The organism is Leptolyngbya sp. ST-U4 (assembly GCF_039962215.1).
Classification (GTDB): domain Bacteria; phylum Cyanobacteriota; class Cyanobacteriia; order Elainellales; family Elainellaceae; genus Leptolyngbya_A.
In genome coordinates, this window is record NZ_JAMPKZ010000004.1 from 1 (window position 1) to 57,671 (window position 57,671).

The window sequence follows — 57,671 nt, forward strand, 5'->3', positions numbered from 1 at the left end:
CCGGCGAAAGGCAACTGGGTTGAGGGTTTGGATTTGCGGGTAGAGCATGAGTCATTTCAGTAGGGCTGATCTACTTTCAGCTCTTCTCTTCGATTCGTGCAAGAAGTCTAATCTATTCTGTCAATTTATTTAGATTGCAGGGCATTGCTGAATGGAAATAGGATTCTCGGATAGGGAGTTCTGCGCTAGGGGGGTGTAAACTACCCTTACCGAATTCATCCGTTGGATCAGCAGCCCGATTGCAACGCGAAGCGAATTATACCCGTCTTGAGATTAAGGCTCAGAGTTCAGGGTTATTACCAAGTACAGGTATTAAAATCTGATGAACTTCATCTTATTTCAGTAATTCTATGGCTGCCAAAGTCGATTAAGATAAGCAACAGTACATAAAGCTGTTAAGGTTTATCGCATCCATCTATGGGTAGAAAATCAAAGTCACTCAAGCCCCACCGACTCTACTTCTATGTATTCTGCTGTAGCGTCATGGGCGTTGTGCTGGGTGCAACTGCGAGTCAAGCAGAAATCAATGAGTGTATGACCAGTAGTGCAGTCGATAATTCCTGTCTAACCAAAAGCCCAGTTGTTAAAAAGCTGGAAGGCATGGGCATGGGTTTTTTTGCAGGAGCTGGTGCGGCGATCGGGTCTACCTGGAAGTTTTGGCTCAAGGAAGAATAATCGCCGACCCGCTGCTAATCCGGGATTGAAACAGGTGCGGCTGTAATTCCTTTTGCTTCTAACATCGCTGCTGCTCTTAAGAGCAGAGCCTCTTGATAGGGAGCAGCAATTATTTGCACTCCGACGGGAAGCTGATCAGGGCGGTGAATGGGAACCGAGAGAATCGGTAGCCCAATAAAGGAAAGCGGCTGTGTGTAGAGTCCTAGATTTGGACGAACTAGCATTTCAACCCCGTCTAAAACCATTTTCTCTTGACCAATCAGGGGTGCAGCGCAGGGCGTAGTCGGCGCAAGAATTAAATCGACCTCTTGAAAAATTTCCCTTACCTGATCGCGATACCAGCGGCGAAATCGCTGTGCCTGGAGATACCAGGTGTTTGAAATCATTGCTCCTGCTAAAAATCGATCGCGTGTTGCCGGATCAAAGTCCTGCGGGCAAGTTTTCAGGCGGGGTAAATGCAGGTTGCTTCCCTCAGAAGCCGTAATCACGTAAGCGGCAGCTCTGGCTCGCTGTGCTTCAGGAATTGCGACTTGCTGAGTTGCCGAAAGAGCCTCAGCCACCTGAGCCACAGCAGCAAAGACTTCGGGTTCACCACCCTGAGCGAAATAGCCGTCTGCGATAGCAATGCGTAAGCCGTCAATGCCGCGATCGAGCTGAGGCAGACAAGCCTGGGGAGGACGCAGCGTACAAACAGGATCGGTGGGGTCTGCGCCCTGCATTAGGTCAAATGCCGCTGCAATATCTCGAACCGATCGCCCAAAGGGTCCAATATGGTCAAAGCTGCTGGCAAACAGAAAAACGCCTGCGCGGGACAGTCTACCGTAGGTCGGCTTTAGCCCGTAGATGCCGCAAAATGCCGCAGGAACGCGAATTGAGCCATTGGTATCGGAACCTAGCGTGAGCGGAACCAGTCCGGCAGCAACCGCAGCCGCAGATCCCCCAGAGGAGCCTCCAGCAACCCGGCGCAGATCATGGGGGTTGTGCGTTGCACCATAATGACTATTTTCCGTTACAAAGCCATAGGCATATTCATCCATATTGAGTGTGCCCAACAGGATTGCCCCTGCCCGTCGTAATGCCGCTACTGCATTGGCATCCTGGCTTGCCACAGGACGATTTCGATTAATTTTTGAGCCTGCCAGGGTCGGCAGCCCGGCGACATCAAACAGATTTTTGACGGCAAAAGGGACACCCGCCAGCACTCCAGGGTCTCCCCCGTTGGCAATTGCCCGATCGATCGCGTCGGCATCGGCTAATGCTTGATCTGTCAGGACTTGTGTAAAACTGTTGAGCTTGCTGTCCTGCGCGGCAATCTGGGCGAGGGCTGCTTCTGTTACTGTCCGGGCTGAAACAGTTTCCGATCGCACGGCATCAGCGATCGTCAGCGCATCGGCTTGCTGAAACTCAAACGTCATGGTTCAGGAGTAAAAATAGGGGCAACTTCGATTTCGTCGGGAATCGGAAATTCCATCACGGACTGAGCAATTTGCTGAGTGCGCGCCAAGTTTGCGATGACCCCTGGACGATATTCTGGAGCGATCGGTAGGTCGATTAGTTGAGACATCAAGCTGACAAGGGTATCCAGATCAAGAGAATTTGCGGTTGGATCGGTCATAAGCAGTGAGCGATAAAGGAAAATTGCGGCTAATTGTTCTTTGCTGGCTGAGCCTAACCTTGCAGGCAACGGTACAGCAGAATGAGGAGAAAATCAGTTTTGAACTGCTGAATTTCAATCGAGCTAGCATGAGAGGAAAATAGCCTGAAACTAAAAGCAGGTCAAGGGTCAACAGAAACAGCAGTTCTGGAATGAACGCTAACGCCTATTAGCAGCGAACATTGCAAGGCGCGCTCTATTCTCAGAATGTTCTGACTATCATTCATCGATGAATTGCACTTCAGCTACCGGGCACTCATCGTGCAATCGATCGCAGCATTCTTCCAGGACAAATGATTAAATTTCTCGCAGCCTCAATTCACTGGTCTACGATGTTGTTCCCTGTCCACCTTTCTATCGCATCCGCTCCCGTCATGATGTCACAACAACCAAAGATTTCACCCCAAGCAGCCCTTGAGCGATTGTTTACTGCTCCTGAGATTGAGCGGCAATGGTTTGCAGATTCTTTTTTAAGTCAGGTTCCAGTTTCACCAGAGCAAATCATCCGCGATTTGCAGAACCAGCTAGGAACATTTCAGAGCCTACAGTCCGAAGGAGAAGGCTACCGAGTCGTGTTTGAGCGGGGAAGCTTGGCGGCACTGATTCGGCTGGACGAAACAGAAAAAATTAGCAGCCTTTGGTTTCATGACATTCACTCGAATGCGATCGCCCTACCTGATGCGATCGAACAGTTCCAAGCCCTACCCGGTCAGGTAAGCCTGCTGGTTGTTGAAACAACGGAAACCCCGACAGGGAGTGGGGTTGAATTAGCCTCCCTTAATGCAGACCAGCCGATGGCAGTAGGTTCTACTTTTAAGCTTGCGATTCTGGCTGCATTACATCAGGAAATTCAGGCAGGGCGTTACTCCTGGGCAGATGTTGTCGCACTTGAGCCTCAAGACAAAAGCTTACCGAGCGGCATTTTACAGAACTGGTTTGATGGCGCACTGCTGACCGTTCAAACCCTGGCAACACTGATGATTTCTCAAAGCGACAATACGGCAACCGATCTGCTAATTCGCTGGGTGGGTCGAGAGAAAGTGGAGGAATTTGCGCCGCGCAATCGTCCATTTCTGACCACCCGTGAAGCGTTTGTTCTCAAAGCTGCTCCAAATGCGTCGCTGCTAACGCGCTATCGAGCTGGCAACGAAATTGAGCGACGGCAGCTGTTGTCGGAACTCGTACAAGTATCCCTCCCTGAGGTCACCAGTCTCAGCGATCGTCCGACTGCACTTGATGTCGAATGGTTTTTTACCGCCCGTGAACTGTGCAGCTTGATAGGTCAGGTATCCGATCTGCTACTAACGAGGGTCAATCCAGGTATCAGTCCTGCTGGATGGTCGCAGGTGGCGTATAAAGGTGGCTCGGAACCAGGAGTGTTAAATCTGACGCATGAATTAGTCTCTCAGACGGGCAAACGCTACTGTGTGTCTGCAACCTGGAATGATGCGGATGCTCCTCTCGATGAGAATCATTTCTTCACGCTTTACAGCAGCATGGTATCTGGACTGCAAGATGCTGGACTGCAAGATGCGAACCGTTGAGCCGATCGTTAAGCGGGAGGAGATATGACCAAAAGGGCTAGTGGAATTTTGCAAATGATTCCCGTAGCATTCCAAAGCGAATATCAGACAGCTATGCGATCTACTGATTAGGCTGGCGTTCGACGATCGCTTCCATCGTACTGTCTAGCTGATGCCCCGCCATAATGCTGCTGGAAAGGCAATAGCGATCGGGAGTGAGCTGATGCAGCGTCTCAAATCCGGTGCGTCTTCGCTTGTCGCCTAATGCCCAATAGCGTTGCACGATCGATTCGGGGGCAACCCAGCCTTCGCCTTCGACTCGTCCCAGCAAACTGTGCTGAAGCACAAACGTGTACTGTCGATCGCCTGTGTTGAGCCGTCCGCGATACTGAAAAGAAATCTCGTCCCGATCGCCCCCAGGAAACATGAGCTTTGTGACCATTGTGAACCAGTCATCTCGGCTCCAGGCAACCAGAATTTTTCCCTTGACGGTGACAGGCATTGCATTGCGATCGATCCAGTTGCCCTGCAATATCCAGCGTCCTGATTCCAGCAAAAACGTGTGAGTCACAAGATTTGTTCCTATCATCCTGCCCCGCAGCTGCCGATCGAGTTGCAGACAGCAATCTATGTTAATAACGCGCTGGGGCGAATGCCATGTGGATTTCCCCTAAGGGAACGGCTTGCCGCGCTCCTGTCACTTCCGGGAGATTACCGGGAATGCTCTGGGTACGCCAGTAAGCAAGTACCGCGAATGCGCTTGCCTCTTTATAATCAGCATCCAGGTTAAGCTGATCTGTTGTACTAATCAAGAGTGACTCCAGATTAGCCTGTAATCTCCGTTTCAAGTAGGAATTACGACTGCCGCCGCCGCAGAGAACAACCTCATCAGGTAGGCACGGCAGAAACCGATGATAACTGTCAGCGATCGACACAGCAGTGAGTTCGGTCAATGTTGCTAAAATGTCTGCCTGAGAGAGCGAGTAGGCAGCAGCATCGTTCAAGCATTGCTGGAGATAATCAACCCCAAAAAGCTCACGTCCGGTTGATTTTGGAGGCGGCATCTGGAAAAAATCCTGCTTCAGCCATTCAGTTACAAGTGCATGACAGGGTTTGCCCTGAGCTGCCCAAGCACCATCCACGTCGTAGTGTTGTTGACCGTTGGAAAACTGCTGCACAGCGAGATCAATCAAAACATTGCCTGGTCCGGTATCCCAGCCGTAAGTTGTTTGAGCTAGCGCATGCTTAGAGGCAGCCGCAGGCAAATAGGCTACGTTTCCAATGCCACCAATATTTTGAATACAGCGATCGCGAGTTGAGTGGCGCAGCAAAACGGTATCGATCGCCGGAACGAGTGGCGCGCCCTGCCCCCCAGCGGCAATATCAGCAGCCCGGAAATTACTAACGGTCGTAACGCCTGTTAGCCATGCAATCAATGCGCCTCGTCCAAGCTGAAGACTGTAGCCCAAATTCTGGATGGCTGAGGGGTGGGGTAAAGCCGGATCGAGCGCAGGCGGGCGATGGAAAACGGTTTGTCCGTGGGAGCCAATCAGTTCGGCTGGTGGCAAGCCGTGCTGAATCTCAATTGCAGCCTGGGCAAACTGCGTGGCGATCGCATCGTCAAGATCAGCTAGATCTGTCATCGCAAGCGGTTCCCCTGCACAAACTGCAAGGATTTTCTGGCGCAGGGCTTTAGGATAAGGATAAGTTTTCCCGGCTAATAATTCGAGCTGCAAGCTGAGCGGTGTTCCAGAAACTTCGACAAGAGCGGCATCAATTCCATCGACCGATGTACCGCTGATCAAGCCAATCACTCTCATGCAACTTTAGAGCGCAGCGAAAACAGTTGTCTGCGAATGGCTTTTATCTTACGAGGTTTTTTGCAAGTTATTCCGTAGTGCTGCCCAGGTGAGAGAATTTACAATTCCATCTGCAGGAAGATTATGCTTTAACTGAAAATCAATAACCGCTTTTTGAGTGACAGAACTAAATCGTCCATCAACTTCAACATCTAGATAGCGATGCCTTCTAAGAAGCCATTGAAGCTGCATGACTGCAAGGGGCTTACGAATCCCTTTATACAGTTCAGAATCGTCTGTGACAGAGTAAACCAGCATTTCCCGGAGTGCCTTCCAGGTTTCCAGATTAACAATGCCGCTTGCCTCCAGGTCGTACTCTTGCTGAAACCGAATCACAGCCTCGTTGGTCGATTCATCAAAGAACTCATCGAGCGCGACTAAACTAAATCCGTGCAGGCGCAAAAGCCTTTGTAGCTTTCCAATCTGAGAACCTCGATCACCTTTTGCCAATCGCATATCTGTTGCTTTCACAGCGATAAATTCCCCTTACTGCTTGTATCATTCCCAAATCTAAATAGACGTTTTCAAGCTACTCTATTTCATTTCTTAATCTGCTGCAAAACTAATTTTATTTAGCTAAAAAAGCTTTAATTTCTTCAGATTGAAGCCTTTAGTTTTAACAGGAGTAAATAGTCTATTAGTTAGCTAAGGAAGAAAATGAAGCAGAAAAACTCCTGACTTTGCCAGTTATGTTGGGTTAAATGAGTAACCAATGACCTGCCAAAGCCAGGGGTAGTCGGTGTCGTTCGCTCAGTTATGAGTTAACCCCATAATAGGGAGTTTATTAGTAGAACTCTTCATAGGATTAGCCTAATTTTATCAGTGAGATGGAAGTGTAAATTGTTACAAGCAAGAAAGCTTTTTCATTCAATTCGCGCTTAAAAGCGGTTGACAGATTGACCACTGTATCTTAAAAGATGACGAAAAAGCAGAAATAGGTATCCCGTCATCAAGCTGGCTAGCATCCTCTCATTGCTGCTTTACTTTCTTTTCATGATTTAATTCAGCAGAACAACGATTGGGATCACCAGTAAGCGGAGGAACTGGAAATAGCAAAGCAAAATGAGCAGAGATAACCCAGCTTCGCGGAACTTTACTTTCAAAAAGAATCAGGTGCAGCAAACCGATCGGCCGAATACCCTCTAAAATGGATCGGATTTTAATGATGACCCTGGCACAATTGCTATGCCCCGCCGTAACGATCTCCGTAAGATTCTGCTAATTGGTTCTGGTCCGATTGTGATTGGTCAAGCCTCTGAGTTTGACTATTCAGGAACACAAGCCTGTAAAGCCTTGCGCGAAGAGGGCTATGAGGTGGTGCTGGTCAACTCTAACCCAGCCACGATCATGACCGACCCGGAAACTGCCGATCGCACCTATATTGAGCCGCTTACGCCAGAAATTCTGGAAAAAATTATTGAGCAGGAGCGACCGGACGCAATTCTACCCACGATGGGCGGTCAAACCGCTTTAAACCTGGCAGTATCGTTAGCTAAAAACGGAACCCTTGATCGCTACAAAGTCGAACTAATCGGGGCAAAGCTTCCGGCGATCGAAATGGCGGAGGATCGCAAGCTATTTAAAGAAGCAATGGAGCGGATTGGGGTCGAGGTGTGTCCTTCAGGTCTGGCAAATACACTGCCAGAAGCCCGTGCAATCGGGCAGCAAATTGGTTCCTATCCCTTAATTATTCGTCCGGCGTTTACTCTGGGCGGCACGGGCGGGGGGATCGCCTACAACCAGGAGGAATTTGAAGAGATTGCTCAGTCGGGAATTGATGCGAGTCCGGTTTCGCAGATTTTGATCGAAAAATCGCTGCTGGGCTGGAAGGAATATGAGCTAGAGGTCATGCGCGATCTGGCAGATAACGTAGTGATTATCTGTTCGATCGAAAACCTTGACCCCATGGGAGTTCACACGGGGGATTCGATTACCGTTGCGCCTGCACAAACCTTAACGGATAAGGAATATCAGCGTTTGCGGGATGCCTCGATTAAGATTATTCGCGAAATTGGCGTGGAAACAGGTGGCTCCAACATTCAGTTTGCCGTTAATCCTGAAGACGGAGCTGTGGTGGTGATCGAAATGAATCCGCGGGTGTCTCGTAGTTCTGCCCTGGCTTCTAAAGCAACCGGATTTCCGATCGCTAAAATGGCAGCCAAACTTGCCGTTGGCTATACGCTTGATGAAATTCCCAACGACATTACCAAGAAAACTCCTGCCAGCTTTGAACCCACGATCGATTACGTGGTAACGAAAATTCCCCGTTTCGCCTTTGAAAAATTCCCCGGTTCTCAGGCAGTTCTGACGACGCAGATGAAATCTGTGGGCGAAGCAATGGCGATCGGTCGCACCTTCCATGAGTCGTTTCAAAAGGCACTGCGATCGCTAGAAACCGGACGGGCAGGCTGGGGCTGCGATAAAGCCGAAAAACTGCCGAGCCTAGAGCAAATTCGCGCCGGACTTCGTACCCCGAACCCAGAACGCATTTTCACCGTGCGCCACGCGATGCTGATGGGCATGACCGTCGAGGAAATTTATGAGCTAACGGCGATCGATCCCTGGTTTCTCGACAAAATGCAGCAATTGCTCGACACTGAGAAATTCCTGAAGAAAACGCCGCTTGATAAATTGGCCCGTGAACAGCTTTACGCCGTGAAGCAGCAGGGCTTTAGCGATCGACAAATCGCTTACGCAACTAAGACAACCGAAGATGAAGTTCGCTCCTACCGCAAATCTTTGGGCGTGATCCCGGTTTACAAAACGGTTGATACCTGCGCGGCAGAATTTGAGGCATTTACGCCCTACTACTATTCCACCTACGAGTCAGAAGTTCTGTTGCTGGGTGAAGAACAGGAAATTGATAAGACGGTTGAATCAGAAGTCTTGCCGTCGCAAAAGCGTAAGGTAATGATTCTGGGTGGCGGACCGAACCGCATCGGTCAGGGCATTGAGTTTGATTACTGCTGCTGTCATGCTTCCTTTGCGCTGCAGGCAGACGGATTTGAGACGATTATGGTGAACTCTAACCCAGAAACAGTCTCAACCGACTATGACACGAGCGATCGGCTTTACTTTGAGCCATTGACTAAAGAAGATGTGCTCAACGTCATCGAAGCCGAGCAGCCCGAAGGCATCATTATTCAATTTGGAGGACAAACGCCGCTCAAGCTGGCAGTGCCCCTGAAGCAATCCCTGCAAACCCTCAACACCAAAATCTGGGGAACTTCGCCCGATTCGATCGACATTGCCGAGGACCGTGAGAAGTTTGAAAAGATTTTGCGCGAGCTGGAGATTAAGCAGCCCCCCAACGGCCTTGCCCGCAGCTATGAAGAAGCAGTGCAGGTGGCTCAGCGCGTTGACTACCCGGTGGTCGTGCGTCCGAGCTACGTGCTAGGCGGTCGGGCAATGGAAATTGTTTACTCCAACGAAGAACTCGATCGCTACATGACCTATGCAGTGCAGATTGAGCCAGATCACCCCATCCTGATCGACAAGTTCCTGGAAAATGCGATCGAAGTGGATGTGGATGCAATCGCTGACCACACCGGGCGGGTCGTGATTGGTGGTGTAATGGAACACATTGAGCAGGCAGGCATTCACTCTGGTGACTCGGCTTGCTCAATTCCAACCATTTCGCTGTCTGAGGCAGTGCTGGAAACGATTCATACCTGGACGGTGCAGCTTGCAAAAGCCCTGAACGTCGTTGGACTAATGAACATTCAGTTTGCAGTTCAGGGGGAACAGGTTTATATTCTGGAGGCAAATCCGCGGGCGTCTCGCACCGTTCCGTTTGTCTCGAAGGCGATCGGCGTACCCCTGGCAAAAATGGCTTCCCGAGTTATGGCGGGGATGACGCTTGAATCGTTGGGCTTTACCGAAGAGATCATTCCCAAACACATTGCGGTAAAAGAAGCCGTTCTTCCGTTCTCGAAGTTTCCCGGCACAGACATTATTCTGGGGCCAGAAATGCGATCGACCGGAGAGGTGATGGGCATTGATACAAACTTCGGCACTGCTTTTGCTAAAGCAGAATTAGCCGCCTCCCAAGAGCTTCCGCTTAGTGGAACGGTGTTTGTCTCTATGAACGATCGCGAAAAGCTAGCTGCGGTTCCGGTCGTCAAAGATCTGATTGAACTGGGCTTCAAGATTATTGCAACGGCAGGAACGCGCAAAGTTCTGCAAGAACACGGGCTGGATGTTGATCTGGTGCTTAAACTGCACGAGGGCCGTCCTCATGTGCTGGACTCGATTAAAAACCAGCAGGTGCAGCTCATTATCAACACTCCGATTGGCGAAACTGCTCAGCAGGACGATCGCGTGATTCGCCGCACTGCGCTTTCGTATAAAATTCCGATTGTCACCACGATCGCGGGAGCAACGGCAACGGCAGCCGCAATTCGATCGCTTCAGTCAGAAACCTTGCATGTAAGAGCATTGCAGGACTATATGAAGCAGGACTATATGAAGCAGGACTGTATAAAACAGTAGAAGGGGGAACCCGGCAGCAGAACAGCGAGGTAAGGCAGGGCATACCTCAGGCCCTTGTTGAGCAAAAGCACAAGTGCAAGCAACCGGAGATAGCTTTGAAGGTCGTGGGGGCAATTTGCCCCTATTCACGGCTTTGGCTTTTCCTCAAGCTTTCGCTTGGTCTCACAGTTCTACTTGCACAAGGCTACTGTGCAGAAATCATTGCTTCTGGAGATGGTGGGGCTGAAGTTTCCAGAACTGCGCCAAATAAAGCTGCCAGTTTTCTTGCTTCGATCGCAACATCGTGCTGGAATGCAACTTGTTCTGCCCCTGCCTGCCCCATTTTCTGTAATACTTCTGGAGGAGATTGCAGTACAGCTCGAATTGCTGCCGTAAGAGCTTCTACAGAACCCGCAGGTACAAGCCAACCGCTGACTTCAGGTATTACTAATTCAGGGATTCCGGCAATGTAAGTGCTGATCACAGGGCGATGCAGTGCCAAAGCTTCCATGATTGCCACAGGTAGCCCTTCAGAGAAACTGGGCAGCACAAAGGCACGGGATGCCAGGACTTCCTGACGCACGGAGGAGTTGCTCATCCACCCAGCGATCTCAACGTAATTTTTCAGATTCGATCGCGCAATCAACTCTTCAATCTGTTGCCGTAAAGCTCCGTCTCCCACTAAAACCAGTTTCAGCGAAACTCCTTCTGATACGAGTTGGCGAACGGCTTCAACCAGCAGTAATTGTCCTTTGTCTTCGCACAAACGCCCAACACACACCAGGCGAGGCTCCAATGGAGTTGGCGTTGCAGGCTGAGCCAGAAAGTCTCGATCGACTCCACAATGAACCACAAAAATTTTCGACCATTGCGACTGAGCGCACCAGCGAAATAGCTGACTTTTGCCAAACGAACTTACTGTCACCACGAAAGCCGAGCGTTTGATCTTCTCCACGATCGAGAGTGCGGCGATCGTGTCAAACTCTTCGGGACCGTGAATCGTAAAACTGTAGGGCGGACCGCCGATCGCAGCGCACAGCATCGCTACGGTGGTTGAGTTTGTTCCAAAATGGGCGTGAACGTGCTGAACTCCCGCTTCGGCAAACCATTGCAGTAAAATACAGGCTTCTAACCAGTAGATCAGATGGCGAAGGATGCCGCGATCGGAGGCTCGACCCAGCTTCCAGGCTAATCTCAATCCCCCCAAGACCCCGATCGGCTTTGTGAGTAGGGTCCGAAGCAAGCTGAGCAGCAGGGTGAGCCGATTTTCTTCCAGGAGCGTTCGGGTGAGTTCTGCTTCCTTTTGGTCGAGCGGATCAACGAGTTCTGCTTGGCACGATCGAATCGAGTATCGCAAAACCTCAATTCCACAGGCTTCAACTCCCGCAATTTCGCGCCGAATAAAGCTGTGGCTCACCTTGGGATACTGATTTACGAGGTAGGCAATCCTGAGGGGTGCTCCCATATTTTTCACTAAATTAGTATTTGCTGACGGTGTTCATGCTGGGTCAAAACAGGATGCCGTAAATCGGTTACTACATTGGTTTTCACTCAGGTTGTCCTGTCAAGAGAGCCAAGCTAAAAATTATTGCTGCTGTGCCAGTACCCTTCTAGCAACAGACCGTTGATGGCTTGTAGGAGAGCGGAGCTTTTCGGGCTTCAGCACTAGACCCGCAACCCCTCCGATCGCCAGCACATAGATTGGATTCAAGAGCGCGTTGAACAAACTATCCACCATATATAGACTAATCACGACTAGTAAAGCAGCCGTTGGAGCAACTTTGGGATGTGACCACAATCGAGCCGGATAGCGCAGCCAAGTTAGGGCAGTCACAGGTAAGAGCATCGAGAGCGTCATACTGGCTAATCCAACGGTTCCGTGATGCCCAAAGGCAATAATCCACAAACTATCCTGAACGGTCATCTTGCCATAATTGTCGATTGGTACGCGGGCGCGTCCCCAGCCACCCCAGCCAAACCAGATCCGCTCTCTGGCTTTGTCGGTGAGAAGCTCTTCATTATTGAATCGAAATTCGAGCGACTGAACTCGATCGGGCGGCAGAAAGCCTGAGAGTGCTTCAATAATTTGATCTGTTACATAAGCTGCAGACTCCGCATTGACAAGGAGATAGCCACAAATCAGTGCGGATAGGGCATAAAGAGGCAGGGCAGTGCGAAAATAGCGCGACGAAACGAGTAAGCCGAGTCCTGCCACTAAAAGAAAATAGGCTCCGGTCGAGCGCATTAAAACAAACGTGACAAACAGTGCACCAATCAGCCAATCCATCGGAATGCCCCAAAGCTGCTTCAGCGTGCCCGATCGCCAGAGCCAGATGCCAATCAGCGTTGCTGCCATCATGAACGCAGCTACGGTTAGACCATGCCGCATAAACACGAGCGGTCGAAATCCGCCCAAACGCATTGCCTGTCCAAAATCTGCAAACGCGATATCACCGTAAATGATTCTATGGAGCTGAGGACTCATGCGCGACTCGAATAGGCACAGCGGGGCGTAAACCAGACCACCCACAAAAAGCCCGATCGCAAGTTGCTTTAGCCCGGTCAAACTGTTTAGATAGATCCGTCCCAAAAAGTAAGGAATACCCCAGGTCACGGTTTGATCCAGAACTGCTGCCACGCCGTCGTAGGGTCCTAGCTCGTTCGTCATGGAAGAGATAAACGGGCAAAGACACCAGATTGCCATTGGCAAATCGACCCAGCCAAACCGGAATGAGCTAAAGCGACCAACATCAAAAATAAAAGTTGCCAGCAGCACTCCATAACACGTTGCTGACATCTTAGTGTAGTCAGGCAGCCCCGGCAGAGTTAGCGATGCTTCAGGAAGAAACATCCAGGCAGTGAGGAAGCTAATCACAACTGCCTTTTGCGCCGGAAAGCGAGTGAAGAGATACAGCACGATCGGAATCCAGGCAAACATGACGAGCGGGACAGTGAGGGCAACGTGCCCGCCCGGATTATAAGTTAGCGTAAGCTCCATATCGGTTTCTCCATCACTGCTAGTCGCTCACTACCTAAAGATTTCTTGCACTTGTGTCCTAAAATCTCGTGTCCTAAAATCATTTATTCACTCATTGTTTCAATGCAACAGGCTCTCTGCCTGAGAGGATTTAGGTTGCGAGGTTCGATTCGGCACGGTCTGATGTTTCATGCTGTGATTTAGTGCGGCTTCAAATCGATCGGTTGCATCCTCCCAGGTATAATCAACAGATTTTTGGTATGCTGCATTCGACAGCAGTTGCCATTCTGCATCTGACATTTGACAAACCGCAATAATTGCCTCTGCCATTGCTTCTGGGCTGTTATGGGGAACGAGTAATCCTGCACCGTCTGCCAGCAGTTCTGGTGCGGCTCCGGCTGGCGTACCAATGACCGGAGTCCGGCAAGCCATTGCTTCTAAAATTGGCAGACCAAAGCCCTCGGTGCAGCTCCCAAACAGCCAGGCATCGCACCCAGCATAGTGATCACGCAGCTCGTCCTGAGTCGGTTTGTAGGTAAAGGTCACTTTTGCAGGTGGGATTCGTTCTGCGGGTAGCTTTGACTCGCCAAATGCTAGCAGTCTCAGTTGTGAAACTTTGCTGGCCGCAATTTTAAACGCTTCAAGCACCAGGTCTGAACGCTTCCAAGGCGTTGTGGAGTAAATCATGCCAACGGTTGGAACAGATTGCTTGTGGCGCGGGGGAGCGTAAAACTGCCTTGAATCTACGCTGTTGGGCACAAGCGAAACGCTGCTATTGCCGTACCGATCGCGCATCAAATCTTGTAGCCACCGCGCTACCACAATTTTTTGGAGAGGCAGGGAGTATGTGGATACAGCTTCTGCTTGAGGCAAGTAGTCAAAAACTTCATGATGCTGAATGAAGTGAATCTTGGCGCCCTTAGCCGGAGAAAACTTTGCAACCCAATGAGCCGTCTCCCACCAGGTTGCAATTACAACATCTGCATCAGACACATCTTCATCCTGGACTGGACGAAACCGTTCGAGCAGCTTACAAGTCACGCCGATGTTGTCAAAATGGGACGGCGGTTTTCTAGCTGGAATCAAACCTTTTCCGGCTAGCACTGAGCGAACCTGATCGCGGAGCGTCGGAATTTTAGAAGGGCGAGAAACAACAGATACTTCATGTCCGCGCTCCTGAAGCTTTTTTGCATAGGTTGCAATCACCCGGTCACCGCCCGCAAGCGACAGCCCACCCATCACAAAGGTAATCTTCATCTATTCCCTCTTATCCGCATCAGTGGTTGAACAATTGACTCGTCTTCTGGGCGGCGGCGCAATGAGAATTGAATTCAGTTTGTCGCTGCACCCCCGCCACTTGTCATTCATCAATGCCAGAGCCTTACAAACCAATCAAGTTATAAACCAAAGAAGGAGCGTACTCCAAACATAATGGTCAGGGTGGTCAAAAAGACAGCCGTAGCGAGGATATCTTGCCGGAAGGCACTAATCTGTTCGCGCCATAGTGCATAGCTAACCAGAATCCAGATCGGAATGTTGCTGACCGCAACGCTGACTACAGCTCCCACAGCTCCATAAAGCGAGAAGCCAATTGGAATGCCAATGGCATAAAAAAGGAAACTGAGAAAAGAACCAAAGGCGTTATATCTCGGTTTTCCGATCGCGAACAGAACTGGATCGATCGTCTGGGTCAGCATGAGGGGCCAGGTTCCCAGTGAAATCAGGGGAAGCATCCAACCTGCTGCCGCGTAGCGATCGTCGTAGAGAAAGCTGACCAGCAAATTCCCAAAGCTAATGAATATTGCCAGCCCCACTGCCAGAACGAGCAAAATCGGCTGACGATTTCGCAAAATCTTCTGCCGAAATTCAGAGCGGGGTAGCTCAGTCATTCTGGAGTAGGTCGGAAAGATCACTTTATTACTGACTGCCAGCAGCAACGATCGCGGCATATCTGCTAGCGCAAAGGCAATGCCATAAACGCCCAGCATTTCAAGGCTAAACAGCTTACCCAGGATCAACCGATCGGATTGGTTTGCTAGAAAAGTCATCACGGTGGAAATAAAGATCCACTTGCCAAAGCCAATCAGCTCTCTAACTGCACTGCGATCCCATGTCAGGCGATTGGGTTTACCTTTGTTGAGCTGGTGACTCCGAATGAGATGAAATATCGAGGAACTAAGACTACCCCCTACCAATGCCCAGACTGAAGGATAAAGCACCGCCCAGATGAGCATCACGGCTAATGAAATGACCTGCCCTGACAACTCGTAGATTGCAAGCTGCTTAACGGACAAATGGCGATTGAGGGTGAAAATGGCGGTTGAGTTGAAACCTCCGAGAGCCGAGCTTAGCCCAACGATCGGTAGCAGCAAAGCAAGACGCGGCTCGTTGTAAATTTGGGAAGCTGGAAAAGCAAGAACTAGACAGCCTAACCACAGCAGAAAACCGCGGATGATTTGCATCGTCCAGGCAGTATTCAAAAAGTCAGGCTCGTCGCCTCGCTTATTCTGAACAATGCTGGTATGGATTCCCAAGTCTGAGAATAGAACTAAGCCAGTAATAAAGACATATACCAGGCTCATCAGCCCAAACAGCTCCGGCAAAAGCAGGCGGGTGAGGATAACGTTGCTACCAAAGCGTAGCAGTTGACTGATTCCGTAGGCGGTAACCGTCCAGATCGCCCCCCGAATTGCCTGCTTTTTAATCGAGTTCGTGCTAAGGGATGCCATAGTAATACTTCTATAAGTCTGATCGGGCAGGTAGCTTGCTTTTTGAGGAACCAATACTCCTTCGCCAAATTTAGGCAAAATGAGAGCTTTAACAGCGACCTATCGGAAGACCAGTGACAATCAGCTAATACCGCGAATGGCATCCGCAGCGAACGAGTTAAGACTCAGAATGAGACAAAACCGTCGCTTTTAAATGTCAAAGCGCAGGGACTTGCTGAATGTCTTGGATTACTAGTTCCTTAACTTATGAAATCCCAAAAGCGTGATTCTGACGATCGATTTTCAGTAGCTTTACTTTTTCTTGTTAGGAAACGGTGATTGTTTAGGGGATCGATAAAGCAATATTTATGTTCTGTTCGCAATTTAACCGTGCTTTCCCAGCCGGGCGCAGGAAAAGCAAAGTCAGTAAATTTACCAATCCTAAATTAGGGATAGAAGCTGAGTTGAGGAAGTCCGAGCGTTTCTTCCCAGCCCATCATCAAGTTAAGGCACTGAATTGCCTGCCCTGCCTGCCCTTTCAGCAAGTTGTCGATTGCAGATATCACAATCACGCGATCGGTACGAGGATCAACCTCAATGCCGATATAGCAAAGATTTGTACCGCACGCCCATTTAGTTTGCGGGTAGACTCCACTGGGCAGCACCCGCACCCAGGGAGAGGAACGATAAAACGCCTGATAAATCGTAATCAGGTCATCCCGCACGAGTCCTGGATCGCGCAGGGTTGAGTAGACCGTCGCCAAAATTCCTCTCACCATCGGAATGAGGTGCGGCGTGAACTGAATGAGAACCTCGTGCCCTGCCAGATCACTGCAAACCTGCTCAATTTCCGGGGTATGGCGATGCCGCCCCACGTTATAAGCTCCCAGCGATTGATCGGCTTCTGCCAGCAGCAAATTAGTTTTGGCTTGTCGCCCGCCGCCGGATGTGCCTGATTTTGCGTCGATAATGGCAGACTCCGGCACGACTAACCCCTGCTTTAGGAGTGGCGACAGTGCCAGCAGGCTTGCGGTGGGATAACACCCCGGACAGCCCACAAGCTGCGCGTCGGCAATGCGATCGCGATACAGTTCGGGCAGCCCATACACCGCCGTTTCAGCAATGTCTCGATCGGTACGCTGCCTGCCGTACCAGGTTTCATAGGTATCCAGATTGCTAAAGCGATAGTCTGCCGATAAATCCAGCACTTTGCAGCCTTTTGCAAGCAGCGCAGGAGCCATCTCACAGGCTAGACCATTGGGCAGCGACAGAAAGACGACTCGACAGCGATTGCCAATTTCGTCCAGGTCGATCGGCTCGATCATCAGCTTCGTGTAGTGTCCTAGATGAGGATACAGCTCTGAGAACGGTTTACCCGCGCTGCTTTCCCCACCCAGATAAACCAGTTCCAGCTTGGGATGATCAGCCAACAACCGCACGAGCTGAACGCCCCCATAGCCCGATGCGCCGATAATGCCAACGGGTATCCGTTCTGAATCCCCCATGATGCTCTGTTACTCCAAATTTAAGAGAAATACAATTTGGTAAAAATACAATAGGGTAACTCGATAAGCTACGTCTATCAAAAGCAAAATTTTAGTCTGAATCCGGTTTCGTTGCCGAAAAACAAAAAGGCAAATTCGCACTACTGCTGCTTACAATACGAGCCGGCTGTATTTGGCTTGATTAACCCGACTGACTCAGGGGATGTGCAAGTTGGCAACTTAGATCTCAGCAGCTCAAACTTTAGCAGCCTAGACGATAGGGATTTCTCGCAGGGTTGGCACTCTGCTTGCCCCAATTGGACGGAGAAGAGGCCTATCCCATAAGAGAATTACACAGAAATTGAAAGAGCTGCACGGGGTGTTACTGGAGATCGGCGATCGTACTGGCTGAACTGAATTAAATAAATTTAACATTAGAGTATAGAGGTGAGCCTGCAAATTGGGGAAAGCGATACAAAAGGACTGCTGTACGATTTTCATTGGCAGCCTCCCCTGTACTCATCAACTAATGACTGAATTCATTCAAAATTGGGGCGATTAATGGTGGAACCGCTACATGGGCAAGAGCATTCTTTTTCAGGTTCAGACACGGCGTTTCAGTTTGATTCGATCGAGGCGGCTCTGGCAGATCTGAAGGCAGGACGATCGATCGTTGTGGTAGACGATGAAAACCGCGAAAACGAAGGCGACATTATTTGTGCGGCTCAGTTTGCCACACCGGACATGATTAACTTCATGGCGGTTGAAGCACGAGGATTGATTTGCTTGGCAATGACGGGCGATCGGCTAGATGAGCTAGATCTGCCCCTGATGGTGAGTAGCCGTACCTTTGAAGACAGCAACGAACAAACCGCTTTTACCGTCAGCATCGACGGAGCGTTGCATTTGGGAGTTTCGACAGGCATTTCGGCAGACGATCGCGCCCGTACCATTCAGCTTGCGATTAATCCAAATACGAAACCGGAGGATCTGCGTCGTCCCGGTCACATTTTTCCGCTGAGGGCAAAAGAGGGCGGCGTTTTGAAGCGGGCAGGGCACACCGAAGCGGGCGTTGATCTGGCGCGGCTGGCAGGACTGTATCCGGCAGGGGTGATTTGCGAGATCCAGAATCCGGATGGCTCAATGGCGCGATTGCCGCAGCTGATCGACTATGCTCAGCATCACCAGCTCAAAATTATCAGCATTGCGGATTTAATTAGCTATCGGCTCCAGCATGAGCGGTTTGTGCAGCGGGAGGCTGTTGCCGAGCTACCCACTCAGTTCGGGCATTTTCAGGTGTATGCCTACCGGAATCAGCTCGATAACTCAGAGCATTTGGCGATCGTGAAAGGCGACCCAGCGACCTTTAAAGACAAGACCGTGATGGTGCGGGTTCACTCGGAATGCCTGACCGGAGACGCGCTTGGCTCCCTACGATGTGATTGTCGGATGCAGCTTCAGGCTGCCCTAAAAATGATCGAGAATGCAGGCGAGGGCGTAGTCGTTTATCTGCGGCAAGAGGGTCGTGGAATCGGGCTAGTCAACAAGCTCAAGGCATACTCGCTGCAAGACATGGGGCTGGATACGGTTGAGGCAAACGAAAAGTTGGGATTCCCTGCCGATCAGCGAAATTACGGCATTGGCGCACAGATTCTTAATGATGTGAAAGTGCAGAAGTTTAGCCTGATTACCAATAATCCGCGCAAGATTGCCGGATTGAAGGGCTACGACTTAGAGATGGTCGATCGGGTGCCGCTGCTCATTGAGGCAACGACCTACAATGCTGATTACCTGGCAACCAAAGCCGAAAAGCTAGGACATTTGCTGCTAAGAACTTATCTGGTCACGGTGGCGATTCAGTGGCAGGACGATTCTTCGATCGGAGACACTTCGACCCATCGCCTTTCTGTTACCGATCGCTATGAGCGACTGGAAAAAATTCGTGCCTTGACGCAAAGTCAGGATTTGTTGCTGCAAGAAGAAGCCCGCTCGCTGGCGATCGCCCTCTTTGGGAATTCATCGCTGATTTTTCATCTGGGCTTTGACCAGGTCGATCTGTCTCCTCCAAACTGGTATCAGCAGCCAGATCACCCTTATGTCAAAGCGATCGGCAAAATTCTAGATGAGCTAACAGGCTGGCGATCGGTCAAGCAGCTTGAATTCCTGATTGCCACAGGACAAGATCCGCTTAGCAACCTTCAGGTAAAGCTCGACCGTCAAATTTTCCGCCTCGATCGGGCACATCCTGAAACTAACGTGATGCCGTCGCAGGTCTGCAAGCAGCTTGAGACTCAGCGAATTTTTGTGTTTTCAGAGCATCCGGTGATCGATTAAAGGATAGTGCGGGTTTTGCTCCCCGTGTTCATTCTGGCAACTGCGATCGTTCGTGCTCTGATGCTGTCTGGATTTGAGCGATTAAACGAGGACTAGGCAACATTGATCGATCGGGCGGTTTCGCTGGCGGCGAGGACTTCTTGGCGTGCCCAGCGATCGGCTTCCAGAATATCCTCCAGCGTTGGGGCGGAGCGGTGGTGTGACTGGTGACGATCGCACACCGTTTCGATTAGGTGGGGGATGTCGAGGAAGCGAATTTTTTCTTCCAGGAATAGCGCGACTGCCTGTTCGTTTGCCGCATTTAGGACTGCTGGCATGCTTCCGCCCGATCGCCCGGCTGCATAGGCAAGTTGCATACAGGGGTATTTCTCGTGATCGGGAGCGCGGAAGGTGAGGCTGCCTGCTTTCACAAGGTCGAGCCGTTCCCAGTCGGTGTAGATTCGCTCTGGGTAGGAGAGGGCATAAAGCAGGGGCAAGCGCATATCTGCCCAGCCCAACTGTGCCAGCACCGAGGTGTCTTGAAGCTCGATCAGCGAGTGGATAATGCTTTGCGGATGGATGACGATCTCAATGCCGTCATAGTCCATGCCAAACAGATAGTGTGCTTCGATCACTTCTAAGCCTTTGTTCATCAGGGTGGCAGAGTCAATCGTGATTTTGCGTCCCATCGTCCAGTTTGGGTGCTTCAGCGCGTCTGCAACTGTCACTGAAGTCAGCTTTTCGACAGGCAGATCGCGGAATGCTCCACCGGAAGCCGTCAGCAGAATTTTTCGCAGTCCGCCAACCGGAATGCCCTGAAGACACTGGAAGATTGCTGAATGCTCGGAGTCTGCCGGAAGCAGTTTGACCCCATGCTTTTCAACTAACGGCAATACTACAGGACCGCCTGCGATCAGGGTTTCTTTGTTCGCTAGCGCAATGTCCTTCCCTGCCTGAATTGCAGCGATCGTTGGTAGTAAACCCGCACAGCCCACAATACCCGTGACGACTGCTTCTGAATCTCCGTACCGTGCCGCTTCCACGACTCCGGCTTCACCGCTCACCAGAATTGGCTGGGGATCGAGATCTGCAATCGCTTCCTTCAGGGTGGGCAAGTGTGCTGCGTTGCCGATCGCGACTATCTCTGGGCGAAATTGCCGCACCTGCTGCGCCAACAGCTCGACATTGTTTCCAGCCGCCAGCCCGACAATCCTAAACTGATCGGGATACTGCGCCACGATATCGAGAGTTTGAGTGCCAATAGATCCCGTTGATCCCAGGAGAGTAATTGCTTTCACGATCGGTTCACAATGAGCAGCAATCTAACTATAGGACGAGAGGGGATCGAAGCGAGAGAGGAGTCAGAGGATGTTTGAAACGTCATGAATGTCCTGCATTGCCCCCTAGATCCTCAATGAATGGGGAACTTTGAAACTTAAGCAGCTCTGGCTGCCCTGTAATGGGAGCGATTGAACGAGTAGGATGGGGTGTGCAGCATAACTTATATGCATTAGCCGGGATTCGAGGTTGCCTAGTAGGGCATTGTATTGGTGATGCGAATCGGTGTAGCGGCATTTTCGGGAGTCGCAGAAATAACCTGTCCGACAATTCGGCCGTCTGAATAGCCTGCGTTTTTCAAAGCCGCCAGACAGTCCCTCGCCTGATCGCCTGGTACGCTTGCTAATAGTCCACCTGAGGTTTGCGGATCACATAGCAGGGGGTAAAGGGGATGATGGACGGGTGGATTTTTGATGAAGCGACTCGCGCCAAAGTTTTGTGGGTGCAGTGAACTGAGAAAGCCTTGCTGCACTGTTTCTTTTGCGCCTTCTAGAATCGGCAGTGCGTTGAGGTCGAGATCGATCGCCACCCGAGAAGCATTAACCATTTCTATTAAATGTCCCAGTAGCCCAAAGCCAGTGATGTCCGTGCAGGCTGTTGTGTTGGATTGCCGTAGAGGTTCGATCGCAAATTGATTGGATAAACGCATCGAGTCGATCGCCCCTTCAATCCAGCGTCCTTTTGCCCGAAGCTGCATATTTGCCGCAAAAAGCGTTCCTGTTCCCAGAGGCTTGGTGAGAATCAGAGCCTGTCCGGGCTGCATCCCGCCTTTTTTCCAGAGCTGATCTGCTGTTGCTAAGCCGTTGCAGCTTAAGCCAAACGCTAGTTCTCCGCCTTCGATCGTGTGTCCGCCGATGAGCACGGCGTTTGCCTGGTGCAGCACTTCGATCGCCCCTGAAAGCACTTGATACAGCGTTTCTTCCTGCTTGGTAGTGGTTCCATAAGGAAGGGTGACGATCGCCAGCGCACTTTGAGGCATTGCCCCCATTGCAAACAGATCGCTCAGCGCATGATTTGCCGCAATTTGCCCGAAGATAAAGGGGTCACTGAGGAGCGATCGAAAGTAGTCTACGGTCTGCACCATAACCTGACCCGACGGAACACTAACCACCGCCGCATCATCGGGGGCATCGAGTCCAATCAAAATATCGGGGCGATTTAGAACGGGGGGACGCGATTGATTGATTCGGTTCAGAGCAAGCTGAAGCACCGAACTGCCTACTTTTGAGCCACACCCCGCGCAGTGCATCGAAGGAGGGACATCGGCAGCAAAAGGTTTCGCATCTATCGACATCATCGGTTCTAGACTCGTGAATTTCTCCATAAACCGTCGATCGATCGAATCTTTCCACTTCCAGAAAATTGGATGAGGACCAAAGCTGAGATTTCCACGGGAGGCAATTGCTGTTCGCTTTAACTGACCTGCTTCTGGAGAATCGCCCGTTCCTACCAGAATCAAAAATTCTTTTTGCGGTTTGAACGGCTGCGGATCTTTGCCCTGCAACACGCGCCGCAGATTATTTGCCAGAGGTTTGCCCTGTCGCACCGCAAACACGCCTGCTTTTGGACGGGGATGATTCACCATGCTCGCCACATCACCCGCTGCAAACACCTGAGGATGGGAGATCGATCGCAGCCGATCGTCTACCAGCAGGAAGCCGCGATCGTCTGTTTTCAGCCCAGAATCCGCTAGCCATGAAGCTGCCGAAGCTTGCGTCACCCAAAACACTTCTGTAACGGGGATCGTTAGACCAGATTCGCAGTGAATTTCTTTTAGCGTCTGGCTTGGCTGAGCTGGGGAATCAGGGGTTGAATTTGAGAGCGTTACACTGCCTCCTCTGTTCTCTTTTCTGCCTTCCAAACCTGGGGGACTTTGAGCAGGTACGGCCCGAATTTCACAGACTGTTTCGCTCAGGTGCAGGTGAATGCCTCGATCGCGCATCACACGCTCAAGTTGCCGTCCCAATCGAGGATGCCTTTCTGGGACAAGCCGATCGCCCTTATGGAACAAATGCAGTTCGGGAATCGAGGGCTGTCCAGATGTTTGTTGCATTTGCCGTAGCCGTGCCTGAAGTCCCAAGATTAGCTCCACGCCACCCGCTCCGCCACCGACCACTGCCAATCGCATTGAAGAATCAGACTGTTGCCCAATTCGCTCGATGACCTGATCCCATCGCTGCAAAAACTGAGAAATCGGCTTTACCGGAATCGCGTACTCCGCCGCCCCCGGAACTGTGACTGCGGCAGGCGTACTGCCAATATCGATTGACAAAAGATCAAAGGCGATCGGCGGACGATTCGCAAACAAAACGCAATTTTCTTTCAGGTCTAACCCAATGGCGCGATCAACAATCATCTGCCCCTGAGCCAACTCACAAAGCGGACGCAGATCGATATGGCATTCGTCGAACTGGTATGCCCCTGCGATATAACCCGGCAGCATTCCCGAATAGGGCGTATGCGACACATCAGCAATCAGCGTCAACTGCACTCCCGGAACCGGGTTCATGCCGAATTGTTTTAGGACGATCGCATGGCTATGCCCCCCGCCGATGAGTACGAGGTCTTTGAGGATTGGCGACGACTGCATCACAATTACAGAAACACGTCAGTCTCTACCGTAGCGTTGAATTCGGTGGGTGAGGGGGCGATCGGTGGGTGAGGAGATGGGAAGAGCTTTACAAGCTTGGGTAACTCAAAATTCTACAGTAATGACTCTGATGAGTTCTCTATATCCTGCTTAAACTTCTGCTGAATCTCATCCGGCAAAGTTTCCAACGTAAAAGGCTGTACCTCACCCTGATACAGGAGTTGCTTAATCACCTCATACTTAGAACTTAGCTCTTTATTAAGCTGCACCCAGAGCCGCAGCCCTTCTCGAACCCAAATTTTTAGTGCTTCTTCACTGGGAAAGCTGGAGTTATACGGATATTCATCTTCATAGGTGTTGTTATAAACTTCCTGCCATCCTAGAAGACGCTGGAGTGTTTCTTGCCTAATGGGAAGCTGAGCAGGGTCAAAGTCTCCAAACCTAAGCCCATCGTCATACCAAGTGGGCCAGCGCTACTACAATCAACCTTCAACTCAAATCTGAAAGCCATTGCCACCGCCCCAAACCTACAGAAAAACTCACCCTATCCCCTCATTATCCCTATCTTCCCAACTCCTCACCCATCCCTCCATCCACTCTTCACCCCCTCCCCACCTCTGCTATCTTTAGTTGGAAGCGTCTTGAGCAAAAAGAAATATTTTCATGGGACTTACTTACCAGCGCGTTTTGCTGAAGCTGAGCGGCGAGGCACTGATGGGCGATCTGTCTTACGGGATTGACCCGTCTGTGGTTCAGAGTATTGCAGAAGAAGTAAAAGAAATTGTTTCAGCAGGGGTGCAGACCGCGATCGTTGTAGGGGGCGGCAATATTTTTCGGGGTGTGAAAGGGGCAGCCGCCGGAATGGATCGGGCAACCGCAGACTATATCGGCATGATTGCGACCGTTATGAATGCGATGACCTTGCAGGATGCCCTGGAACGGCTCGAAGTTCCCACACGGGTGTTGAGTGCGATCGAGATGCAGGAAGTAGCAGAACCCTATATTCGGCGGCGGGCGATTCGTCACCTGGAGAGAGGGCGGGTCGTGATTTTTGGAGCAGGGTCAGGAAATCCGTTCTTTACCACTGATACAACGGCTGCCCTGAGAGCGGCTGAAATCAATGCAGAAGTGGTGTTTAAGGCAACTAAGGTGGACGGGGTGTATGACTCCGATCCCAAGAAAAATCCGAAGGCGCGTCGCTACCAAAGCCTGACCTATAGCCACGTTTTAACCGAAGACCTGAAGGTGATGGATACCACTGCGATCGCCTTGTGTAAAGATAACAATATCCCCATTATTGTGTTTGACCTTTCCGTGGCGGGCAATGTTCGTCGAGCAGTGATGGGAGAGTCGATTGGAACGATTGTTGGAGGGTCTTGTGAAATTAGCTGACGTTGAAAGCCACATGCAGAAAGCCGTTGAGGCAACTCAACGATCGTTTAACACCATCCGAACTGGACGCGCCAATACTTCTTTGCTCGATCGCGTCACGGTTGAATACTACGGCACTCCAACCCCGCTCAAATCGCTTGCCAACATCAACACACCAGATGCCAGCACGATCACCATTCAGCCTTACGATCGTAATACGATGAACCTGATCGAAAAGGCAATCAGTCTATCGGACATTGGCTTAACGCCCAATAACGACGGCTCCACAATTCGCCTGAACATTCCGCCTCTAACGAGCGATCGGCGTAAAGAGCTGGTGAAAATGGCGGCAAAAATGGCAGAAGAAGGCAAAGTCTCGATTCGCAATATTCGTCGAGATGCGATCGACTCAATCCGCAAGCAGGAAAAGAGCGGCGATGTTTCGGAAGACGAAGCGCGGGATACGCAAGACAGCGTTCAGAAGCTGACAGACAAATTCATTCAGAAGATTGAGCAGATTCTTTCCGAGAAAGAGTCCGACATTATGACGATTTAAGAGGGTGATTCGGAAGAATCAGAGGTTCTACATCGCTCCCTAAATCCCCCAGTTTTGGGGGACTTTGAGATGCTTCCAGGAAACGATGTGCTTCCTGGAATTCAAGTTTAGGGGGCGAATTGGATAATGAAAATTTTTTCAAACATCAGCCGCCAATGCCATATCCTGGCTGGCGCAAATCCTCGAATAGCCGCACTTCGACCACGCGATTGGGTTCGATAATGGCGGGCTGTGGTGCAGTCAGATAAGTTGTTGCTGCACTGGTTGTTGCACCTGCCGCGATTCCGGCAATCAGTCCAACTCCGGTGACGGCTCCCAAAAGCGTTCCTGCGACTGCGCCGACCGCCGAGTTTTGCATCATCTGGTTGCTGGAGAGCTGCCGATCGCCCGATAGTTTATTCGATCGTCCGTTTAGCAAAAAACTTTCCCCATCGATGCTAATTGCCTGAGCGATAAACTCGCTGCCTGAACTGCCTGTTTCAAATCGCCCAATCACCTGACTACCCGCAGGCACAATAATTTGGCCTTCCTGATTCCGCACATCGCGATCGACCACCAGCACTTCCTGAAGTGGGTAATCGCTCGACAGATTAAGCGTTTCTTCACCCTGGTATCGCAGACTTAGGACCGTTCCCGAAGGCAGCAATACGCCTGAAGTTGAATTGACCGCCACCACAGTTTCACGGAATCCTTCCTGCGGAGTTTCGCGAGCAGTGGTTCTGGAGGCTGTGCTGGTCGATTCTGATCCCGGTAGCGGTTGCCCAAACTCGATCGCGCTGGTATCACGAGTCCGAGCAGGGGATGGGCTGGAAGAATTTAGGGCGGGGACGCGAACTGAACGCTCTGCTGGCGGCGTCCATGTGGCAGGAGGCAGTTCGGTGGGCAGCGATTCTGGTTCAGCAGGAGGTAGTTCGGTTGGAATAGCAGCGGTAATCGCTTCAGTCGGATTTTCATTTGCTCTGACAGGCTGTTCAGTCGCTTCAGCTTTAGAGGTCTCAGTTTCAGAAGCTTGAAGGGCAGGAGCCGGATTCCCTGAGGTTTGAGAGGCAGGAGTTTGAACTTCAGCGTTCTGAATCTCAGTGGCTTGAGCGGTGGTTTGAGGAACAGAAGTTGGATTCTCTGAGGGCTGAGTGGTAGAAGCTTGATTCTCAAAAGCTTGAATTTCAGAAGCTTGGATCTCAGGAGCCTGACCTTCAGCAGTTTGAGGAGCAGGAGTCAGATTTCCTGGAGGAGCAGATAGAACTGGGTCTGGAGAGGCGGGGTCTGGAGAGGCAGCAACAGCAGACAGCTCGGGAACCGAAACTGTGGGGGGAGTGATTCGCGCAGAGCGCATTTCTGAAGGAACTGCGGCAGCCTCAGCTGGGGGAAGTTCTACAGGAATTTCTGTTGCGCCTGGCTCCAGAGGGGGCAGGTCTGAAGTTGCTTCATTTGCTGCTGCTAGATTTGGAGTTAAACCTGCTGATGTTGAATTAGCGGCTGATGAATCTGCTATCACCTCAGGAGCCGCATTGACAGGAGAAGCATCAGGAGCTTGAGGCGAAGGGGAATTTACAGCAGCAGTCTCCCTTTCGGGGGACTGGGAAGCGATACTTTCTTCGGGGAAGGGCGAAGCGACTGTCTGAGCCGGAGCAGGGTTTGCCCCTGCCAGAACTGGGCGCAGCACCCATCGATCGCCGCTTTGCTGGAGGTCAACCTGCTGTGGAGCTAGAACGGTTCCCGCAGCTAGCTGCATCACGATTCGGGTGACTCCGGGCTGAAACTGAGCGATGCGAATTTGCTGAACTGCGCCGGGAAACTGCTTTTCGGTTTGAAGTGCGCCGACATCAGTGTTAGGCAGATCGATCACAATGCGGGCAGGCTGAGCCGCCAAGAAATAGCGTGGCGTTGCGCCAGGAGGAAGATTGACTGACAGCGCGGCTGATTCAGGGTCGTACTGCCATTGCAGCGAAGAAGCCTGGGCAATTGCCCCTCCGGGAAACTGCGAAGCAAACGAAGCAGGCAACGCGATCGCGGCTCCAGTAAGTATCAGCCCTGTCCCCAATAACCCGACTGGTTGGGAAACACTCAGCCAAAACTGAGTCTGAACCTGCTGCACAAATCGCTTTTGCATAATCACCTCACAAGCCGCACGGCAAAGAACGCTATCTTTTCGAGCAGGAAAAAACGCGGCACACGATCGCTAAAGCGTCTGACTCGCGAAGTCCTTTGCCAGGGCATCACCAGTATTACAGCCGTGGGGCGGCTCAGCTTTCATGTGGTCGTGATAGGAGTAGGGGCAGCAAAAGACTGGCTCCCCTATCCCCCTCTATATGTAGCGTTTCATCCTGCCCTAAATCAATACAGCGTTTAGTGTAATGGCTTTGCTGCAAAATGGCACAGTTTCTTGGTTAAGGCTTGTTGAGCGTGGTAGGCAGGAAATTTACGAGCCTATCTTTTCCTGCCCTAGCTTACGGCGCTTTCGATCAACCGCCATTGCCGATTCTCAGCGATCGCCCGATTCACAGAGTCAAACATTGCGCGGCAGTGATTATTGCTCTTGAGAGGAAGTTCTTCGTTCTTCACCACAAAATTCATGCGGACAGCAGGATCTTGAACAGGTCGTTCGATCAGGACTTCAACCGTCACAAGCTGAGTATAAGAGACATGACCGGGCGCTTCTTTCGCGACCAGGTAGTCTTCCGAGTCAAAAACAACATCCAAACTGCACGATCGCAGCGTCTCGCTGAGGGAATGGCGCAGCCGATTAGAAGCCGATCGCCATTCGGGGTGATCTAACGACACTGAAATAGTAAATAAGCTGGTATAACGAGCCATAGGCAACCCCGGCATCTTAACGTTTAACCATCCACTCCTACCCAATCGGAATTTTGTATTCCCGTCAAGACTGTTCCGGCACTGAATTAGTCGTTTCAATCGAATAGGCGGGTTATCTCAGGAAAGACTTATTCCTGCAAGTTTGCCTGCAAAGGTATGAATTGGGAATTTCCGGTTTGATGTACCTGAGCTCAATTGAGATTGAGTGAGTGGACTTTGTTTCGTTTCCTAGTTCGTTCCTTACCCCATTGCTGCTGGTTAGATGACGAAAACTGCTGGAAATAATGTGAACAAAACCAATCTTGGTAAAAGTGCCTTACTATATCCAGAGTTCAGTCTAACTTGACTAATTCCCGGACAATTTAGCCAAACCATTTAAGAAGGATCTGCTTTTAGAGGGAGATCTCAAGCGACACACTCCTTGCTTTGATGCAGACGATTCTCTTAATTGTAGGCGATTCGTTGAAATTTGCAGCATTTGCATGAGTAGGAACACTCAATTTGAAACAGTGCCCGAAGATTTACCCAAAGATTTATCCGAAGATTTGCCTAGAGATTTACCCAGAAACTCGTTTGAGAAGCGACCCGGAAGGCTCGTTGTTTTTGAAGGTGTAGAGGGTTCAGGCAAAACGACGCAAATCAAAGCTGTGCATACCTGGCTGGTGGAAACTCATTGGCTCAATAACAGGCAGGAATCGCCGTTATTTTCCCAGTGTGTTGCGACTCGTGAACCAGGCGGGACTGGGCTAGGGCAGCAGTTGCGTCAACTCTTGCTTCATCCTGCCAGCGACGAGCCACTGCAAGACCGCACCGAACTTTTACTTTATGCAGCCGATCGCGCTCAGCACGTCGAGGGAATGCTGAAACCCTTACTAGCGCAAGGAGCACTAATTCTCTGCGACCGATACACTGATTCCACCATTGCTTATCAAGGCTACGGCCGACAACTGGATCGCCCCCTAATTGATCAGCTCAATCAAATTGCCACAAGCGGGCTGCAAAGCGACCTCACCCTTTGGCTTGATCTAGATGTGGAGCTTGGCTTAGCTCGTGCCCAGCAGCGGGGCAGTCACGATCGAATTGAGCAAGCCACGATCGAGTTTCATCACCGGGTGCAGCAGGGCTTTACCGATCTGGCCAAGACATTTCCCGATCGAATTATCCGCATTGACGCTAGCCAGCCTTCAGAGCAGGTGACACAGCAAATCCAAACGGTACTGATCGATCGATTGGGTAAGTGGGCGAAAGAGTGACAAAAAGAGTGACAAAAGGGCTGACCCCAAAATTCTAAATAGCAGGACTGGTAAAGGCTAAGCTGCTCAATCAAAAATTCATTAGCGTGCCATTGGGTTGCCACATGGCCGCAATACGGTCTGTCTATAGTAGTCAATATCCGTCGATCGGTTCTTCCTTTCCAAGTTCTTTTCTTGTTGATGGCGTCGAGATAGCAGTGCCAGGGCTAATGGCTCGATCGAGGCAGGGGCATTTATCCGGCGAGGAGAACCGCTTCGCATCGTCATAAACTCACCCTATCTATGCAACAGGTGCGAGATGGCAAAACAGCAAAATTCTGATTCGACCCATCATTCTCCTGAGTCCAATTCGTCCACCTCATCCAGTCAAAACTTCACCATACCTATGTCTCAGTTCGATTATCCTGAAGCGGAAACGGCTTCCCGTCATTCTGAAACTCAACTTACTGAAACTCCCGCTTCTCATCGTTCCAATCGCGGCTGGAGAGCTTCTTTCGCTTCTGTTTTGCTGGGGGCTAGCGTCGCGACGACCGGAGCCTACATTGCCTGGAACCCAAGTTCGCCGCTGCGTCAGCAGGCACAGGCGCAGTTGCCGCCCACTTCGATCACCCAGGCGCAAAATGTTCCCATCCGCGACCCCAATTTCATTACTTCGGTCGTGCAGAACGTTGGACCTGCCGTGGTGCGAATCGATGCTAGCCGCACGGTGAGGTCAGCAGTTCCCGAAGCATTCCGCGATCCGAGGCTACGGCAGTTTTTTGGTGGACGAGTGCCTCTTCAGGAGCCGTCTGAGCGAGTGCAGCGTGGAGTTGGCTCTGGTTTCATTGTCAGCCAGGATGGACAGATTATTACCAATGCTCACGTTGTTGCAGGTTCGGATACGGTCGAAGTCGTGCTTAAGGACGGGCGCAGAATAGAAGGCCGGGTGGTTGGCTCCGATCCCGTAACCGATGTGGCGGTTGTAAAAGTCGATGAAACGAATCTCCCAACTGTGAAGCTCAGTAACTCTGACCAGATTCAGCCCGGTCAATGGGCGATCGCGATCGGCAACCCGCTGGGGCTAGATAACACCGTCACGGCGGGCATTATCAGCGCGACCGGGCGATCGAGCAGTGATGTGGGCATTTCCGACAAGCGAATTGACTTTATTCAAACGGATGCTGCCATTAACCCCGGTAACTCTGGTGGTCCCTTGCTGAATGAGCGTGGCGAAGTCATTGGCGTGAATACCGCTATTCGTGCGGATGCTCAAGGAATTGGCTTTGCGATTCCGATTAATACCGTTCAGCGCATCTCGAATGAACTCATTACCAAGGGCAGCGTTCAGCACCCCTATTTAGGAGTGCAAATGGTAACCCTCACGCCAGCCGTAAAGCAGGACATTAACAGCAATCCAGAGAACGATCTGAACGTCACTGAGGATGAGGGAGTTCTAGTAGTTCGCGTTGTGTCGGACTCTCCTGCTGCTAAAGCCGGAATTCGGGCAGGAGACATCGTTCGCAGCATCAATGGTCAAACCATCACAAAGGCAAACGAGCTACAAAACGTTGTGGAGCAGAGCCAGGTGGGCAGCAATTTGCAGGTGCAGCTCAGACGGGCTGGGCAGGATGTTAACCTGACCGTGCAACCGGGAGCCTACCCCATTGATAGTTCTGACCAGCAGGGTTAATCCCATTTCGTTTTCTGACCTTTTTCCTGATAAGACACGAGGCGCGGCTTGCGCCTTTTTTTTGCTTACGCCGAATCTTGCGGTTGTCCACTTGCCGATCGTCCTTTCTCGATCGCTTCCCGGTATGATCAAAGACTTACTGACAAAGACACTATTGCTCACCGCTCATGTCTGACCTTCGCCATAATTGGACGACTGAAGAAATCCTCGATCTGCTCCAGCAGCCGCTGCTTGATCTGGTATTTCAGGCGCAAACGGTTCACCGTCGCCACAACCCGTCGAACTGCATCCAGCTTGCCACGCTGCTGAGCGTTAAAACCGGGGGCTGTCCAGAAAATTGCAGCTATTGTCCGCAGTCGGCGCACTATGAAACCACTGTTGAAAAGCAGCCAACGCTCACGATCGAAGAAGTCGTTTCTGCCGCGCATCGGGCAAAAGAGCTGGGCGCAACTCGCTTTTGCATGGGCTGGGCATGGCGGGAAATTCGCGAAGGAGTCGCCTTTGAAGCCATGTTAGAAATAGTGCGCCAGGTTCGATCGCTGGGGCTAGAAGCCTGTGTCACTGCTGGAATGTTAACTGACTCTCAGGCAGAGCGACTTGCCGCCGCCGGGCTCTCTGCTTATAATCACAACCTCGATACCAGCCCCGAATTCTACGACCAAATTATCACGACCCGCACTTATGGCGATCGGCTGGAAACGCTTGATCGAGTTCGCAAGGCAGGCATTACCGTGTGCTGTGGCGGCATTATTGGCATGGGTGAAAGTTTGGTTGATCGTGCCCGAATGCTGCAAGTGCTGGCAACCCTGACTCCCCACCCCGAAAGCGTACCGATCAATGCCCTCGTTGCCGTGTCGGGTACACCACTGGAGGAACAGCAACCGATCGACCCATTGGAATTGGTGCGAATGTGTGCCGTTGCCCGCATCCTCATGCCCCAAGCGCGAGTCCGTCTTAGTGCGGGTAGAACCAGCCTTAGCCGTGAAGCGCAGGTGCTTTGCTTCCTGGCGGGCGCAAACTCAATCTTTTACGGTGAAAAGCTGCTGACCACTGCCAACCCCGATCAGGATGCCGATCGCAAGCTGCTAGAAGACATCGGCGCAGTGCCGCTCGAACCCTTTGTTGACACCAATGCCCTATCGATAAATTAAATCATCCAGTTCCGCATAGTCGGGCAGAGTCGTATCGATCGCCTTTCCATTCCGTAGCACAATGCGATCGACCTGGGGACGGGCAAACAGTTCGCTGTAGTAGCGTGCTCTGAATAAAATCAAATTCGCCGCCGCACCCGGATAAATTTCAGCGATTTGCGGCAGTTTCATCAGGGCGGCAGGAGTGGTGGTGACGCTGCGGCTCCAGTTGTCGTAAGGGGCATCAAGCTGGGCGATTCGGGTTGCCTGAGTGAACACTTCCAAGCCGTCATGATCGCCATAGCCATAAAACGGATCGCGGCAGTTGTCGCTGGCAAAGGCGACTGGAACTCCAGCTTGCTTCAGCTCATGCACCAGTGTAATCCCGCGCCACCGGGGAGTTTTTGTGGGCAGAACTGCCTCCTGCAAAGAACCGCCATTAAGCGCAGATTCCTGGTTGCGATCCTGCAAATACAGGTTGCACATCGGCAGACTCACAATTCCAATGCCTGCCTGCCGGACGCGATCGATCGTTTCTGTGGCATCCTTCGCCGCTTGAACTGCCAGGCTACAGCAGTGACCACAAACTATCTGTCCAGAAAACTGATGCTGAATCGCTGCTTCCGCAATGTGATACAGCGCATTGTTTGCCGGATCCCCGCTTTCGTCAGTGTGGATGTCGAGGTCGAGATTGCGCTCTTTTGCCAGGCTGAACAGGCGATCGATCTGCTGAGAGAGGTCAGGATGAGCAATCGTCACACCCCCAAGCACTCCGCCCGCTTCTGCCACTAAATCCGCCAACTTTTCTCCCTCCGGGGTCAGGTAATAGTCCAGAGGCACGAGAGACGCTGCTTGGAGTAACATGCGGTCTGCCCACTCCTGCCGCAGCACTTGAAATACTCCAAAGCTGATCGCTGCCTGTTCTCCATAAGCGTCGATGTGGGTGCGAATTGCCTGCGTCCCATGAGCATAGGCACACCGCAGCCCAAACTCCATGCGCCGATACACATCTTCTGCGTTCCAGTGCTTCTGGCTATCCGCAGCAACGGTTTGCAGCGCATCCTCAAACGATCCAGATCGATTGGGAGCACGTCCCCAGGTGTGTCCTTTGTCTAGATGCGTGTGCAGATCGATAAAGCAGGGAAACACGATGCCTTGCCTTAGATCGTATACAGGCGTTCCTTCTATTGATCGACCCTTCGCAGGCCCAATCTCGGCGATCTGACCCGATCGAATCAGCAAATCAACCTGCGCCAAATCACCCGATATTGGAAAGCTCACATCTTTTAAGAGGGCGATCGGCACACGCGCATTCGTCAACCAGTACTGTTCTGCATCAAATACCATGAAAGCCCTATCCCTAGCACCACACGACACGCTCTCATTCCTTCACGGCTCACCAGCCTCATCCACCCATCCACCCATCCACGCTCTAATTCTCCCGTCGCACCGCGCTCTCATGCCAGTTCCGCAGTAGATAATCCGACAAAACGGTCAGCACCACGAAAATCATCACGCCCAGCATCGTTGTCATTAGCAGAGCCGCAAACATCAGGGGAATTTGTAGATTAAAGCTCGCCATCAGGATTTGATAGGCAATGCCTGATTGAGTTCCACCTGTGCCCGCGACAAACTCTGCCACCACTGCGCCAATCAAAGCCAGTCCGCCGCTAATCCGTAGTCCACTAAGGAAATAGGGCATCGCGCTCGGAAGCTGAAGATGCAGCAGCGCTTGCCAGCGAGAGGCTTTGTAAAGCTGAAATAGGTTAGTTAAATTGTGGTCTGCGCTGTTTAGCCCCACAGTTGTATTTGACAGAATTGGGAAGAATGCCACGATCCAGGCGCATACCGTCAGCGAAACTGCAGTCGAACTGTCGCCCGGCACAATTTGCCGCACCCAGAGAATGATCAGCGGGGCGATCGCGACGATCGGCGTGGTTTGCAGCACCACGGCATAGGGAAAGAAACTGCGCTCGATCCATTTGCTCTGGGTAAACAGCACTGCTACTAGCAGCCCGGAAACCACCGCCGCGATAAAAGCAAAAATTGTAATCTTCAGCGTGATCAGCAGCGACGGAAACAGCGTACCCCACTCCTGAAATAGGGTTTGCAGCACCAGAATTGGACCCGGTAGCAGATAAGGCGGTGTATTCGTAACGCGCACGCCCACTTCCCAGAGGGTCAGCATTATCAGCCCTACGGCGATCGGGGCAAGAATTTGCGGGGACAGCAGACGATCGATCCACCGGGGCTTTTTGGGCTGTTGAGCAACCAAAGGAGCTTTTAGCGTATTGGAATTCATCGTGCTCCCTCGCTCATTGGTACAGAGGGTAGATCGGCAGGCTGCCAGGGTTCAAGCTCTGGATCAGTGCCCATCGAGAGCGTTGTAGACAGGCGGCGGTAGTAGTTTGTAAAGGCAGCAGAGGCACGAAACGCTTCTGTACGGGGGTAAGGCGCATCGATCGCCACATCTGCCACGACCCGACCCGGACGCGCTGCCATCACCACGACGCGATTTGAGAGGTAAATGGCTTCGTAGATGTTGTGCGTCACAAAAATGACTGTCCACTGCATCTGCTGCCACAAATCGAGCAAATCGCTGTTGAGCTTGCTGCGGGTCATTTCATCCAGTGCGCCAAAGGGTTCGTCCATCAGGAGCAGTTCGGGTTTTGTCACCAGGGCACGGGCGATCGAGACGCGCATTTTCATCCCGCCAGACAACTCACGCGGATAGCACTTTTCAAATCCCCGCAGGTCTACGCGCTCGATTGCTTCGGCTACTGCTGATGCGGTCGCTCGTTTGGTAAGTCCTGCCAGCTTCAGAGGAAGGCGGACATTCTCCTCGACCGTTGCCCAGGGCATCAGAGCCGCTTCCTGAAACACATACGCCAGTCGGTGATTCGGATTACCCCAGGACACATTGCCCGTCGTCATTTTGCCCAAGCCTGCAATCAGCCGCAAAACGGTACTTTTACCGCAGCCCGAAGGACCAAGCAGACTGATAAATTGCCCCTGGGCGATCGCGAGATTCAGATCTTGCAGGGCAACCGTACCATTGGCGTAGACTTTGTTGACGTGACTGAGGGTGATTTCAGGCATTCCTAAACAAGCTCCTGAACCGCACTGTAGTTTGCAGATCGATCGTCAATCCTGGCTAAGGCTAGGACTTGTAGGCATCCACGCCTTTATTCACAAATTGCAGGGTATAGGCCTGGGTGTAGTCTGTTTCCTTTTTAAACACGCCCTGCGCCGACATGGTATCGAAGAAAGACTTCCAGCGATCGTCGGTCATCGCGCCAATGCCCTTCGCTTCAGCATCGCCCGAACTGACAATGCCGTATTCCTTCATCTTGGCAATCCCATAGGCAATTTTGTCGTCGGTCATTTTGGGATTGTCTTTTTTGATCAGCTCATTGCCCGGCGTGGGGTCGCCTTCCAGATAGCTGTACCAGCCCTTGATCGACGCATCCACAAATCGCTGGACTAAATCGGGATTTTGCTCGACCAGTTCCCGCTTACACTCGATCGTTGTGGAGTAGGGATCATAGCCGGAGTCTGCCAGCAAAAATACCAGCGGCTTAAAGCCCCCTTCTTTCTCGATGACCATCGGCTCCGAACTGAGATAGCCCTGCTGCGCCGAGGTTTTATCTGCCAGAAACGGACCCGGATTGAAGTTATACGGACGCTTCTGGCTATCGGTATAGCCGTACTTGGCTGACAGGAAGGGCCAGAAGGTGACATTTGCCGCCGAGGAGATAAAGATCGGCTTGCCTTTGAGGTCTTCCAGTGTTTTCACGCCCTGATCCGGGTGAACAATCAGCACTTGCGGGTCTTTCTGGAAAAGCGAGGCAACGGTGACTTTAGGAATGCCTTCTTCGATCGCTTTAATCGCGTCTGAGCCATAGCCCATAAAGAAGTCGATCGCTCCACCCATCAAGAGCTGAGTGCCGTTCACCTGCGGACCACCCATTTTGACCGTGACATCCAAGCCATAGTCTTTGTAAATTCCGGTAGCAACTGCCTGATAAAAGCCGCCGTGTTCTGCCTGAGCGTACCAGTTTGTGCCGTAAGTAATCTTGGTGAGTTCACTGCTTGCAGGGCTGGCAGCCGGAGAACTGGCAGTAGGCGATTCTGTTGCAGCGGGCGGTTGGCTACTCGCACAGGCAGTTACAATGCTGCTTCCGACCGTCAACGCGCCGTACTGCAAAAATTTGCGGCGATTTATTCCAGCAAAGAAAAGTGAATCTCTTGAGCGACTCATGCCATTACCCTCTTAATCGGTAAATCCTGGTTTTAAAGAAACGTGAAGCGACCCTCACTTGAACCTACTAAAACCAATGCTTGCTGATTGTACCTTCAGCTACTTTTTCCCTCAGAGCGATGCACTACCCACTCCATCACCTGGTCGCCCAGTCGTAGATTGCTCAGCCGATCGATTTCTCGAATTCCGGTGGGGCTAGTCACGTTTACTTCTGTTAGGTATCCCCCGATCACATCGATTCCCACAAAATACAGCCCATCGCGCTGCAACGTTGGAGCCAGTTCTGCACAAATTTGCCGATCGCGATCGGTCACTTCTGCTGCCGCCACACGCCCTCCGACTGCCATATTGCCGCGAAAGTCTTTTCCGGTGGGAATGCGATTGACCGCGCCGATCGGCTCGCCGTTGAGCAGAATCACCCGCTTATCGCCGTCTTTGGCTTCGGGCAGGTAGGCCTGTACCATGATCGGGTAAGTCTGCTGCTGCGTACTGATCTCAACCAGCGAGTTGAAATTGCGATCGTCCGGCTGCACAAACAGAATACCTTCTCCTGCCTTGCCGCCCAAAGGCTTCATCACGGCTGCGCCCTGTTGCTCGACAAACTGGCGAATCACCTGTTTATCCTGCGCCACGATCGTCTCTGGAATCACCTTGGTGAATTGCAGCGCGTACATTTTTTCGTTGGCCGCTCTCAAGCCGCCGGGCGAGTTGACCACTAACGTTTTCCCCGGATCAACGTAATCCAGAATGTAAGTCGCGTAAAGATAAGGCACATTCACAGGCGGGTCGGTTCGCATAAATACCGCATCCATTGCTTCCAGGGGCAGCAAAACCTGTTCGCCCACCTGAAACCAGGGATTCTCTGCCTGCCAGCGTCCCTCGACCAGTTTGACTGGCTTCAGCTTGACCGATCGCAGCAATCCATACGCTTTGCCCGACGACACACTGAGCAGCTTTGCCTCCGTGATCCAAACCTCATGCCCTAACCCCTGTGCCGCCTCCATTAACGCCACACTCGTATCGTGACCGGGATCAAGGCGATCGATCGGGTCAATAATAAATGCAAATTTCACAAAGACGACTCCGAAAGAGGGCAGAAAAGAGCGTTCCGATTAAGCTTGCAGCATAGGGTCAAGCTTGCCACTTGCATTGAGGGCATACAGATCATCGCAGCCGCCCACATGCTGCCTGTCAATAAAAATTTGGGGAAGACTGCGCCGCCCGTTTGCCCGCTTCGCCATTTCCGCCCGAGCCGCCTCATCGCCATCAATGCAGTATTCTTCAAAGTCCACTCCCTTTTGCTTCAGGAGGGCTTTTGCCCGAATACAAAAAGGGCAGGTACTCCAGGTATAAATCTCAACTTCAACAGCCATAAGAAATGTCCGTTCCGCTGTGCTTGCAACAATTATCTTTATCTTCCCCTAGTGTAAGCCAATCGCGCGATGCAAGCTGGGTTTCAGGCAATGGGGCGAGAAATGGAGCGATCGAGCGCAGGTCGTTGAAACTCAGTTTTGCTGCAAGGAGAATGACGCGGTCTCGATCGCTTGGGGTAGTGCCCGGGCAGAGGGTCAGAGCAGCACTCCGGCAGGAATGTCGATCGAAACCCTAATTTCTTCAAAGGGTTTGCATCGATTTCAATCTAGTGAGCCATAATTGACGAAGTTTTTTGCTAGAGTGCTTGATCTCGTATGCTCAAATCCTTGATGTTCAAGTCTTTCCTGCCGCTGATGGTTCCCGCAACGCTGGCGATCGGCTCATGGGTCGCTATCGCTCAAACGGCTGTCGCTCAAACTGCATCTTCCCAGTCTTCTCTCTATCGTCCAATTCCAATGCCGTCGAGCAATGAGGTCAGCGATAGCATCACAGACCAGGACATTCCTACTGGCTTTGGCGGGTTTGCGCGAGACTATCTGGTGGACTTCAAGGAAGGCGATCAGGTCGTGATTGATTTGACTTCAGACCAGTTCGATACCATCCTGACTCTGATTGCGCCTGATGGCTCAACCGTTGCTGAGAATGACGATGGACCCGACGGCACGACAAATTCGCTGCTGTTTGCTCGCGTTACTCGCCCCGGCAATTACATTGTGCGCGTCAGTCCTTATGCTGGACAAGGTGTAGGTGCGTTCACGCTCAAGGTAACAAAGCTCCGCCCAATCTAATCGCTGCGATCGCAAGCTGTGGTTCTTCCATTCGCAACCCTATGGTACGGGGTACAATCTAGCGACCTAGTCTAGCTCTGAAGAACGGAGAACCACAGGTTTACAGTCAGCCGGAAAAGCAAACAAAAAGCTTGCCAATCTTTCCTAAAGTTTGCTAATTTAATTAAGCACACAAAGCACGCCCTGCCGGGATAGCTCAGTTGGTAGAGCAGAGGACTGAAAATCCTCGTGTCCGCGGTTCAAGTCCGCGTCCTGGCATACTTTTCAGAGATCGACCAAAAAATCTTCACGAAGTTCGCTTACTTTGTACCAAGCAAATCATGGTTTGGGCAATGCGAGCTTGCAGTCAGATTGCTTAGTAGGGGGATTCAAATCCGGCGGATTCGTCAAAGGAAGCCACATCTGCTTGGTAATCCCTCTGCTCCTGATATTCGCCGATCGCGTGATAGACCGCTATCAGCAGAAATTTTCCGATCGTTCAAAGGATTGGCTTTACGAAAAAGCCTTCTACGATCTGGACAGAGATAGGCAGTAGCAGTAATCGAATACGCATTAAAGAACGCCAACTGCTTAGGGCAGCCAATGTTCTAAATTTGCCGTCATCCAACCCGGTTAAATTAGTGATATGCAGCGTTGTTATGGCGTAATTGCGACCTTAATCACCTTTCGATCGCGCATGTCACAAAACACTTGCTCCAGGTTTTTAAGCGGCTGCCGATCACTCACCATTAGTTCAAAGGGCAGGGTGTAGCTTGCCAGCATTGCTACCGCTTCGCGCACAAAGAAGGGAGTATTGTGAAACACGCCTTTGAGGGTAAGTTCGCAGTAGTGAAGCTGCTCGGTGCTGACGGTGATGGACGTGTCGCGGGGACAGCCGCCGAAGAGATTAACTGTAGCTCCCGGACGGCCAGAGGCGATCGCCGTTTCCCAAACTTGAGGTGATCCGGTCGCTTCGATAATTACATCTGCACCCCAGCCATCGGTCAGTTCTTTTACAGCGGCAGGAATGTCTGTGACTTGACGGTGATTAAACGTGCGGACTGCGCCAAACTGTTTACCGATTTCCAGCCGTTGATTGCTGCCGCCAAACAGGAAAATTTCTGGGGGAGCCTGCCGCTGCTGATCTCGGTTGCCCGTGTAACCCAAGCTCAATGCTGCCACAAACATCAGCCCGATCGCTCCATCGCCCAACACAACTACGCGGTCGCCCGGTTTCACATTTGATCGTGCGACGCCATGCAGTACACAGGCAAGCGGTTCAGTCAAAGCTGCCAGCGCATCGGGGAGTCCTTCAGGAATCGGGAGGAGGTTGTCTCGGACGATCGGGGCAGGGATTTTGAGGTACTCGGCGAATGTACCGTTGTTGAAGCACAGGTCAGTGCAGAGGGAATATTCCTGTTTTTTGCAGAAGAAGCACTCGTGACAGGGTGCAGAATTATTTGCCACAACGCGATCGCCCACCTTCCATCCCGTTATGCCTTCGCCCAGTGCCACAATTTGTCCGGCAGCTTCATGTCCAAACAGGGTCGGAGGCTTAAGCATTCGGGCATGACCACCCCTGCGCCAGACTTTGAGATCGGTGCCGCAGGTGGTTGCTGCGTTGACGCGAATGATGACTTCTCCCGGGGCGGGAGTTGGGTCGGCAACCGATTCGAGCCGCAAATCTTCCTGACCGTACAAAACTGCTGCTAACACGATGTTGCTGTCCCAAACACTGAACTTCCTGATTTTACGGGAATTTGGAAAGTACTGAAGCGATCGCAGCGGATATTGGAGGAGTATGAGAGGTACTCCATGCATGATGCAGCAACGCTGGAGAGCAGTGTTTTTTGCGGAATTGACGAACTCTGTGCGGCGATCGCTCTACCAATGCTCGAATCGCTAGATTTAGTCCACCTCACTTCCTTATCTTTGTGAAAGCCGAAATTCCTTCAATCTTCAAAGTTTCCCCGGATTGACTTGCATTTAATTGACCTGATTGATGGAACTAAAACCTTTAACCACCAACAAAACAAAATTGTTGTTACACGGCAACTCAGAATTAATGAGCTAGAGAGGCAGTTCGGACGGTCATCGTCGTAAAATACTCAGGCTTGTGGCAGCAAATAACTACAGGAAAATTTATGGAACCGATCAAAATTGGCATTATTGGCGGCAGCGGCCTTTATAAGATGGAAGCACTCAAGGACGTTGAGGAAGTAGAAATTGACACGCCCTTTGGGAAGCCCTCGGATGCGCTGATTGTCGGAACGCTCGATGGAACCAGGGTGGCATTTCTGGCACGGCATAACCGCAATCACACGCTGACGCCGTCGGAACTTCCATTTCGGGCAAACGTCTATGCAATGAAGAAGCTCGGCGTGGAATATTTGATTTCAGCGTCGGCAGTCGGTTCACTGCGGGAGGAGGCAAAGCCCCTCGATATGGTGATTCCTGATCAGTTTATTGATCGCACTAAAAATCGCGCCTCGACCTTTTTTGGCGAAGGTATTGTGGCGCATATTGCGTTCGGCGACCCGGTTTGTCACAAGCTGGCGGGCGTGTTGTCTGAGGCGATCGAGAGTCTAGACTTGCCCGATGTCACACTGCACCGGAGTGGAACCTACGTTTGTATGGAAGGTCCGGCTTTCTCGACCAAGGCAGAATCCAATCTGTATCGAAGCTGGGGCGCAACGATTATTGGCATGACGAATTTGCCCGAAGCAAAGCTGGCGCGGGAAGCCGAAATCGCCTATGCCACCCTTGCCCTTGTCACCGACTACGACTGCTGGCATCCTGACCACGACAGCGTGACTGTCGATCTCGTGATCGCCAATCTCACCAAAAATGCCGTGAACGCCCAACGAGTGATTCGAGAAACGGTGCGCCGTCTCAGCGAAACCCCGTTTGTCTCTGATGCTCACTCTGCTCTAAAGTACGCCATTATTACGCCCCTCGACAAAGCTCCTGTCGAAACCAAAGACAAACTCCATCTACTATTACAAAAGTACCTATGAATCGCTCATATCTTTTGGGATTATCTGCCATTGGGGTGCTGCTTACCACTTCACCTATGCTGCTGTCTGCGCCAGGAATGGTTCAGCCTGCGCTTGCTCAGCGCGTCGTTGAAGTCACACCGCCCAGCAACAGCACCAACGTTTCGCCCAATGCCTTTATCTCGGGGCAGTTCGACGCCTCTGGGACGATCGATGTCAGATCAGTTCGCATCTTTGTTAACGGCCAGGATGTGACGAGCCAAAGCTCGGTAACGCCCAATTTCTTTACCTACCGTCCTACTCAGAGCTTGCCCTCTGGAGTCAATCAGGTGCGGGTGGAATATCGCAACAACAACGGCGAACAGCGGACGCTTGCCTGGTCTTTCTCGGTGCAGGGGCAGCCGCTTCAGCTTACATCTGTTACCACTAATGCCGGAGTTGCACCGCTGAATACAGGTTCAACCCTGACTGTGACGATCAATGGCACTCCTGGACTGCAAGCCTCGGTGCTGCTGGTTCAGGATGGACGAACCGTACGTGAATTGCCTGCAACGGAGACTTCGTCGGGCGTGTATCGGGTCAACTACACAGTGCAGTCGGGCGATCGCTCAGCGGAAACGGCAATCCTGGCACGTCTGCGTCGTCAAACCCAATCCGTTTATGGGGCAGTGGCTCAGCCTATTGCCTTTAATACCTCGGTCGGAACACCTCCAGGGGGAAATACGGGCGGCAATCCCGGAGGAAATACAGGTGGCAACACGGGCGGTAATACTGCCGAACTTCAACCCCGATTCACCAACTATCAGGACGGCGGACGAGTCGGTAGAAACGGCTTTACGCTGGTGGGTCAAACCCGACCGAATGCGAGAGTTCAGGTAAATATCCTGGGCAGCGCGACCGTCCTCGGCGTTCCCGTAGGTGGGGAAGTGATTGTTGATCGGGAATTTACCGCAGACAATAACGGACGGTTTGAAGTGACAGTTCCGCCGCCCAGAATTGCGGTTCCGGGATTACGCTATCGAATTCGGGCAACGGCGATCGAGGGCAACCAGGCCAGCCAGACGACCGAGATTATTTTGCGCCAGCAAATCGAACGTTAAGTGCGCCAGCAAATCGAACGTTAAATGCGCCAGCAAATCGAGCACTAGACTGAAACCGCCGCTCAACTTCTGCATTTTCAGGAAGACAAACCATGCCAAAACTCCAATCCCGGATGCTGACCCTGATTGCAGGACTTCTAAGCGCAATCATGCCGCTGGCTGCAACAACTGCACTGGCTGCCGGACGGGTGACGTGGAAGTACAAAATCTTTCGGGGGTCGGTTCCGGTTGAGGAGTTGACGGCTCTGGCGGAGCAGGGTGAGGTATCACCAACGCTGGAAAGGCTGATGAAGCGATCGGGACAAAACCCGACTGATGTGCAGGAAGCCCTGAGCCGGGAGGTTAGGGTCGATCAGGTTACGCTCGATCGCTTTTTGAACAGTCCGCTGGGTGAGGTTACCCTACGGCAGCTAAGTGATTACGTTCATACCCCATCCCGGACGGCCGATACTCAGGCAATGCGGGCGGCTCTCGTTCTATCTGCCAGCGAGGACGATCGAATTAGCCTGATCGAAGTGGTGCAAAATTACCCGGCGGGCGCAGTCGTGGTCGAAGGCGATCGAATTGCAGAAGCCGCCGAGCTGCTAAATACCCTCCAGGGAGGGCTGCAAAATCTCCTGGAGGGCTTTCGCTTATTCTAATTTGCTCGTTTGAACCAGTTTCTCTCTTTGAACTCGTTTCTCTTAATAAGAGCAGCTAGGTAAGAGCAGTCTTGTGCGATCGTCTCCAGCTCCATTTCTGGAGGCTCATTCTTATTGCAAGCTTTTTTACAAGCTTTTATATTAGTAGGCTAAAGTTTCCAGGGTCTCGCGCAGGTAGCGGCTAACGAGCTGGTCAAGGGTCTGCTCAGCAGTATGGAACGTCAGCGATCGTTCTGCCTGCCACCGGTGGAAACCAGAACTGGCTGTAATGGCTTGCTTGAGGTTGTCCCAAATCAAATCATCCGAAAACGAAGCGGGGGCGGACGAAGGAGAAGTCATAGTTACCTGCAAAACTGCTGTGAGTGTGAGAAATAAGGCGATACCTACTCACAGCATAGCGTAGCCCTACTGATTGGCTGTGCTGTAGAACACGGATCTCAGCCTTTTGCAGGGCTTTTTACATGAAACTGGGCAGAATCAAGCCTGAGAAATACAGGCTTCTGTATCTTTTCTGATAAAAGTGATAAGGGAAGCGAAAGGTCCTTTATGGCTGACTCACACCCCGAAATTGATCTCGCTGGCTTTATCGAGCATGCCCTGCTAACTCCAACGGCAACCCCTGAGGATGTCTCACGCTGTTGTGCAGAAGCCGATCGCTATAAGTTTGCGACAGTTTGTGTCTATCCTACCCATGTGAAGCAGGCAGTCGAGATCCTGCGTAATAAGTTTCCTAAAATTTGCACGGTGATCGGGTTTCCGGCAGGTGCAACGACTTCGGCAGTCAAGCTTTATGAGGCTCAGGAAGCCGTCGAAAACGGAGCCAGCGAGCTGGATGTGGTGCTCAATTTAGGCTGGCTAAAGGTCGGCAAAACCAACGAGCTGCACCATGAACTGGCAGAAATCTGTGAGTTAGGCCAGCCTGTGAAGGCAATTTTGGAAATGGCACTGCTGATCGACGACGAAAAAAAAATGGCAGCCGATGTTTGTTTAGATGCAGGAGTGGCTTACCTGAAAACGAGTACGGGCTGGTTTGGCGGCGCAACGATCGAGGACGTTAAGCTGCTTAAGCAGTTCACTAAAGACCGGGTAGGCATCAAAGCAGCGGGGGGAATCCGTACCGTTGAGCAAGCGATCGACCTGATTGTGGCAGGCGCAACCCGGTTGGGCACTTCGCGAGGCGTCGAACTCATGCGCCAACGCGATACCCTGAAGTAGGGGAGGCGACACGCGGAAGGACTATGAGCGGAACCTACAAGGCGATCGGAATTAATCTCAAGAGTACGCCCCTGGGTGAGTCCGATCGGCTGCTGACGATTCTGACCGAGGAATTGGGGCTACTGCGAGTGGTCGCGCCTGGTTCACGCAAGCATAAGTCCAGTTTGGGTGGACGCAGCGGCTTATTTGTGGTGAATAATTTGCTGATTGTCAGCGGCAAGAATTTAGATAAAGTGATTCAGGCAGAAACCGTCGAGTCGTTTCCCGGGCTGAGCCAGGATCTGAAAAAGCTCACAGCAGCTCAATATCTGGCGGAGCTTGCCCTCTATCAAGCTCTCAGCGAGCAGTCTCAGGCAGATTTATTTCACTTGCTGTGCGAACATTTGACCCGACTGGAAACGCTATCCGGAATTGTGACGCTGCCCTGTCTGGTTCACGCCATGTTTCATCTGCTGGCCCTTGCCGGAATTGCGCCTCAGGTGTTTCGCTGCGGTGTCACTCAAAAAGAAATTACTCCTGATTTTTCTGACCCAGATTGGCGCACGGGCTTTAGCAGTGTTGCGGGTGGTGTGGTGCTGCTGTCGGAGTTGGCCAATCTGCGTCTCGACACGGCTCCTCCGCGTAAAGCCCCGTCTGGTGCGCCGAAGATTCTTTCAGATCACCCCCACGAGGGAACTGCTTCGCATCGCACTACAAATTTCACCCAAACTCCCCCAGAGCTACATGCCCAAATCACTGCGATCGAGCTATACCTGCTTCAGCAGTTGACGAAACCCGACTTGCTAGAAACACTGATGCAGGCTGACCCTCCCGCCTTTGCTTCTAATCAGATTTGGCTTCCCATCGAGCGGATTCTGCGTCACTATGCTCAATATCACTTTGACCGACCGATTCGCTCGGCTACCCTGATTGATCCCTGTTTTGCTCCGGCTAGTGACCTTTCTCTCCAGAAACTATGATGCGATCGTTTGACAATCTCCCAACTTCAGCGTCCATTTCTCGATCTAATCCGCTTAATCCTGGGATTGGAGAAGGGTGTGGAGGCATGGCAGCGGACTCAGGACAGTTGGGCCTGGGACAGCCGCATCTGGGACAAGTCAACCGTCAGAATTCCAGTCCTTCTTCGTCTCGGCTACCGGACTATGTGCTATGTGCCGATGGAGACGATCGTTTTGATCCATCTGCTGACCTCGGTGTCATTTCGCAGTCTACCGTTTCGGACTCGTCGCAGAAAACCTGGGACGGTCAAACTCACCTCGGTCGGTCTGAGCAGGGAAACAAAGCAGCAGGAAATCACTTAAACGGCTCCAATGGTACTGGGGGGAACGGCAACGGTTCTCATGGCAGCGATCAGAGCCAGCAGGCAACCGCTTCGGAGCCGGGATTGGTGCCCGTGCTAAAGAACCGCGCCTTCCTTACCCTTTGGGGCGGGCAGGTGTTTTCTCAAATTGCTGACAAGGTTTATTTAGTGCTGATGATCGCTCTGATTGCCAATCGCTTTCAGGCAGCGGATCAATCGATTAGCGGTTGGGTATCATCGCTGATGATCGCGTTCACGATTCCCGCTGTACTGTTTGGCTCGATCGCTGGGGTTTTTGTCGATCACTGGCGCAAGCGGGCAGTGCTGGTATCCACGAATCTGCTGCGGGGCGGACTGGTGCTAAGTGTGCCGTTTCTGCTCTGGATTTCGCAGGGCTGGAGTGCTTTGGGCGGTCTGCCTGTAGGATTTTTGATAGTGCTGGGCGTGACGTTCCTGGTCTCAACGCTGACGCAGTTTTTTGCTCCGGCTGAGCAGGCAGTGATTCCGCTGATTGTCGATCGCCGTCATTTGCTCTCGGCAAACTCGCTCTACACCATGACGATGATGGCATCGGTGATTGTGGGATTTGCCCTAGGAGAACCTTTGCTGGCTCTGGCAGATATGATTGCTGCACCGATCGCCGCTCAGTTTCACCTGCCTCCAGCGATCGGGAAAGAAGTTTTAGTAGGCGGCAGCTATGTGATTGCGGGACTGATGCTAATCTTCCTGCAAACGAATGAAAAGACGATCGACTCCGACGAATCCCTACCTGATGTCTGGAATAACATTCGCGACGGGTTGCGCTATCTGAAGGAGAAGAGCCACGTTCGGGCAGCCCTACTGCATTTGGTAATCTTGTTCTCGACCTTTGCGGCTCTGGCGGTGTTGGCAGTGCGCTTGGCAGAAGTCATGCCGGAAATCAAATCTTCCCAGTTTGGCTTTTTGCTGGCGGCTGGCGGCGTAGGAATGGCGATTGGGGCAGTGGTGGTCGGACAATTTGGGCAGCGGTTTACGCGCAGTCAGTTGAGCCTGTATGGGTCGATCGGCATGGGTGTTGCGCTTGCCCTGATTGCGGTGACGGCTCATCGTCTGATCATTATGCTGCCGCTGCTGGTGCTGCTTGGGTCTTGTGCGGCGATTGCCGGAATTCCCATGCAGACCGCTATTCAGGAAGAAACCCCAGAAGAGATGCGCGGCAAGGTGTTTGGGCTACAAAACAATGCTATTAACATTGCGCTGAGCCTGCCGTTGGCATTAGCAGGGGTAGCAGAAACATTCTTTGGGCTGCGGGCAGTGTTTCTGGGACTAGCCGTGCTGGTAATCGGGGGTGGAACGCTCACCTGGTCAATTTCTCGGAAGTAGAATGTTGCAGAAGGGACAGGACACACTAAAATCCTTAATACAAGATTTAATGATCCTGATTAAGTGAATCCTGTTGAATGCACATTGCCTGGATAGGAAAGAAATCTCCGTTTTGTGGCAACGTCACCTACGGTCGAGAAGTGACTAACGCGCTCTTAGACCGAGGCTACCGAGTCAGCTTTCTCCATTTCGCCCAAGAAGAGACGGGCGTGACGAACGAATGGGGAGATTGCCAGGAAGTCTCGATTCCTTTTCTTTATAAGTCCCAAATCTATACCATTCCTTCGCCGAAATCGAGTCGGGTGCTGACCGAAGCACTTCGCCAGCTAAAGCCCGATCTAGTTCATGCGTCGCTCACGCTGTCGCCCCTCGACTTTCTGCTGCCGGAAATCTGTCAGGAGCTAAACTTACCCCTGGTTGCTACCTTTCATCCCGCCTTTGCCCGTAAAGCGAGAAATTTTACCTCTGGGACTCAGCACCTTACTTATCAGCTTTATGCCCCTTCGCTAGCAAACTACGATCGCACGATCGTCTTTTCTAAGCTTCAGCGCGATCTGCTCATTCGTCTGGGGGTTCCCAAGCAGCGGCTTGCCGTAATTCCAAACGGTGTGGATGCCGACAAATACTCGCCTGGGCTGTCCAAGCTAAAAGCAGAACTCAAGGCACAGCGTATCTTTGTTTATCAGGGGCGCATCTCGGTCGAAAAGAACGTCGAAGCCATGCTGCGCGCCTGGAAGCAGGCAGAAATGAACTGCTACAGCAAGTTAGTGGTCGTAGGCAATGGTCCGCTGGCTCCGTCTCTTATGAGTACCTATGGCGAGGAGCAAGGTGTTATCTGGTTAGGCTTTGTAGCTGACGAGCGGCAGCGAATTCAAATCCTGCGCGGCTCGGATGTGTTTATTCTGCCGTCTTTGGTGGAAGGGCTATCTCTGTCGCTGCTGGAAGCGATGAGCTGTGGGGTTGCTTGCCTTGCCACTGATGCGGGTGCAGATGGTGAAGTGCTGGAAAAAGGCGCAGGAGTGGTTCTCAGTACGCAAAGAGTTGCGACTCAGCTTCAAACGCTTTTGCCCCTATTCCAGGATCACCCAGAACTGACCATGCTCCTGGGGCGCAAAGCCCGTCAGCGTGTTCTCGATCGCTATACCCTCAGCCAAAACATTACCCAGCTTGAGGTGCTGTATCATCAGGTGCTTCAAGAACAGCGCGTCTATCTCAGCAGTTCAAGCTAGCGATCGGCTAGATAGACACAAGGAATGCTCATACCTAAAGGCGGCTAACCTTAGAGCGGCTAATTTTTAAGCAGCTTACTTTGGATTCTTGCCTGAATTTTCCCAGCACACCGATATAGAATCATTTCCACCAAACTATACAGAGAGCCAGCCTTTTCTAAGTTCAAAATGGAAAGGTAAGGCTGGTCGGGTGGAGTTGATGCTTCACGATTTATAGGAGTTTCTATTTTTAGAATTCCTGGTTAAATCAGAGCAATATCACTCGGTCGAGAGATGATTTTTTGAACTTTTGAGGTTGGGAAATGGTTGGTTTTCAAGCACTTTTGGGTTTATGTTAAGCGATGTAACAATAATGCTGTCATGACAGCAAGCCGTCTTGACAGTACCTGTTTTGCCGTTTATCGTGTCATACATACCCGGGTATTCAATAAATAGTCGTTGTTATGCAAGACAAGCACAAAGTTACGCTATACCTTCCTCCAGACCTGCACCGCCAGCTCAAAATTCGTTCCGCAGTTGAATTAGAGCCGATGTCCACAATCGCAGAGCGTGCAATTGTTTTCTATCTCACTCATTCTGAAGTAGTTGATGAGGTAGAAGCAGCTCACGGGCAAACTCACCGGGTTTACAGTTGCCCCGAATGTGCAAGTTTGCTCGTTCTGAAAGAGGGAGAGATGGCGGCTCTGAGCGGTCAAGCGGAGATTCTGTTAGACGAAGAAGCATCGGTAGAGCGACTTCCAAAGGGTTCTCCCGATCAGCGAGGTGAGGGCGAACTGGTTCCCTGCTAGGTTTCTTCTTGTTATTAGAAGTTTGCTTGCTTCAGTAGTTTTGATTTGAACGTGAAATTGTCTTTTTCAGCGTTGGACTTCTGTTACCCAGTTTGGCAGTTGTCTACTCCTGACATCTGCACCGTCTCTTAATAGGTCATGGTTATGAAAGAAGAGCTTAATATTCTAGTTCAGGCTCAATATCCTCTGATCTACCTCGTCACGTCTGAGGAGGAGCGGGCAGAGCAAGCAATTTCATCGCTGGTGCAGACAAAGCCATCTCGAAGAATTTTTGTCTGGACGATGACTCACGGAATTGTTGAGTATGGTCAACCCAGAAATGTTACTCAGCACAATACCGTTGCTCCTGAAGCGGCGATCGAGTGGGTAGTACGTCAAAAGGAACCCGGTCTCTACGTCTTTAAAGATTTGCACCCGTTCCTTGATTCGCCTGGTGTCACGCGCTGGCTGCGAGATGCGATCGCGAGCTTCAAGGATGCCCAGAAGACAATTATTCTCATGTCTCCAGTGCAGACTGTGCCGATTGAGCTAGAAAAAGAGGTGGTGGTGGTAGATTATGCCCTGCCTTCTCTGGAAGAGCTGAATCAAGTACTCACTCATCAACTAGACCAAATTCAGCGTGAGCAGCGTGAGCGGGCTCGCCTGGGTCGCCCTGACCCGACTCGGATTTCGACCGAAGCGCGTGAGAAGCTGCTGAAAGCAACGCTGGGTTTAACTCGCGATGAAGCTGAAAAAGTCTATCGCAAGGCATATGTAATGTCTGGGCGGTTGACGGAGACTGAAGTAGATATCGTTTTAACTGAGAAGAAGCAGCTTATCCGTCGCAATGGCATTCTGGAGTACATCGAAGAAGATGAAACCCTAGATGCGGTTGGCGGACTAGAGGAGCTAAAGCACTGGTTGCGCCAGCGATCGAACGCCTTTACCGAGCGGGCAAGAGAGTACGGATTGCCTCAGCCAAAAGGGATGCTGATTCTGGGTGTTCCGGGCTGTGGAAAGTCGCTCATTGCAAAAACAACTTCCCGCCTCTGGGGTCTGCCGCTACTGCGGTTAGATATGGGACGAGTTTATGATGGCTCAATGGTGGGTCGATCGGAAGCAAACTTGAGAAATGCGCTAAAAACGGCTGAGTCAATCTCCCCAGCGATTCTGTTCATTGATGAAATTGACAAAGCGTTTGCAGGCAGTGCAGGGTCAGCAGATTCTGATGGAGGTACTTCCAGCCGGATCTTTGGTTCCTTCCTGACCTGGATGCAGGAAAAGTCATCGCCTGTATTTGTAATGGCGACGGCAAACCGGGTTGAGCGTTTGCCTGGAGAATTCCTCAGAAAAGGACGATTTGACGAAATTTTCTTCGTTGATCTGCCGAACAATGAGGAGCGCAAAGAGATTTTCAAGATTCACCTGTCCAAGCGTCGGCGCGATATTAGCCGCTTTGACCTGGATCAACTGGTGAAGGTTTGCGAAGGATTTTCAGGTGCGGAGATTGAGCAGGCACTTGTTGCTGCAATGTACGAAGCATTTGCCCAGGATAGGGAATTCACCCAACTGGACATTATTGCAGCGATTCGAGCCACGATGCCGCTCTCCAAGACCATGAGCGAGCAGGTGACTGCCCTGAGAGATTGGGCAGGACAAAGAGCAAGACCTGCTGCTTCTTCGGTTGCTGAATATCAGCGGCTGGAGTTCTAACAAGCTTTCTCTCCTGGTTCCCAACAGGCGAGGAAAGGCTAGCAACAGAAGCTAGCAGTCTAGTCCAAAGAGCCGTATCCGTTGGCATTCCAACCGCTTAGCGATCGGCGTAAACACTTCCTAACGTTTGTCGTTTCTCTCAACTTCTCTACAGGAGGAAATCCAATGTCTCACTTTAGCACTCTGCGTACCAAGATCACCGAATCTGAAATTCTGAAGTCCTCGCTGCGGGATCTGGGTATCTCCGTGAAGACGGAAGCTGATGTACGTGGCTATAACGGTCAGCGCGTTCGTGCAGACATCGTTGCTGTTCTGGATGGCGAGTATGATCTGGGCTGGTCTCGCAATGCAGATGGTTCTTTTGACCTGATTGCTGATCTGTGGGGTGTTGCTAAGAAGCACAACCAGACCGAATTGATCAACTCGATCAACCAGAAGTATGCTGTAAACAAGACGCTGGCTGAAGTTAAGCGTCCTGGTCTGCAAAACGCTAACGTGAAGCTGGTTGTTCAGTAAGTTTTATCAGCGTTCCCAATTCGGCGGGTTAATCCATTACGGGTTAGCCCGTTTTTTGCGATCGAACAAACGCTCTATTCGGAAACATTAAGCATCCTGCTAGGTGAAAGCTTTTCGGGAGCTGTAGACGTACAATTTAATCAGCAAAAGCGCGGCAAAGAAGGTGTTCCTGATGGGGAAATTGTCCAAACGCATTTCTTAAAGGTTGACAATGCAGCAGATTTAGCTGCAAAGCTGGCAGGAAAAACCTGGGGAAATTATGCATCCCTATCCTGGAGCAGTAATTGACTGAGCACAGCTCTTCTGCTGTAAAGAATGAAAAAAAGAGGCAAAATCTAATTCGCCTCTCGTTGAAATATTCGATGAAATTGAGCAGAATTACGCTTGAGTTAATACCTGAGCAGCAGCAGCAACTCCAGCGCCAGGAGATGAGTTCTCGTAGTGCAGCTCTTGCAGAGCAGCTTCGATCGCACTTACCGCAGTCAGAATATCGCGGTCGCTGACAAATCCCAGGTGTCCGACCCGGAAGATTTTGCCTTTGAGCTGATCTTGTCCGCCTGCCAGGATAATATCAAATTTCTTCTTCAGAATCGATCGAATCTGCTCAGCTTCAACATTGACCGGAGCAACGGCAGTAATCGCAGGGCTTGCATTCGAGTCAGCCGCAAATAGGGGCAGTCCCAAGGCTTTCATAGCAGCGCGGGTTGCCTCGGTATGGCGACGATGGCGAGCGAAGATATTTTCTAGCCCTTCTGCTTGCATTAGCTTCAGAGCAACCTGAAGCGCGAAGAACATATTGACTGCGGGAGTAAAGGGGGTGCTGTTTTCTTTTGCAGATTTGCGATATTTGCCCAGATCCAGGTAGAAGCGCGGTAGTTTTGCAGTTTCGTATGCCTTCCAGGCTTTGGGACTTACTGCGACAAATCCCAATCCAGGCGGCAGCATAAATCCTTTTTGTGAACCAGATGCGACGACATCTAAACCCCACTCATCGATCGGTACACTGGTTGCACCTAGACTGGTAACAGCATCAACCATGATCAGAGCTTCGCCGTGCGCTTTCACATACCGGCTGATCGTTTCCAGATCGTTCAATACCCCAGTTGATGTTTCGCTGTGGGTGACGATCACCGCTTTGATTTGCTTTTCGGTGTCGGCTTCGAGACGCTCCCGGAAAGCTTCAGGATCAACAGGCTTGCCCCATTCTGCGGTGACCTGCTCGACGTTGACGCCATAAACCTGACAAACTTTTGCCCAGCGTTCGCTAAATTTGCCGTTGTTGCCCACCAGGACTCGATCGCCCGGACTCAGGAAGTTGATCATCCCGGCTTCCATTGCCCCGGTGCCGCTGGCTGCCAGAATCAGCACATCGTTTTGCGTTTGATGCAGCCACTTCAAACCCTCGACCACTTCTGCCATAATCTTGGCAAAATCGCCGCTGCGATGTCCGATCGGGTGCTTTGCCAGTGCCAGCAATACCTGTTCGGGCACAGGGGTTGGACCCGGAATCATCAACATTAACTTATCGTCCATTGCTCTGTCCTGCTGCTCTGATCTGTGGAGTTCGTTGTGATAATGTTCAAACCCTGATCATACAACTTTTAAGCCTATCCAATTTTTTGATGCTCAAAAGCTAACGTTGTCATTCTCTAACTCCCAGGCAGTCATGACGTTGCAAGGATGATAAGGGAATCGAGGGAACAAAGGAAGGCAAATGGGGTGGAGTTGGGAGATGGCTCTGGGAAGGAGCAGGAATCGGGGAAATAAGGGGAACTAGGATTAGCGATTCTGCCCAATGCATTTTGTCTGAAGTCAATTTTGTCTGAACTCAAGGTGCGATCGTCTGGATTGAAACACAAGCATGAAAGCGTTTGGCGAACCAGGAAGAGGACTAAGCCTGATTAGTTCCTGCACCTGAATCTTTGCCCTGATCTTTTACATTTTGGGCGCGACGACGCACCAGAAAATCGGGAAGTTCAACCGTTGTGAGCCGTAGCGGAGAAACGCTGGAAGAAGATTCCGCAGAATGAGCCATAACCGATTGAAACGACTGGAGCAACTCTGGGGGCAGAGCATGAGCCGAGGCGTGATGGGTAAGAAGCTGCTGAATTAAGGCTTTGATCTGAGCGATCTGTCCCTGCCCGCGATTGTAGTGATCTTTCCAATATTGCACAGCAGTTTCGTACTCTGTTCCCTGCTGTGCCTGATGCAAAATCTGCTCCTGCATTTCTGCCATGCGTTGTTCTAGCGTTGTGAGTCGTTCTTGGAGCAGCTCCCGCTCTGCTTCTAGCTCTTGCTGCTGTTGCTGCCAGCGGCTTTGCTGAATGGTGTACTGAACAAGCTGTTGCTCCAGATTTTCGACCTGGCGGTGGGCGGCTTCTAGATCTCGTTCCAGAGTGGTTTTGCCCTGGCTCTCGGTACGATGAATTACCTGCTGCCAGTGGGCAATACGCTGCTGCTGTTCGACCAGGGCAGCCTGCATTCGCTTGAGCTGTGCTTCGAGCTGGGAATAGCTGCTCTGCTGCTGAAAAAGATGGTTTGAAAGCTCGTGAATCTGCTGTTGAGCGACTTCGAGCTGTCCCTGAAGGGTTACCGAAAGCGATCGTGCTGCCAGGGTTTCCGATTCGAGTTCAACGACGCGCTGTTGGCGTAGGTCCAGGGCGTCTTGTAAGTCCTGAATCTGCTTGGCAAGGCGGTGTCTCTGATTTTGATTTTCGAGCTGATCCTGTGCGAGCCGCAGCCGCAACCGCTCAACTTCCTGCTGCTGAAGCCGAGTCATGGCCTCGATCGACTGCAATAGCTCCTGAATCGCCTGATCGCGCTGCTGGGTTTCGATCCGCTGGGTTTCGATTGCCTGCTGCTGCTCCGAAAGCTGAAGTTTGAGTCGGGCGATCGCCTGCTGCTGCACCTGAGAAAATTCTTCGGTGACAGCAAGCTGTTTTTCAAGAATGCTTTGCTCCTGCACCTGAATTCTGACTTCATCCAGATAGGCGAGTGCCTGATCGAGAGCTTGCTCCAGGTGATGGATGCGAGTTGTCCGCTCTTGATCGAGGTCTCGCGCCTGCTCCAGCTCATTCAGCAATGCCTGATAGTCCGCAGCCGTAATTGACAACCCCGACTCTGCCAAACTGGTGGATTCGGATGGAATCGTCTCTGCTGGCATCGCGGAAGGATGAGGTATCATGCTGCGATCGTGTAGCGCATCGGACTGGGACACTCCCAACCTCCAGGGAATCACGCAGGAAAAATCCGGTCAATATCCGTCTAAAAGACGCTGCCAACAGTCTACCGGATGAATTCCAAAGTGGCACTTTTCCAATCTAAATTTCTTGAACTGCCACTCTTGGAGAATGTTTGATTCAGGATTAGGGGTTCTGAATCGCCCCCTAAATTTCCATTCGTCAGAGACTGATTAGCCAGGGACTTTAAAACTTAATCTGGAAGAGGTTCTGTCAGGAAAAAGAGAGCTTAAGCCTGCTGCTTAAGCAACACTTACTTTCAGGTCAAACCACTTGTCCAGCACAAGCCTGGGCTTAGGATTGAGGCTGACAGAGATCCGGTGGTAGTGAGTTTGCCGAAGTGGAGTTCAGCGACCAGCGGTAATCGATCGGCAGATTGGCTCGCTGGCAGCTCTCTTCGAGGTGCTTTTGCTGAGACAAGGCTTTTCGCAAAGTGATGATTAGCTCATGCACTTGCTCCTGCTGGGGAGATTGATATCCAACTGCTTGCATAGTTTGACGTTCAAGCAGTTGGAGCAATAACTCGTAGTGGATATGCGAAGGAAGAGGAATAGGCTCCATGCAACCTGGGGATTAGGAATTGTAAAAAAGCTGCAACATGACTTAAGTATGCACTTAAATCTTTAAACCTGCGAGTAAATCGCTCGCTCAGCGGCGCGAATTTACCAAAATCGCTTCAACGGCTTGCTGAAGATCGGGCTGCTTGACTAGCGATTCTCCGATTAGGACTGCCCCTGCACCTGCCTGACGAACTCGCTCTAGTTCCGCTGGAGCATGCAGCCCGGACTCGCTGACTATTAGGATTTCACGCGCTCGAATTTCCTCGCTCCGTGCCGCTAGCAAATCTTCAGTCGTTTGCAGATCTACCGTGAAATTCTCCAGGTTGCGGTTGTTGATCCCCACCAACGTCGCTCCTTCCAAAGCCAGGACGCGATCGAGTTCCGCCAGGGTATGCACTTCGATCAGAGCGGTCATGCCCAGAACTCGTGCAATTTTCAGGAAATACTGCAAGTCTTTGTCCGGCAAAATTGCTGCAATCAGCAGGATGGCATCAGCTCCGTTGTTTCGCGCCAGGTAGATTTGATAGGGATAAATGATGAAATCCTTACAAATCAACGGAAGATCGATCGCTTCTCGGATTTGCTTTAGATTCTCGAAGCTGCCCTGAAAGAATTTTTCGTCGGTTAGCACCGAGATACAGGCAGCTCCTCCTTGAGCGTAAGATTGGGCGATCGCCACTGGATCAAAATCTTCCCGCAGTATGCCTTTACTAGGAGAAGCCTTCTTCACTTCCGCGATCAGGGCAGGATGACTGGAAGCTGACTTGAGTGCAGCCAGAAAATCCCGGACAGGCGGCGCAGTTTTTGCCTGTTGCTGCAGCTCGATCAGGGGCAGACGCTCCCGCATCTTATCGACTTCTTTTTCTTTCTGCCAAACGATCTCTTCAAGAATATGGCGCGGCTCCGCATCTTGAAGCTGAGCTTGATAGCGGACAAACTCGACAGCGATCGTGGGGTTAGGTTGGCGGCGACGGATTTGCATTGAAGGGAGTCGGTGAGGGGGTGTATGGGTGAGGGAAGGGTGAGGTAAGGGGTAAAAAGTGGGCAGTAAAGGAAGTGGGCAGATGAAAGAAGCAGGGGGTAAAGGGTGATGAAATAAAGGCAGTCAAGGGAGCCAGGATAAAGAAGTAGGAAGCAGAATTGCCCCAGGAATCCAGCTTCCCCTTATCCACCGAGCCACCTACTTACTCCCTCACTGCCCCAATCCCCTCATCAATGCGCAACAACTGCCCGCTTATACGCCTCATCCAGCACTTCAGATAGCGTGGGATGGGTGTGAACAGTAAAAGCGAGGTCTTTGATCGATCGCCTTTCTGCGATCGCGTTGGCGGCTTCCTGAATCAGGTCAGAGGCGTGGAGTCCCAGGATGTGAACGCCCAGCACTTCTCCCGTATCTTCGCGGTAAATCACTTTTGCTATTCCATCAGTTTCGCCTTCGGCGATCGCTTTCGAGTTGCCTTTGAAGTACGACCGTGTCGTTGCCACTTTGAAGCCTTCGGCTTTGGCAAGTTCCTGGGCGGCGGGTTCGGTGAGCCCGACAAAGCTGACTTCGGGATGGGTAAAGGCGGCGGCTGGAATGCTGCGATAGTCCACGATGCGCGACCGACCGCAGATGTTTTCAACGGCGATAATGCCCTGTGCCGAAGCCGCATGAGCTAGCATCATTTTTCCAGTGGCATCGCCGATCGCCCAGAGATGGGGCACAGGCTGACCGTCTACAAGAACTTCTAAGCGATCGTTCACGGGGATAAAGCCTCGGCGATCGAGTTCAACGCTGACAGCTTCCAACCCCAAATTTTGGGTGGCAGGGATGCGTCCGGTTGCAACGAGGCAAGCATCGACTTCCAGCACGTCAACGACTTCTTTGGTTTTCGCGTCTGCAAGTTCGATGACTACGGGCGAACCGGGGATCACTCGCTTTGCCAGGGTGCTGACTTTGGTTTCGATATCACGAGGGGCAATCAAAACGCGCTGTGCCTGCTTCGCAATGTCGGGATCAAAACCAGGCATCAGCTGATCGAGGGCTTCAATCATCGTCACTTCGCTGCCTAGCGCAGTATAAATATCAGCAAACTCCAGACCGATATAGCCACTGCCGATAATCGCGATCCAGTTAGGCAGGGATTCGAGCCTAACACCGTCATCGCTGGTAAAGACTGTTTTATTATCAATCTCGATTCCTGGCGGCACAAACGGCACAGAGCCCGGCGAGAGAATAATGTCTTTGGCGGTAATCGTCTTTTCGCC

48 protein-coding genes and 1 tRNA gene (1 of these 49 running past the window's edge) are annotated in these 57,671 nt (G+C 51.5%); 22 read left to right on the plus strand and 27 right to left on the minus strand.

Features of this window, described 5'->3' with window-relative positions:
* Nucleotides 1-417 precede the first annotated feature (417 nt).
* The gene (locus tag NDA02_RS09230; protein ID WP_190789832.1) at nucleotides 418-675 is read left to right on the plus strand and encodes a hypothetical protein; all 258 of its coding nucleotides are present in this window, start codon (nucleotides 418-420) and stop codon (nucleotides 673-675) included.
* A gap of 14 nt (nucleotides 676-689) precedes the next feature.
* Here the strand turns inward: NDA02_RS09230 and NDA02_RS09235 are convergent, their stop codons facing one another.
* Both NDA02_RS09235 and NDA02_RS09240 read right to left on the minus strand, forming a co-directional pair.
* The gene (locus NDA02_RS09235; RefSeq protein ID WP_190789833.1) at nucleotides 690-2,090 is read right to left on the minus strand and encodes an AtzE family amidohydrolase; all 1,401 of its coding nucleotides are present in this window, start codon (nucleotides 2,088-2,090) and stop codon (nucleotides 690-692) included.
* Nucleotides 2,087-2,290 (minus strand): DUF4089 domain-containing protein, encoded by a 204-nt coding sequence (locus NDA02_RS09240; protein WP_190789834.1) that lies wholly within the window; start codon nucleotides 2,288-2,290, stop codon nucleotides 2,087-2,089. The genes NDA02_RS09235 and NDA02_RS09240 overlap by 4 nt, the downstream gene beginning before the upstream one ends.
* Before the next feature lie 416 nt (nucleotides 2,291-2,706).
* On the opposite strand from NDA02_RS09240, the gene NDA02_RS09245 reads away from it, so the two are divergent.
* Nucleotides 2,707-3,873, plus strand: coding sequence for a serine hydrolase (locus NDA02_RS09245; RefSeq protein WP_199296305.1), 1,167 nt, complete (start codon nucleotides 2,707-2,709; stop codon nucleotides 3,871-3,873).
* Nucleotides 3,874-3,973: 100 nt separating this feature from the next.
* Here NDA02_RS09245 and NDA02_RS09250 read toward each other — a convergent pair whose 3' ends face one another.
* From NDA02_RS09250 to NDA02_RS09260, 3 genes are all read right to left on the minus strand, one after another.
* Complete coding sequence (locus NDA02_RS09250) at nucleotides 3,974-4,423, minus strand: hypothetical protein (protein ID WP_190789836.1); 450 nt, start codon at nucleotides 4,421-4,423, stop codon at nucleotides 3,974-3,976.
* 61 nt (nucleotides 4,424-4,484) lie between these two features.
* The gene (locus NDA02_RS09255) at nucleotides 4,485-5,672 is read right to left on the minus strand and encodes an anhydro-N-acetylmuramic acid kinase (protein WP_190789837.1); all 1,188 of its coding nucleotides are present in this window, start codon (nucleotides 5,670-5,672) and stop codon (nucleotides 4,485-4,487) included.
* Nucleotides 5,673-5,720: 48 nt separating this feature from the next.
* A complete protein-coding gene (locus NDA02_RS09260) occupies nucleotides 5,721-6,182 on the minus strand; it encodes a peptidoglycan-binding protein (RefSeq protein ID WP_190789838.1) in 462 nt (153 codons plus the stop codon).
* A 714-nt stretch (nucleotides 6,183-6,896) separates the two neighbouring features.
* Here NDA02_RS09260 and carB point away from each other — a divergent pair.
* On the plus strand, nucleotides 6,897-10,202 hold the full coding sequence (carB, locus tag NDA02_RS09265) for a carbamoyl-phosphate synthase large subunit (protein ID WP_190791214.1): 3,306 nt from the start codon (nucleotides 6,897-6,899) through the stop codon (nucleotides 10,200-10,202).
* Between the two features lie 184 nt (nucleotides 10,203-10,386).
* Here the strand turns inward: carB and NDA02_RS09270 are convergent, their stop codons facing one another.
* From NDA02_RS09270 to argC, 5 genes are all read right to left on the minus strand, one after another.
* On the minus strand, nucleotides 10,387-11,646 hold the full coding sequence (locus NDA02_RS09270; protein ID WP_190791213.1) for a glycosyltransferase: 1,260 nt from the start codon (nucleotides 11,644-11,646) through the stop codon (nucleotides 10,387-10,389).
* A gap of 120 nt (nucleotides 11,647-11,766) precedes the next feature.
* Nucleotides 11,767-13,179 carry an O-antigen ligase domain-containing protein gene (locus NDA02_RS09275; RefSeq protein ID WP_190791212.1) on the minus strand — a complete coding sequence of 471 codons (1,413 nt, stop codon included), beginning with the start codon at nucleotides 13,177-13,179 and terminating at the stop codon, nucleotides 11,767-11,769.
* A gap of 99 nt (nucleotides 13,180-13,278) precedes the next feature.
* Nucleotides 13,279-14,415 (minus strand): glycosyltransferase family 4 protein, encoded by a 1,137-nt coding sequence (locus NDA02_RS09280; protein ID WP_190791211.1) that lies wholly within the window; start codon nucleotides 14,413-14,415, stop codon nucleotides 13,279-13,281.
* Nucleotides 14,416-14,555: 140 nt separating this feature from the next.
* On the minus strand, nucleotides 14,556-15,887 hold the full coding sequence (locus NDA02_RS09285) for an oligosaccharide flippase family protein (protein ID WP_190791210.1): 1,332 nt from the start codon (nucleotides 15,885-15,887) through the stop codon (nucleotides 14,556-14,558).
* A 425-nt stretch (nucleotides 15,888-16,312) separates the two neighbouring features.
* Nucleotides 16,313-17,371, minus strand: coding sequence for an N-acetyl-gamma-glutamyl-phosphate reductase (gene argC, locus NDA02_RS09290; protein WP_190791209.1), 1,059 nt, complete (start codon nucleotides 17,369-17,371; stop codon nucleotides 16,313-16,315).
* Between the two features lie 540 nt (nucleotides 17,372-17,911).
* Here argC and ribBA point away from each other — a divergent pair.
* Complete coding sequence (gene ribBA / locus NDA02_RS09295) at nucleotides 17,912-19,684, plus strand: bifunctional 3,4-dihydroxy-2-butanone-4-phosphate synthase/GTP cyclohydrolase II (protein ID WP_190791208.1); 1,773 nt, start codon at nucleotides 17,912-17,914, stop codon at nucleotides 19,682-19,684.
* 92 nt (nucleotides 19,685-19,776) lie between these two features.
* Here ribBA and dxr read toward each other — a convergent pair whose 3' ends face one another.
* Complete coding sequence (dxr, locus tag NDA02_RS09300; protein WP_190791207.1) at nucleotides 19,777-20,961, minus strand: 1-deoxy-D-xylulose-5-phosphate reductoisomerase; 1,185 nt, start codon at nucleotides 20,959-20,961, stop codon at nucleotides 19,777-19,779.
* 233 nt (nucleotides 20,962-21,194) lie between these two features.
* Entirely contained in the window at nucleotides 21,195-23,591 is a 2,397-nt protein-coding gene (selD, locus tag NDA02_RS09305; RefSeq protein WP_190791206.1) for a selenide, water dikinase SelD, read from the minus strand.
* Nucleotides 23,592-24,254: 663 nt separating this feature from the next.
* On the opposite strand from selD, the gene pyrH reads away from it, so the two are divergent.
* Entirely contained in the window at nucleotides 24,255-24,983 is a 729-nt protein-coding gene (pyrH, locus tag NDA02_RS09310; protein ID WP_190790691.1) for a UMP kinase, read from the plus strand.
* The gene (gene frr, locus NDA02_RS09315) at nucleotides 24,970-25,518 is read left to right on the plus strand and encodes a ribosome recycling factor (RefSeq protein WP_190790690.1); all 549 of its coding nucleotides are present in this window, start codon (nucleotides 24,970-24,972) and stop codon (nucleotides 25,516-25,518) included. Before pyrH ends, frr begins: the two co-directional genes overlap by 14 nt.
* Before the next feature lie 145 nt (nucleotides 25,519-25,663).
* Here the strand turns inward: frr and NDA02_RS09320 are convergent, their stop codons facing one another.
* Nucleotides 25,664-27,628, minus strand: a complete 1,965-nt coding sequence (locus tag NDA02_RS09320; protein WP_190790689.1) for an AMIN domain-containing protein — start codon at nucleotides 27,626-27,628, stop codon at nucleotides 25,664-25,666.
* Here NDA02_RS09320 and NDA02_RS09325 point away from each other — a divergent pair.
* A complete protein-coding gene (locus NDA02_RS09325; RefSeq protein WP_190790688.1) occupies nucleotides 27,623-27,868 on the plus strand; it encodes a hypothetical protein in 246 nt (81 codons plus the stop codon). The genes NDA02_RS09320 and NDA02_RS09325 overlap by 6 nt on opposite strands.
* Before the next feature lie 92 nt (nucleotides 27,869-27,960).
* Here the strand turns inward: NDA02_RS09325 and NDA02_RS09330 are convergent, their stop codons facing one another.
* A complete protein-coding gene (locus NDA02_RS09330; RefSeq protein WP_190790687.1) occupies nucleotides 27,961-28,332 on the minus strand; it encodes a hypothetical protein in 372 nt (123 codons plus the stop codon).
* Nucleotides 28,333-28,814: 482 nt separating this feature from the next.
* Between NDA02_RS09330 and tmk the strand changes: the two genes are divergently transcribed.
* From tmk to bioB, 3 genes are all read left to right on the plus strand, one after another.
* Nucleotides 28,815-29,585 carry a dTMP kinase gene (gene tmk, locus NDA02_RS09335; RefSeq protein WP_190790686.1) on the plus strand — a complete coding sequence of 257 codons (771 nt, stop codon included), beginning with the start codon at nucleotides 28,815-28,817 and terminating at the stop codon, nucleotides 29,583-29,585.
* 385 nt (nucleotides 29,586-29,970) lie between these two features.
* Entirely contained in the window at nucleotides 29,971-31,254 is a 1,284-nt protein-coding gene (locus tag NDA02_RS09340; RefSeq protein ID WP_190790685.1) for an HhoA/HhoB/HtrA family serine endopeptidase, read from the plus strand.
* A gap of 167 nt (nucleotides 31,255-31,421) precedes the next feature.
* Nucleotides 31,422-32,405, plus strand: a complete 984-nt coding sequence (gene bioB / locus NDA02_RS09345; RefSeq protein WP_190790684.1) for a biotin synthase BioB — start codon at nucleotides 31,422-31,424, stop codon at nucleotides 32,403-32,405.
* Here the strand turns inward: bioB and NDA02_RS09350 are convergent.
* From NDA02_RS09350 to grxC, 6 genes are all read right to left on the minus strand, one after another.
* Nucleotides 32,391-33,731 carry a cytosine deaminase gene (locus NDA02_RS09350; protein WP_190790683.1) on the minus strand — a complete coding sequence of 447 codons (1,341 nt, stop codon included), beginning with the start codon at nucleotides 33,729-33,731 and terminating at the stop codon, nucleotides 32,391-32,393. The two genes, bioB and NDA02_RS09350, sit on opposite strands and share 15 nt — an antisense overlap.
* A gap of 85 nt (nucleotides 33,732-33,816) precedes the next feature.
* Nucleotides 33,817-34,572, minus strand: coding sequence for an ABC transporter permease (locus tag NDA02_RS09355; RefSeq protein ID WP_347277831.1), 756 nt, complete (start codon nucleotides 34,570-34,572; stop codon nucleotides 33,817-33,819).
* 110 nt (nucleotides 34,573-34,682) lie between these two features.
* Nucleotides 34,683-35,483 (minus strand): ABC transporter ATP-binding protein, encoded by an 801-nt coding sequence (locus NDA02_RS09360; RefSeq protein ID WP_190790681.1) that lies wholly within the window; start codon nucleotides 35,481-35,483, stop codon nucleotides 34,683-34,685.
* Between the two features lie 61 nt (nucleotides 35,484-35,544).
* Entirely contained in the window at nucleotides 35,545-36,645 is a 1,101-nt protein-coding gene (locus tag NDA02_RS09365) for an ABC transporter substrate-binding protein (RefSeq protein ID WP_190790680.1), read from the minus strand.
* 95 nt (nucleotides 36,646-36,740) lie between these two features.
* Nucleotides 36,741-37,718 (minus strand): glutathione synthase, encoded by a 978-nt coding sequence (gshB, locus tag NDA02_RS09370; protein WP_190790679.1) that lies wholly within the window; start codon nucleotides 37,716-37,718, stop codon nucleotides 36,741-36,743.
* Nucleotides 37,719-37,757: 39 nt separating this feature from the next.
* Nucleotides 37,758-38,018, minus strand: coding sequence for a glutaredoxin 3 (gene grxC, locus NDA02_RS09375; protein WP_190790678.1), 261 nt, complete (start codon nucleotides 38,016-38,018; stop codon nucleotides 37,758-37,760).
* A 330-nt stretch (nucleotides 38,019-38,348) separates the two neighbouring features.
* On the opposite strand from grxC, the gene NDA02_RS09380 reads away from it, so the two are divergent.
* Entirely contained in the window at nucleotides 38,349-38,807 is a 459-nt protein-coding gene (locus NDA02_RS09380; protein ID WP_190790677.1) for a PPC domain-containing protein, read from the plus strand.
* 185 nt (nucleotides 38,808-38,992) lie between these two features.
* Nucleotides 38,993-39,065: transfer RNA gene (locus NDA02_RS09385), tRNA-Phe, on the plus strand.
* Nucleotides 39,066-39,443: 378 nt separating this feature from the next.
* On the opposite strand, the gene NDA02_RS09390 is transcribed toward NDA02_RS09385, so the two are convergent.
* Entirely contained in the window at nucleotides 39,444-40,502 is a 1,059-nt protein-coding gene (locus tag NDA02_RS09390) for an alcohol dehydrogenase catalytic domain-containing protein (protein ID WP_348254844.1), read from the minus strand.
* Nucleotides 40,503-40,930: 428 nt separating this feature from the next.
* On the opposite strand from NDA02_RS09390, the gene NDA02_RS09395 reads away from it, so the two are divergent.
* The 3 genes from NDA02_RS09395 to NDA02_RS09405 all read left to right on the plus strand — a co-directional run bounded on the left by NDA02_RS09395 (nucleotide 40,931) and on the right by NDA02_RS09405 (nucleotide 43,523).
* Nucleotides 40,931-41,803 (plus strand): S-methyl-5'-thioadenosine phosphorylase, encoded by an 873-nt coding sequence (locus NDA02_RS09395; protein ID WP_190793735.1) that lies wholly within the window; start codon nucleotides 40,931-40,933, stop codon nucleotides 41,801-41,803.
* Entirely contained in the window at nucleotides 41,800-42,882 is a 1,083-nt protein-coding gene (locus NDA02_RS09400) for an Ig-like domain-containing protein (RefSeq protein WP_190793736.1), read from the plus strand. Before NDA02_RS09395 ends, NDA02_RS09400 begins: the two co-directional genes overlap by 4 nt.
* Before the next feature lie 92 nt (nucleotides 42,883-42,974).
* Nucleotides 42,975-43,523 carry an alpha/beta hydrolase gene (locus NDA02_RS09405; protein WP_190793737.1) on the plus strand — a complete coding sequence of 183 codons (549 nt, stop codon included), beginning with the start codon at nucleotides 42,975-42,977 and terminating at the stop codon, nucleotides 43,521-43,523.
* Nucleotides 43,524-43,664: 141 nt separating this feature from the next.
* On the opposite strand, the gene NDA02_RS09410 is transcribed toward NDA02_RS09405, so the two are convergent.
* Entirely contained in the window at nucleotides 43,665-43,862 is a 198-nt protein-coding gene (locus tag NDA02_RS09410; RefSeq protein ID WP_190793738.1) for a hypothetical protein, read from the minus strand.
* Nucleotides 43,863-44,069: 207 nt separating this feature from the next.
* Here NDA02_RS09410 and deoC point away from each other — a divergent pair, with 207 nt between their 5' ends.
* From deoC to NDA02_RS09445, 7 genes are all read left to right on the plus strand, one after another.
* Nucleotides 44,070-44,738, plus strand: a complete 669-nt coding sequence (gene deoC, locus NDA02_RS09415; protein ID WP_190793739.1) for a deoxyribose-phosphate aldolase — start codon at nucleotides 44,070-44,072, stop codon at nucleotides 44,736-44,738.
* A 23-nt stretch (nucleotides 44,739-44,761) separates the two neighbouring features.
* The gene (gene recO / locus NDA02_RS09420; protein ID WP_190793740.1) at nucleotides 44,762-45,697 is read left to right on the plus strand and encodes a DNA repair protein RecO; all 936 of its coding nucleotides are present in this window, start codon (nucleotides 44,762-44,764) and stop codon (nucleotides 45,695-45,697) included.
* An 86-nt stretch (nucleotides 45,698-45,783) separates the two neighbouring features.
* A complete protein-coding gene (locus NDA02_RS09425; protein WP_190793741.1) occupies nucleotides 45,784-47,400 on the plus strand; it encodes an MFS transporter in 1,617 nt (538 codons plus the stop codon).
* Nucleotides 47,401-47,477: 77 nt separating this feature from the next.
* Entirely contained in the window at nucleotides 47,478-48,629 is a 1,152-nt protein-coding gene (locus tag NDA02_RS09430; protein ID WP_190793742.1) for a glycosyltransferase family 4 protein, read from the plus strand.
* Between the two features lie 443 nt (nucleotides 48,630-49,072).
* The gene (locus NDA02_RS09435) at nucleotides 49,073-49,417 is read left to right on the plus strand and encodes a hypothetical protein (RefSeq protein ID WP_348254846.1); all 345 of its coding nucleotides are present in this window, start codon (nucleotides 49,073-49,075) and stop codon (nucleotides 49,415-49,417) included.
* 144 nt (nucleotides 49,418-49,561) lie between these two features.
* A complete protein-coding gene (locus NDA02_RS09440; RefSeq protein WP_190793744.1) occupies nucleotides 49,562-51,109 on the plus strand; it encodes an AAA family ATPase in 1,548 nt (515 codons plus the stop codon).
* A 165-nt stretch (nucleotides 51,110-51,274) separates the two neighbouring features.
* Complete coding sequence (locus tag NDA02_RS09445; protein WP_348246797.1) at nucleotides 51,275-51,625, plus strand: DUF1257 domain-containing protein; 351 nt, start codon at nucleotides 51,275-51,277, stop codon at nucleotides 51,623-51,625.
* A gap of 378 nt (nucleotides 51,626-52,003) precedes the next feature.
* On the opposite strand, the gene NDA02_RS09450 is transcribed toward NDA02_RS09445, so the two are convergent.
* The 5 genes from NDA02_RS09450 to lpdA form a co-directional block, all read right to left on the minus strand.
* Nucleotides 52,004-53,158 (minus strand): alanine--glyoxylate aminotransferase family protein, encoded by a 1,155-nt coding sequence (locus NDA02_RS09450; RefSeq protein ID WP_348254848.1) that lies wholly within the window; start codon nucleotides 53,156-53,158, stop codon nucleotides 52,004-52,006.
* 358 nt (nucleotides 53,159-53,516) lie between these two features.
* Nucleotides 53,517-54,842: a hypothetical protein gene (locus NDA02_RS09455; protein ID WP_190794208.1), complete on the minus strand. Its 1,326-nt coding sequence runs from the start codon at nucleotides 54,840-54,842 to the stop codon at nucleotides 53,517-53,519.
* 316 nt (nucleotides 54,843-55,158) lie between these two features.
* Nucleotides 55,159-55,425, minus strand: coding sequence for a DUF5340 domain-containing protein (locus NDA02_RS09460; RefSeq protein WP_348246799.1), 267 nt, complete (start codon nucleotides 55,423-55,425; stop codon nucleotides 55,159-55,161).
* Nucleotides 55,426-55,512: 87 nt separating this feature from the next.
* A complete protein-coding gene (gene trpC / locus NDA02_RS09465; RefSeq protein WP_348254849.1) occupies nucleotides 55,513-56,406 on the minus strand; it encodes an indole-3-glycerol phosphate synthase TrpC in 894 nt (297 codons plus the stop codon).
* Between the two features lie 230 nt (nucleotides 56,407-56,636).
* Nucleotides 56,637-57,671: the 3' portion of a dihydrolipoyl dehydrogenase gene (gene lpdA, locus NDA02_RS09470; RefSeq protein WP_348254850.1), read on the minus strand. It continues 399 nt past the right edge of the window; only the last 1,035 of its 1,434 coding nucleotides appear in the window; its start codon lies off the right edge, out of view; the stop codon is at nucleotides 56,637-56,639.

Coding starts and splice junctions, on each gene's coding strand:
- NDA02_RS09445 (WP_348246797.1), top strand. CDS start 51,275: ATGTCTCACTTTAGCACTCTGCGTACCAAGATCACCGAATCTGAAATT.
- NDA02_RS09410 (WP_190793738.1), bottom strand. CDS start 43,862: ATGACTTCTCCTTCGTCCGCCCCCGCTTCGTTTTCGGATGATTTGATT.
- NDA02_RS09340 (WP_190790685.1), top strand. CDS start 29,971: ATGTCTCAGTTCGATTATCCTGAAGCGGAAACGGCTTCCCGTCATTCT.
- NDA02_RS09435 (WP_348254846.1), top strand. CDS start 49,073: ATGCAAGACAAGCACAAAGTTACGCTATACCTTCCTCCAGACCTGCAC.
- NDA02_RS09360 (WP_190790681.1), bottom strand. CDS start 35,483: ATGCCTGAAATCACCCTCAGTCACGTCAACAAAGTCTACGCCAATGGT.
- recO (WP_190793740.1), top strand. CDS start 44,762: ATGAGCGGAACCTACAAGGCGATCGGAATTAATCTCAAGAGTACGCCC.
- NDA02_RS09240 (WP_190789834.1), bottom strand. CDS start 2,290: ATGACCGATCCAACCGCAAATTCTCTTGATCTGGATACCCTTGTCAGC.
- NDA02_RS09285 (WP_190791210.1), bottom strand. CDS start 15,887: ATGGCATCCCTTAGCACGAACTCGATTAAAAAGCAGGCAATTCGGGGG.
- carB (WP_190791214.1), top strand. CDS start 6,897: ATGCCCCGCCGTAACGATCTCCGTAAGATTCTGCTAATTGGTTCTGGT.
- tmk (WP_190790686.1), top strand. CDS start 28,815: ATGAGTAGGAACACTCAATTTGAAACAGTGCCCGAAGATTTACCCAAA.
- NDA02_RS09395 (WP_190793735.1), top strand. CDS start 40,931: ATGGAACCGATCAAAATTGGCATTATTGGCGGCAGCGGCCTTTATAAG.
- NDA02_RS09320 (WP_190790689.1), bottom strand. CDS start 27,628: ATGCAAAAGCGATTTGTGCAGCAGGTTCAGACTCAGTTTTGGCTGAGT.
- argC (WP_190791209.1), bottom strand. CDS start 17,371: ATGGGGGATTCAGAACGGATACCCGTTGGCATTATCGGCGCATCGGGC.
- NDA02_RS09255 (WP_190789837.1), bottom strand. CDS start 5,672: ATGAGAGTGATTGGCTTGATCAGCGGTACATCGGTCGATGGAATTGAT.
- NDA02_RS09330 (WP_190790687.1), bottom strand. CDS start 28,332: ATGGCTCGTTATACCAGCTTATTTACTATTTCAGTGTCGTTAGATCAC.
- NDA02_RS09355 (WP_347277831.1), bottom strand. CDS start 34,572: ATGCTGACCCTCTGGGAAGTGGGCGTGCGCGTTACGAATACACCGCCT.
- selD (WP_190791206.1), bottom strand. CDS start 23,591: ATGCAGTCGTCGCCAATCCTCAAAGACCTCGTACTCATCGGCGGGGGG.
- NDA02_RS09245 (WP_199296305.1), top strand. CDS start 2,707: ATGTCACAACAACCAAAGATTTCACCCCAAGCAGCCCTTGAGCGATTG.
- grxC (WP_190790678.1), bottom strand. CDS start 38,018: ATGGCTGTTGAAGTTGAGATTTATACCTGGAGTACCTGCCCTTTTTGT.
- ribBA (WP_190791208.1), top strand. CDS start 17,912: ATGGTGGAACCGCTACATGGGCAAGAGCATTCTTTTTCAGGTTCAGAC.
- NDA02_RS09425 (WP_190793741.1), top strand. CDS start 45,784: ATGGCAGCGGACTCAGGACAGTTGGGCCTGGGACAGCCGCATCTGGGA.
- NDA02_RS09275 (WP_190791212.1), bottom strand. CDS start 13,179: ATGGAGCTTACGCTAACTTATAATCCGGGCGGGCACGTTGCCCTCACT.
- NDA02_RS09400 (WP_190793736.1), top strand. CDS start 41,800: ATGAATCGCTCATATCTTTTGGGATTATCTGCCATTGGGGTGCTGCTT.
- NDA02_RS09460 (WP_348246799.1), bottom strand. CDS start 55,425: ATGGAGCCTATTCCTCTTCCTTCGCATATCCACTACGAGTTATTGCTC.
- NDA02_RS09280 (WP_190791211.1), bottom strand. CDS start 14,415: ATGAAGATTACCTTTGTGATGGGTGGGCTGTCGCTTGCGGGCGGTGAC.
- NDA02_RS09270 (WP_190791213.1), bottom strand. CDS start 11,646: ATGGGAGCACCCCTCAGGATTGCCTACCTCGTAAATCAGTATCCCAAG.
- NDA02_RS09430 (WP_190793742.1), top strand. CDS start 47,478: ATGCACATTGCCTGGATAGGAAAGAAATCTCCGTTTTGTGGCAACGTC.
- NDA02_RS09405 (WP_190793737.1), top strand. CDS start 42,975: ATGCCAAAACTCCAATCCCGGATGCTGACCCTGATTGCAGGACTTCTA.
- deoC (WP_190793739.1), top strand. CDS start 44,070: ATGGCTGACTCACACCCCGAAATTGATCTCGCTGGCTTTATCGAGCAT.
- NDA02_RS09450 (WP_348254848.1), bottom strand. CDS start 53,158: ATGGACGATAAGTTAATGTTGATGATTCCGGGTCCAACCCCTGTGCCC.
- NDA02_RS09350 (WP_190790683.1), bottom strand. CDS start 33,731: ATGGTATTTGATGCAGAACAGTACTGGTTGACGAATGCGCGTGTGCCG.
- NDA02_RS09380 (WP_190790677.1), top strand. CDS start 38,349: ATGTTCAAGTCTTTCCTGCCGCTGATGGTTCCCGCAACGCTGGCGATC.
- NDA02_RS09235 (WP_190789833.1), bottom strand. CDS start 2,090: ATGACGTTTGAGTTTCAGCAAGCCGATGCGCTGACGATCGCTGATGCC.
- NDA02_RS09230 (WP_190789832.1), top strand. CDS start 418: ATGGGTAGAAAATCAAAGTCACTCAAGCCCCACCGACTCTACTTCTAT.
- trpC (WP_348254849.1), bottom strand. CDS start 56,406: ATGCAAATCCGTCGCCGCCAACCTAACCCCACGATCGCTGTCGAGTTT.
- NDA02_RS09440 (WP_190793744.1), top strand. CDS start 49,562: ATGAAAGAAGAGCTTAATATTCTAGTTCAGGCTCAATATCCTCTGATC.
- bioB (WP_190790684.1), top strand. CDS start 31,422: ATGTCTGACCTTCGCCATAATTGGACGACTGAAGAAATCCTCGATCTG.
- pyrH (WP_190790691.1), top strand. CDS start 24,255: ATGGGACTTACTTACCAGCGCGTTTTGCTGAAGCTGAGCGGCGAGGCA.
- NDA02_RS09365 (WP_190790680.1), bottom strand. CDS start 36,645: ATGAGTCGCTCAAGAGATTCACTTTTCTTTGCTGGAATAAATCGCCGC.